The 57671-nt window shown below is 27.1% G+C and carries 55 protein-coding genes and 1 pseudogene (1 of these 56 cut by a window edge); 26 read left to right on the top strand and 30 right to left on the bottom strand.

Translation table 11 applies throughout. The features are described 5' to 3' along the window. The 4 genes in view from CMOL_RS05550 to CMOL_RS05565 are tightly spaced (at most 53 nt apart) and all read right to left on the bottom strand, a layout consistent with a single transcriptional unit that may run on beyond the window. Positions 1–93, bottom strand: partial view of a PEP-utilizing enzyme gene (locus CMOL_RS05550; RefSeq protein WP_239820048.1) — the beginning only. The gene continues 2253 nt to the left of window position 1, outside the view; only the first 93 of its 2346 coding nucleotides appear in the window; it begins with the start codon at positions 91–93; its stop codon lies beyond the left edge, outside the window. 11 nt (positions 94–104) lie between these two features. Beyond that, positions 105–869 carry a class I SAM-dependent methyltransferase gene (locus CMOL_RS05555; RefSeq protein WP_239820049.1) on the bottom strand — a complete coding sequence of 255 codons (765 nt, stop codon included), beginning with the start codon at positions 867–869 and terminating at the stop codon, positions 105–107. A 19-nt stretch (positions 870–888) separates the two neighbouring features. After that, positions 889–1665, bottom strand: coding sequence for a class I SAM-dependent methyltransferase (locus tag CMOL_RS05560; protein WP_239820050.1), 777 nt, complete (start codon positions 1663–1665; stop codon positions 889–891). A gap of 53 nt (positions 1666–1718) precedes the next feature. Beyond that, positions 1719–3608 (bottom strand): DUF2972 domain-containing protein, encoded by a 1890-nt coding sequence (locus tag CMOL_RS05565; protein ID WP_239820051.1) that lies wholly within the window; start codon positions 3606–3608, stop codon positions 1719–1721. 95 nt (positions 3609–3703) lie between these two features. On the opposite strand from CMOL_RS05565, the gene CMOL_RS05570 reads away from it, so the two are divergent. Genes CMOL_RS05570 through CMOL_RS05620 form a run of 11 tightly spaced genes read left to right on the top strand, consistent with a single transcriptional unit; the run spans position 3704 to position 17245 of the window. Continuing rightward, positions 3704–5131 carry a glycosyltransferase family 10 domain-containing protein gene (locus CMOL_RS05570; RefSeq protein WP_239820052.1) on the top strand — a complete coding sequence of 476 codons (1428 nt, stop codon included), beginning with the start codon at positions 3704–3706 and terminating at the stop codon, positions 5129–5131. Then, positions 5128–6618 carry a glycosyltransferase family 2 protein gene (locus CMOL_RS05575; RefSeq protein ID WP_239820053.1) on the top strand — a complete coding sequence of 497 codons (1491 nt, stop codon included), beginning with the start codon at positions 5128–5130 and terminating at the stop codon, positions 6616–6618. Before CMOL_RS05570 ends, CMOL_RS05575 begins: the two co-directional genes overlap by 4 nt. Further along, positions 6615–9344 carry a glycosyltransferase family 2 protein gene (locus tag CMOL_RS05580; RefSeq protein WP_239820054.1) on the top strand — a complete coding sequence of 910 codons (2730 nt, stop codon included), beginning with the start codon at positions 6615–6617 and terminating at the stop codon, positions 9342–9344. Before CMOL_RS05575 ends, CMOL_RS05580 begins: the two co-directional genes overlap by 4 nt. Next, on the top strand, positions 9328–9873 hold the full coding sequence (locus CMOL_RS05585; RefSeq protein WP_239820055.1) for a dTDP-4-dehydrorhamnose 3,5-epimerase family protein: 546 nt from the start codon (positions 9328–9330) through the stop codon (positions 9871–9873). Before CMOL_RS05580 ends, CMOL_RS05585 begins: the two co-directional genes overlap by 17 nt. Then, positions 9873–10922 (top strand): GDP-L-fucose synthase family protein, encoded by a 1050-nt coding sequence (locus CMOL_RS05590; RefSeq protein WP_239820056.1) that lies wholly within the window; start codon positions 9873–9875, stop codon positions 10920–10922. Before CMOL_RS05585 ends, CMOL_RS05590 begins: the two co-directional genes overlap by 1 nt. Next, the gene (locus tag CMOL_RS05595) at positions 10919–12124 is read left to right on the top strand and encodes a methyltransferase domain-containing protein (RefSeq protein WP_239820057.1); all 1206 of its coding nucleotides are present in this window, start codon (positions 10919–10921) and stop codon (positions 12122–12124) included. Before CMOL_RS05590 ends, CMOL_RS05595 begins: the two co-directional genes overlap by 4 nt. A 10-nt stretch (positions 12125–12134) precedes the next feature. Then, positions 12135–13073: an NAD-dependent epimerase/dehydratase family protein gene (locus tag CMOL_RS05600; protein ID WP_239820058.1), complete on the top strand. Its 939-nt coding sequence runs from the start codon at positions 12135–12137 to the stop codon at positions 13071–13073. Between the two features lie 58 nt (positions 13074–13131). Further along, positions 13132–14151, top strand: a complete 1020-nt coding sequence (hddA, locus tag CMOL_RS05605; RefSeq protein ID WP_239820059.1) for a D-glycero-D-manno-heptose 7-phosphate kinase — start codon at positions 13132–13134, stop codon at positions 14149–14151. Then, positions 14139–14738 carry a D-sedoheptulose 7-phosphate isomerase gene (gene gmhA2 / locus CMOL_RS05610; RefSeq protein ID WP_239820060.1) on the top strand — a complete coding sequence of 200 codons (600 nt, stop codon included), beginning with the start codon at positions 14139–14141 and terminating at the stop codon, positions 14736–14738. Before hddA ends, gmhA2 begins: the two co-directional genes overlap by 13 nt. Further along, a complete protein-coding gene (gene hddC, locus CMOL_RS05615) occupies positions 14735–15403 on the top strand; it encodes a D-glycero-D-manno-heptose 1-phosphate guanosyltransferase (protein WP_239820061.1) in 669 nt (222 codons plus the stop codon). The genes gmhA2 and hddC overlap by 4 nt, the downstream gene beginning before the upstream one ends. 57 nt (positions 15404–15460) lie before the next feature. After that, positions 15461–17245: a DUF2972 domain-containing protein gene (locus CMOL_RS05620; RefSeq protein WP_239820062.1), complete on the top strand. Its 1785-nt coding sequence runs from the start codon at positions 15461–15463 to the stop codon at positions 17243–17245. Here the strand turns inward: CMOL_RS05620 and CMOL_RS05625 are convergent. Genes CMOL_RS05625 through CMOL_RS05660 form a run of 8 tightly spaced genes read right to left on the bottom strand, consistent with a single transcriptional unit; the run spans position 17234 to position 27014 of the window. Then, positions 17234–19741: a CDP-glycerol glycerophosphotransferase family protein gene (locus CMOL_RS05625; RefSeq protein ID WP_239820063.1), complete on the bottom strand. Its 2508-nt coding sequence runs from the start codon at positions 19739–19741 to the stop codon at positions 17234–17236. The two genes, CMOL_RS05620 and CMOL_RS05625, sit on opposite strands and share 12 nt — an antisense overlap. A 1-nt stretch (position 19742) precedes the next feature. Then, positions 19743–21377, bottom strand: a complete 1635-nt coding sequence (locus CMOL_RS05630; protein WP_239820064.1) for a sugar transferase — start codon at positions 21375–21377, stop codon at positions 19743–19745. After that, positions 21374–22321, bottom strand: a complete 948-nt coding sequence (locus tag CMOL_RS05635) for a KpsF/GutQ family sugar-phosphate isomerase (protein ID WP_239820065.1) — start codon at positions 22319–22321, stop codon at positions 21374–21376. Before CMOL_RS05635 ends, CMOL_RS05630 begins: the two co-directional genes overlap by 4 nt. Before the next feature lie 12 nt (positions 22322–22333). Then, on the bottom strand, positions 22334–23983 hold the full coding sequence (locus CMOL_RS05640) for a polysaccharide biosynthesis/export family protein (RefSeq protein WP_239820066.1): 1650 nt from the start codon (positions 23981–23983) through the stop codon (positions 22334–22336). Further along, positions 23983–25101 (bottom strand): KpsE/RkpR family capsule polysaccharide export protein, encoded by a 1119-nt coding sequence (locus CMOL_RS05645; protein ID WP_239820067.1) that lies wholly within the window; start codon positions 25099–25101, stop codon positions 23983–23985. Before CMOL_RS05645 ends, CMOL_RS05640 begins: the two co-directional genes overlap by 1 nt. Continuing rightward, positions 25101–25763, bottom strand: coding sequence for an ABC transporter ATP-binding protein (locus CMOL_RS05650; RefSeq protein ID WP_200282919.1), 663 nt, complete (start codon positions 25761–25763; stop codon positions 25101–25103). The genes CMOL_RS05645 and CMOL_RS05650 overlap by 1 nt, the downstream gene beginning before the upstream one ends. Beyond that, positions 25760–26542 carry a capsule polysaccharide transporter KpsM gene (gene kpsM / locus CMOL_RS05655; protein WP_239820068.1) on the bottom strand — a complete coding sequence of 261 codons (783 nt, stop codon included), beginning with the start codon at positions 26540–26542 and terminating at the stop codon, positions 25760–25762. The genes CMOL_RS05650 and kpsM overlap by 4 nt, the downstream gene beginning before the upstream one ends. Positions 26543–26594: 52 nt before the next feature. Then, entirely contained in the window at positions 26595–27014 is a 420-nt protein-coding gene (locus CMOL_RS05660) for a hypothetical protein (RefSeq protein WP_239820069.1), read from the bottom strand. A gap of 74 nt (positions 27015–27088) precedes the next feature. Here CMOL_RS05660 and ciaI point away from each other — a divergent pair, with 74 nt between their 5' ends. The 3 genes from ciaI to CMOL_RS05675 are packed head-to-tail and all read left to right on the top strand — an operon-like array spanning position 27089 to position 29042. Further along, the gene (gene ciaI / locus CMOL_RS05665) at positions 27089–27637 is read left to right on the top strand and encodes an intracellular survival protein CiaI (RefSeq protein WP_239820070.1); all 549 of its coding nucleotides are present in this window, start codon (positions 27089–27091) and stop codon (positions 27635–27637) included. Between the two features lie 11 nt (positions 27638–27648). Beyond that, positions 27649–28347 carry a dUTPase gene (gene dut / locus CMOL_RS05670; protein WP_239820071.1) on the top strand — a complete coding sequence of 233 codons (699 nt, stop codon included), beginning with the start codon at positions 27649–27651 and terminating at the stop codon, positions 28345–28347. Then, entirely contained in the window at positions 28335–29042 is a 708-nt protein-coding gene (locus CMOL_RS05675; RefSeq protein WP_239820072.1) for an EI24 domain-containing protein, read from the top strand. Before dut ends, CMOL_RS05675 begins: the two co-directional genes overlap by 13 nt. Here CMOL_RS05675 and tilS read toward each other — a convergent pair. Together tilS and rimO are read right to left on the bottom strand one after the other, a co-directional pair. Next, positions 29025–29990, bottom strand: a complete 966-nt coding sequence (gene tilS, locus CMOL_RS05680) for a tRNA lysidine(34) synthetase TilS (protein ID WP_239820073.1) — start codon at positions 29988–29990, stop codon at positions 29025–29027. The two genes, CMOL_RS05675 and tilS, sit on opposite strands and share 18 nt — an antisense overlap. Further along, positions 29980–31299, bottom strand: coding sequence for a 30S ribosomal protein S12 methylthiotransferase RimO (gene rimO, locus CMOL_RS05685; RefSeq protein ID WP_239820074.1), 1320 nt, complete (start codon positions 31297–31299; stop codon positions 29980–29982). The genes tilS and rimO overlap by 11 nt, the downstream gene beginning before the upstream one ends. 130 nt (positions 31300–31429) lie before the next feature. On the opposite strand from rimO, the pseudogene CMOL_RS07890 reads away from it, so the two are divergent. Further along, positions 31430–33048: pseudogene (locus tag CMOL_RS07890) on the top strand (glycosyltransferase family 2 protein). Positions 33049–33161: 113 nt separating this feature from the next. Next, positions 33162–34259 carry a peptide chain release factor 2 gene (prfB, locus tag CMOL_RS05705; protein WP_200283603.1) on the top strand — a complete coding sequence of 366 codons (1098 nt, stop codon included), beginning with the start codon at positions 33162–33164 and terminating at the stop codon, positions 34257–34259. A 2-nt stretch (positions 34260–34261) separates the two neighbouring features. Here the strand turns inward: prfB and truD are convergent, their stop codons facing one another. Together truD and CMOL_RS05715 are read right to left on the bottom strand one after the other, a co-directional pair. Beyond that, positions 34262–35380, bottom strand: a complete 1119-nt coding sequence (gene truD / locus CMOL_RS05710; protein ID WP_239820076.1) for a tRNA pseudouridine(13) synthase TruD — start codon at positions 35378–35380, stop codon at positions 34262–34264. Then, positions 35349–36167 carry a thiamine-phosphate kinase gene (locus CMOL_RS05715; protein WP_239820077.1) on the bottom strand — a complete coding sequence of 273 codons (819 nt, stop codon included), beginning with the start codon at positions 36165–36167 and terminating at the stop codon, positions 35349–35351. Before CMOL_RS05715 ends, truD begins: the two co-directional genes overlap by 32 nt. Positions 36168–36258: 91 nt before the next feature. On the opposite strand from CMOL_RS05715, the gene CMOL_RS05720 reads away from it, so the two are divergent. From CMOL_RS05720 to CMOL_RS05765, 10 genes are all read left to right on the top strand, one after another. After that, positions 36259–37332, top strand: coding sequence for an HdrB C-terminal domain-containing protein (locus tag CMOL_RS05720; RefSeq protein ID WP_239820078.1), 1074 nt, complete (start codon positions 36259–36261; stop codon positions 37330–37332). After that, positions 37329–37712: an ornithine carbamoyltransferase gene (locus CMOL_RS05725; protein WP_200283591.1), complete on the top strand. Its 384-nt coding sequence runs from the start codon at positions 37329–37331 to the stop codon at positions 37710–37712. Before CMOL_RS05720 ends, CMOL_RS05725 begins: the two co-directional genes overlap by 4 nt. Further along, entirely contained in the window at positions 37705–38373 is a 669-nt protein-coding gene (locus tag CMOL_RS05730; protein ID WP_239820079.1) for an RsmD family RNA methyltransferase, read from the top strand. The genes CMOL_RS05725 and CMOL_RS05730 overlap by 8 nt, the downstream gene beginning before the upstream one ends. A gap of 64 nt (positions 38374–38437) precedes the next feature. Further along, positions 38438–39484 (top strand): flagellar basal body P-ring protein FlgI, encoded by a 1047-nt coding sequence (locus CMOL_RS05735; RefSeq protein WP_239820080.1) that lies wholly within the window; start codon positions 38438–38440, stop codon positions 39482–39484. Continuing rightward, entirely contained in the window at positions 39484–39819 is a 336-nt protein-coding gene (locus CMOL_RS05740) for a rod-binding protein (RefSeq protein ID WP_200283581.1), read from the top strand. Before CMOL_RS05735 ends, CMOL_RS05740 begins: the two co-directional genes overlap by 1 nt. A 66-nt stretch (positions 39820–39885) precedes the next feature. Beyond that, positions 39886–40083, top strand: a complete 198-nt coding sequence (locus CMOL_RS05745) for a flagellar biosynthesis anti-sigma factor FlgM (protein WP_200283579.1) — start codon at positions 39886–39888, stop codon at positions 40081–40083. A gap of 45 nt (positions 40084–40128) precedes the next feature. Then, positions 40129–40563, top strand: coding sequence for a flagellar protein FlgN (locus tag CMOL_RS05750; protein ID WP_200283576.1), 435 nt, complete (start codon positions 40129–40131; stop codon positions 40561–40563). 11 nt (positions 40564–40574) lie between these two features. Next, complete coding sequence (gene flgK, locus CMOL_RS05755) at positions 40575–42401, top strand: flagellar hook-associated protein FlgK (protein ID WP_239820081.1); 1827 nt, start codon at positions 40575–40577, stop codon at positions 42399–42401. A gap of 10 nt (positions 42402–42411) precedes the next feature. Next, entirely contained in the window at positions 42412–43176 is a 765-nt protein-coding gene (locus CMOL_RS05760) for a TIGR02757 family protein (RefSeq protein WP_239820082.1), read from the top strand. Then, positions 43158–43922 (top strand): TSUP family transporter, encoded by a 765-nt coding sequence (locus CMOL_RS05765; protein ID WP_239820083.1) that lies wholly within the window; start codon positions 43158–43160, stop codon positions 43920–43922. The genes CMOL_RS05760 and CMOL_RS05765 overlap by 19 nt, the downstream gene beginning before the upstream one ends. A 113-nt stretch (positions 43923–44035) precedes the next feature. On the opposite strand, the gene CMOL_RS05770 is transcribed toward CMOL_RS05765, so the two are convergent. The 14 genes from CMOL_RS05770 to rplM all read right to left on the bottom strand — a co-directional run bounded on the left by CMOL_RS05770 (position 44036) and on the right by rplM (position 57407). Beyond that, a complete protein-coding gene (locus CMOL_RS05770) occupies positions 44036–44431 on the bottom strand; it encodes a hypothetical protein (RefSeq protein ID WP_239820084.1) in 396 nt (131 codons plus the stop codon). A 209-nt stretch (positions 44432–44640) separates the two neighbouring features. Continuing rightward, entirely contained in the window at positions 44641–45189 is a 549-nt protein-coding gene (locus CMOL_RS05775; protein ID WP_239820085.1) for a hypothetical protein, read from the bottom strand. Then, entirely contained in the window at positions 45135–45491 is a 357-nt protein-coding gene (locus tag CMOL_RS05780; RefSeq protein ID WP_239820086.1) for a glycosyltransferase, read from the bottom strand. The genes CMOL_RS05775 and CMOL_RS05780 overlap by 55 nt, the downstream gene beginning before the upstream one ends. Before the next feature lie 107 nt (positions 45492–45598). Next, the gene (locus CMOL_RS05785; RefSeq protein WP_239820087.1) at positions 45599–46777 is read right to left on the bottom strand and encodes a type II secretion system F family protein; all 1179 of its coding nucleotides are present in this window, start codon (positions 46775–46777) and stop codon (positions 45599–45601) included. Beyond that, entirely contained in the window at positions 46764–48320 is a 1557-nt protein-coding gene (locus tag CMOL_RS05790; protein ID WP_239820088.1) for a GspE/PulE family protein, read from the bottom strand. Before CMOL_RS05790 ends, CMOL_RS05785 begins: the two co-directional genes overlap by 14 nt. Further along, positions 48313–48897 (bottom strand): transformation system protein, encoded by a 585-nt coding sequence (locus CMOL_RS05795; RefSeq protein ID WP_239820089.1) that lies wholly within the window; start codon positions 48895–48897, stop codon positions 48313–48315. Before CMOL_RS05795 ends, CMOL_RS05790 begins: the two co-directional genes overlap by 8 nt. Further along, positions 48894–49490, bottom strand: a complete 597-nt coding sequence (locus CMOL_RS05800) for an ATP-binding protein (protein ID WP_239820090.1) — start codon at positions 49488–49490, stop codon at positions 48894–48896. Before CMOL_RS05800 ends, CMOL_RS05795 begins: the two co-directional genes overlap by 4 nt. Continuing rightward, positions 49483–50901, bottom strand: coding sequence for a pilus (MSHA type) biogenesis protein MshL (mshL, locus tag CMOL_RS05805; protein WP_239820091.1), 1419 nt, complete (start codon positions 50899–50901; stop codon positions 49483–49485). Before mshL ends, CMOL_RS05800 begins: the two co-directional genes overlap by 8 nt. Further along, complete coding sequence (locus CMOL_RS05810; RefSeq protein WP_200281994.1) at positions 50879–51172, bottom strand: transformation system protein; 294 nt, start codon at positions 51170–51172, stop codon at positions 50879–50881. Before CMOL_RS05810 ends, mshL begins: the two co-directional genes overlap by 23 nt. Before the next feature lie 51 nt (positions 51173–51223). Continuing rightward, a complete protein-coding gene (gene nifJ, locus CMOL_RS05815; protein WP_200281976.1) occupies positions 51224–54787 on the bottom strand; it encodes a pyruvate:ferredoxin (flavodoxin) oxidoreductase in 3564 nt (1187 codons plus the stop codon). A 77-nt stretch (positions 54788–54864) separates the two neighbouring features. Then, positions 54865–55512: an HAD family hydrolase gene (locus CMOL_RS05820; RefSeq protein ID WP_239820092.1), complete on the bottom strand. Its 648-nt coding sequence runs from the start codon at positions 55510–55512 to the stop codon at positions 54865–54867. Beyond that, positions 55512–56474, bottom strand: coding sequence for an OmpA family protein (locus tag CMOL_RS05825; protein WP_239820093.1), 963 nt, complete (start codon positions 56472–56474; stop codon positions 55512–55514). Before CMOL_RS05825 ends, CMOL_RS05820 begins: the two co-directional genes overlap by 1 nt. Before the next feature lie 116 nt (positions 56475–56590). Then, a complete protein-coding gene (gene rpsI / locus CMOL_RS05830) occupies positions 56591–56980 on the bottom strand; it encodes a 30S ribosomal protein S9 (protein WP_200281969.1) in 390 nt (129 codons plus the stop codon). A gap of 1 nt (position 56981) precedes the next feature. Further along, positions 56982–57407: a 50S ribosomal protein L13 gene (gene rplM, locus CMOL_RS05835; protein WP_137621578.1), complete on the bottom strand. Its 426-nt coding sequence runs from the start codon at positions 57405–57407 to the stop codon at positions 56982–56984. Positions 57408–57671: the final 264 nt, after the last annotated feature.

The following is a 57671-nucleotide window of genomic DNA, read 5'->3' on the forward strand; positions in this document are numbered from 1 at the left end:
AGTTAAAACCAAAGGTAAAACTTTTGCTTTAGTTAATTTCGATTGTAAGTTATAAAGATTTTTAGCCTTGGTTTGAAAATTTAACTCCGCCATGTTTTCCTCATTTATATCTTTTTAGCACTCCAGCAACGTGTAGTATACTTAATATCAAATTCCTTAGGAAGTCTCTCTATGATCTTTTGACTTATCTTCTCAAAAAGCTCATTTCCTTCTTTTGTTTCCAAATCCCAATAAGGATTTTTAACACTTCTCCATGCATTAATATAATTTTCAATGCTTTGATGAAAATAAAAATCTTCTTCTATATAAACTATATTATCAAAAAGATCTTTACGACTTTCTATAATAGGTCTTTGATCTTCCCTTCTAGTTCCTCTTGTATATTTTGGAACAAATTCTATAATAGTGTCCTCAGCAATCTTTTGCATCGGATCATTTAAATCTCTGTGATTCCACATACAAGAAAAATAACCGCCTTTTTTAAGCAAACGATGTGCTTCATTTAAGGCTTCATTTCTATCCATAACATTAAAGCTGCTTCCAAAAGTAACCCAATCAAAACAAGAATTTTCCAAAGTTGAGTCAATTCCAGTTGCTCTAACCCACTCTATACTTTGCCCTTTAGTTCTTTCAATACCAATTTCTCTCATAGCGTCATTTGGCTCTACTGAAATAACATTGCAATTTCTTTCAAGCAACATAATACTCAAATTTCCTGTTCCGGCTCCAATATCAGCAACTTTTAAATTCTTACCCCCCCCCAACAAAGTAATCAACATATCTATAGTTTTTGGTGCATAATTTGGCCTATAGCTATAAAATTTTGCATGCTTGGTGTAATCCCATACTTGTTCTACTAATTTTTCCATTTATATTCCTTTAAAATTTTTAATCAGCTTTTTTAGCTGTCCAAGCCCTTATTTTATAAGGTATTTCTATATTTTGAATTTTTGAAATTTTAGTCTCTATCATTTCTAAAATTTCTTTCCATCTTTTTTCACCTGCTTGTGCTTGTATATCATTTACAGAATGCCAAGCTCCAAGATAACGCTCTTTATCCCAAATTTCTTTATAATCGCATTCCATAAAAAAGCAGTCCGTAAAATCCCCTGTTGAGACGAGGATTTCTTCCCATTTTTTAACATTTTGACTTCCACTGCTCACACGAGCAAGCTCTGGGACAATATGTTTAATTTCCTTTTCAATCTCATCAAAAAGCGAACCTTCTACAATATGACGTGGATTCCAAATCGCAGTGAAATACCCCGCCCCATTTAACACTCTTGCAAATTCAGGTAAAGATTTATTTGGATCCGTCCAATGAAAAGAACTAGCCATGATCACCCAATCCGCGCTTTGATCTTGCATATGAGTTTGTTCGCCACTTCCTTTATGCCAAGAAATGTTAGAAAATTTTTGAGTAAATTTTTTCCCTTCTTCTCGCATATTATCATTTGGTTCTACTGCATTGATTTGACATGCAAACATTTGAGCTAACATCTTAGTAAGCTTACCTGTTCCAGCTCCAACTTCAACGATATTAAGATCTTTTAGATCTTTTTTATTATCATTGATACAAGCAGCTAACTTTTCCAATAAAAATGAACTATAAGCAGGCCTATTGTGATAATGCTTTGCAACTTCTGTAAAATCACCTTGTCTCATAATGCTCCTTTAAATTGATTTGTGATTATATCTTATATAATTTTATTATTTCATTAATTACTGTTGTTTTCTATTTGTTTTATTTCGCTCTCACCATCCAACTCTTCACACATTTTTTCAAATTCTTGGTAGTATTTCCAAGAGGCTACTATATCAGGACGATGTTGTTTGATAAATAAAAGATGATTATCAAAAACTTTTTTACACTCTAATCTTAATTCTTTATTTTTTTTCATAAAATTAATAATATCTATCTCTTTTACCTTTTTATTTTTTAGAATTTGTTTTTGTTTATTTATACTATTAACCAACTCTTTGATTTTGTTTTTAATTTCTTTTTTTAAATTTAACTCGTTGAGAAAATTATCATAAGAATCTCTTTTTATATAAAATGCAATACCTTTTAATGCATCTTTCTCATTGTCTAAGAAAAAATAATTCGTCACATTAATACAATAACCTTCTGGAGCTTTTTGCCAAGGAGTTAGCCAATTATTCTGCAATATTATTCCCGATTCAGCCTCAGAAATCCAACTTTCATCTATAATAAATAAATCAATATTTTTATCAATACTCAAAGTAAGAGGTAATAAACTTACATTATCATTCAATGCTTTTTTCTCAAATTTCGTTTTATTTATTGTATTTGGTATGTCAATAGATAAAAATTTGCACATTTTTTCAATTGTTATATATGTCTTTTTACCGACAATATCATCCATATCAATAATAAAATGTTCATTAGTATTTACCAAAGCTCTTTCGAGTTGAAAATCATGAAATGTAGTTAATCTATGATTAAGATAAAAACTAGCTAATTCAAACAAATTATAGTTAAAACTCCAACCTCCTATCGTAACTAAGGAATTGCAAATTTCATCAAAATCATCACTAAGCTTAATATATCTTTTTGCTTCCCTATAAGGTCTTAAAATATTTAAATAATGTTTTAACATACCTATAGGATCTCTTGTTATATGAATGCCTGGAATTTTTGGTAATAAATAATAAAATTTCTCACAATTGTGATAATTTCTCAAAGCAATATATTTACAATCGGACTTTGCAACAAATGAAAAATTATATATATCTTTAAAAATTTGAATAATATTTGACTCAACAACAGGAGTTCCAATGTTGCGAAATTTTAAAAGATCTAAAAAATTAATAAATGCAGTTCCACCGGTGCCATGCGAACACCAATATATAAACTTATATCCATCCGGTAAAGGTAAATTCATTTCCCATGCAAGTTCAGCAGGTATGCTTTTATAGTTTATTTCTTCTTTTTCATCATTAAGTTTTTTAGGATCAAGTAAAGATGGGTAAGGATGGTTTTCTTTTTTATATTTTTCATTAAAATCATTAGATAATAACCATTCTTCTATAAGGTTAAAATTCTTTGTAACATAATCAAAGTTATGAAAGATATTATCTATAATAGGAGTATAATCTTTATGAATATTTAATAGGTTTTTTATTTTAGGAAATTCTTTTAAGAATAATTGTTTGTTATTTGCTATAGCTTTAATAATATTAGAATTAATTTGATCAAATTCTTTAAAAATATCTTGAAATAATTTAAATTCTTTTTTAGCTTTTTTAATATATTTATTTAAATTAAAATAACCACCTATAAATTTATCTTGATCTGCTTTTATTAATACTTCGCCTAGCATGTAAGATAAATGAAAATAGCATTTTAAAGCTTCATTATAGTCAGGACATTGTTTTAATTCAGGATATTTAAGAGTAGGAAAGACTTTGATGGTTTCTTGATAGATTTGTTTTTCTTTTTTGTGTTGTTTTTTAATGTTATAAAGTTTTTTAAATAAGCTTAAATACCCCCCCCCGCCATTTTTATCATATTCAATCATAGTTTGACCTAATTTATAAGCTAAATGATTTTTAATTCTTTCTACAGCTGAGTTGGGGTTATGCATGGTGAGAGTCCTTAAAAATGTTTTTTAAGTTTAAATTATATAGTTTGATGATAGAATTTAAACTTAAAAATTTTTATTAAATTGGATAAAAATTAATGATTAACAAACAAACAATTAGATTGAGATTAGTTGATTGGTATCTTGAAGATAATGAAGAAAATTTTTATAATCATTATTTGATTAAATTATTATGTGAAAGATACAATATAATATATAGCGATAGTCCTGATTATATTATTTATAGTGTTTTTGAATTTAATAAACATACAAATTATGATTGTGTGAGAATTCTTTTTACTGAAGAAAATAGAAGAACAAATTGGAATATAGCCGATTATGGCATAGATTTTGATTATTTATCTTTTGCGGATAGACATATTAGATTGCCTTTTCAATTTTTATGGCTTAAAGATGATATAGAATTAGCATGTCGCAAGCATTTGCATTACAATGAATCTGAAAAGAGAAAAAAATTTTGTGCTTATTTAATTACAGATCCGGGTAGGCCAGAATGGACGCCTAGAGATTATTTTATAGATAAATTATCTTTATATAAACATATTGATTCAGGAGGTAGATATAGAAATAATATAGGTGGTCCTATAGGCGATCGATATGGTGAAGATTTTAATGTAACAAAAAGAAAATGGCTTCAAAATTATAAGTTTAATATTTGTTTTGAAAATTCTAGTGCTCCAGGTTACACTTCTGAAAAAATTTTTCAAGCATTTGCGGCTGGTTGTATTCCGATTTATTGGGGGGATACTAGTTTAAGATGTGGTTTAGGTATAAAGGAAAAATTAGTACCTGGCGCAGAAATAGATCAAAGAATTCCTAAAATCCCTGAAAAATTATTGGATTATAAAATAAATCCAAAAGCTTTTATAAATGCCCATGATTTTAGCAATTGGAATGAATTAATTGACTGTATTAAACTGATTGACAATAATGATGAGTTATATCTTTCAATGCTTCAGGAGCCTATATTTTTAAATGACTTTGATCCCATTCAATATGCTAAAGAAAAAACACTGATGTTTTTCGATTATATTTTTTCTCAGCCTTTAGAATATGCTTACAGAAGAGGAAAAGGTGCTCATATTAATTTTGAATTAAGAGATAAAAAAAGATGTGCTGCTCATTTTTCTCCAACTCATAAAAATATAGGAGCTCTTTTAAGAATTCAAAATCAGCTTTCTTATAAATTAGGACAAGCTTTAATTATTAATTCAAAAAATATATTAGGTTGCATATCTTTACCTTTTATAATATTAAGCATTATTATTTCACATAAGCAAGAGCAAAAAGCCTATAAACTTAAAATAAAGAAAAATCCAAATTTAGTTTTACCACCTTTAAGTTTATATGATGATTACGGTGAAGCTTTAAAAATAAAAAATCATTTTTCTTATCAATTAGGACAAGAATTTCTCAATTCGTTTAAAAATTGGCATAAAGGTGCAATATTTTTGTTTCCCTATAGAGCTTTTAAGCTACATAAAAAATTAAAGAAAAGACAATGAAAACAGTCGGTGTAGTTATACCAATATATAACGTACAAGATTATTTAAGAGAGTGTTTAGATAGTGTTATTAATCAAACTTATAAAAATTTACAAGTGGTTTTAGTTAATGATGGAAGTACTGATGAAAATTCATTAAACATTGCTAAAGAATACACTTTAAAAGATGAAAGATTTATTTTATTTGATAAGAAAAATGGGGGACTTTCATCATCTCGCAATGTAGGTATAGAATATTTTAGTAAAGAATATAAACTTAAAAATATAACTAATGATATTAAAGAAAATTCTTTAATAGAATTTAGCATAGAAGGAAATAATCCTTATGAAATATATAAAGTCTATAAAAGTTCTAAATTCTTTAAAAACAAAAATGAACTTTTAAATTTTCAAACTCCAAATATAGATTATATTATCTTTTTAGATAGTGATGATTACTGGGAATTAAACTGTATAGAAGAATGTGTTCTTAGAATGGATGGGGTTGAAGTGGTTTGGTTTGATTGGAAAAAGAAATATGATGGGATTGAAGAAATTAAAACGGATGAAAATTTCTCATGGATGATTTTAAGAAATAGAAAAATAATTCATTCTCTAGAATGGTTTGAAGAGATGCAAAGGCTTGACAATAGATTATTTGCATTTTGTATTCAAGGTATGATTAATTTTAATTTTTTAAAAAAAATTAAATTAAAATTTATAGATAAGGTTGTTTCCGAGGATTATCATTTTGGTATTATATTATTTTACAAGGCGCAATTTATTCATATTTTAAACCAAAAATTATACACCTATAGGATAAGAACTAATAGCATTTGCAGTCACGAAGGTAAGGTTTCTAAAGAAAGCATTTTGCCATTTACGCAGCATATTTATAAAAAATTTCAATATGATGGTCATAAAACAAAATTATATCACTATATAGTTAGTTGTATTATAATGGTTAAAAATATAATAAAAGATATAGAAAATCACTGTGATTATAGAAAAGTTGATATTTTAAAAAAACTTTTCATAGCAGAAATGTTAAAACATGCTTCTATTATTTTGGAATTTGATATAGATCCTTGGAATATGAAAAATGAATATAAAATTTTAAAATCACTTTATTTTTCAGAAAGATTGATGGTAGGAGCTCTTTTAAGAATTCAAAATCAGCTTTCTTATAAATTAGGACAAGCTTTAATTATTAATTCAAAAAATATATTAGGTTGCATATCTTTACCTTTTATAATATTAAGCATTATTATTTCACATAAGCAAGAGCAAAAAGCCTATAAACTTAAAATAAAGAAAAATCCAAATTTAGTTTTACCACCTTTAAGTTTATATGATGATTACGGTGAAGCTTTAAAAATAAAAAATCATTTTTCTTATCAATTAGGACAAGAATTTCTCAATTCGTTTAAAAATTGGCATAAAGGTGCAATATTTTTGTTTCCCTATAGAGCTTTTAAGCTACATAAAAAATTAAAGAAAAGACAATGAAAACAGTCGGTGTAGTTATACCAATATATAACGTACAAGATTATTTAAGAGAGTGTTTAGATAGTGTTATTAATCAAACTTATAAAAATTTACAAGTGGTTTTAGTTAATGATGGAAGTACTGATGAAAATTCATTAAACATTGCTAAAGAATACACTTTAAAAGATGAAAGATTTATTTTATTTGATAAGAAAAATGGAGGGCAAAGCACAGCAAGAAATGTAGGTATAGAATATTTTAGTAAAGAATATAAACTTAAAAATATAACTAATGATATTAAAGAAAATTCTTTAATAGAATTTAGCATAGAAGGAAATAATCCTTATGAAATATATAAAGTCTATAAAAGTTCTAAATTCTTTAAAAACAAAAATGAACTTTTAAATTTTCAAACTCCAAATATAGATTATATTATCTTTTTAGATAGTGATGATTACTGGGAATTAAACTGTATAGAAGAATGTGTTCTTAGAATGGATGGGGTTGAAGTGGTTTGGTTTGATTGGAAAAAGAAATATGATGGGATTGAAGAAATTAAAACGGATGAAAATTTCTCATGGATGATTTTAAGAAATAGAAAAATAATTCATTCTCTAGAATGGTTTGAAGAGATGCAAAGGCTTGACAATAGATTATTTGCATTTTGTATTCAAGGTATGATTAATTTTAATTTTTTAAAAAAAATTAAATTAAAATTTATAGATAAGGTTGTTTCCGAGGATTATCATTTTGGTATTATATTATTTTACAAGGCGCAATTTATTCATATTTTAAACCAAAAATTATACACCTATAGGATAAGAACTAATAGTACTTGCAGTCACGAAGGTAAGGTTTCTAAAGAAAGCATTTTGCCATTTACGCAGCATATTTATAAAAAATTTCAATATGATGGTCATAAAACAAAATTATATCACTATATAGTTAGTTGTATTATAATGGTTAAAAATATAATAAAAGATATAGAAAATCACTGTGATTATAGAAAAGTTGATATTTTAAAAAAACTTTTCATAGCAGAAATGTTAAAACATGCTTCTATTATTTTGGAATTTGATATAGATCCTTGGAATATGAAAAATGAATATAAAATTTTAAAATTTTCAGAAGGATTAATGGTCGGTGTAGTTATACCAATATATAACGTACAAGATTATTTAAGAGAGTGTTTAGATAGTGTTATTAATCAAACTTATAAAAATTTACAAGTGGTTTTAGTTAATGATGGAAGTACTGATGAAAATTCATTAAACATTGCTAAAGAATACACTTTAAAAGATGAAAGATTTATTTTATTTGATAAGAAAAATGGGGGACTTTCATCATCTCGCAATGTAGGTATAGAATATTTTAGTAAAGAATATAAACTTAAAAATATAACTAATGATATTAAAGAAAATTCTTTAATAGAATTTAGCATAGAAGGAAATAATCCTTATGAAATATATAAAGTCTATAAAAGTTCTAAATTCTTTAAAAACAAAAATGAACTTTTAAATTTTCAAACTCCAAATATAGATTATATTATCTTTTTAGATAGTGATGATTACTGGGAATTAAACTGTATAGAAGAATGTGTTCTTAGAATGGATGGGGTTGAAGTGGTTTGGTTTGATCATTATTTTTTTTATGATGGTATAGAAAAACCTGAAATTATTCCCCAAACAATAATTCAAATGCATCAATATCAACAAGGTAAAATAGATGTCAAAACTTTCTTTAAAAATATGATGAATTTAAAACTTGATTCTTTTTGGTTTGGATGGCATGGAATGATTAATTTTAAGTATCTTAAAAAAATTAATCTAAAATTTTTAAATCAAGTATTACATGAAGATCATTATTTTGGCAAATTATTGTTTTTTCAACTAAATAATATTTATATTTTCCCAAAAAAATTACTATATTATCGTATTAGAAAAGGAAGTATTATGAATTATTCGAATGAAAAGTCATACATTCCAGAATATGCTCTAGATGATTATAAAATATTAGAAGAAAATTATTTCACCTATAAACAATACCATAGAAATAGTAGCTTATTTTTAACAGCTTTAATGGTATTTAATTTTATCGATAAATATAATAATCACGATGATTTATTTAATCAAATTTTTCTTAATAAATTAAAAACTTGGAGAGATGAATTATTAAATTTTAACCCAAAATATTTAAATATTGTTTTATATTTATCTTTTTCAAAATTATTTAAATTATCAAATAATGTTGATAAAAACTTAAAACTTATATCTAACTTTATAAAGGATAATATAATTATCAAAAATACTCAAATTAGTAATTTGGAAATTGAGTTAAAATATATATCAAATTTCCATTCCCTATACGGCACAGCCAAACAAAGAATTCAAAATCAGCTTTCTTATAAATTAGGACAAGCTTTAATTATTAATTCAAAAAATATATTAGGTTGCATATCTTTACCTTTTATAATATTAAGCATTATTATTTCACATAAACAAGAGCAAAAAGCCTATAAACTTAAAATAAAGAAAAATCCAAATTTAGTTTTACCGCCTTTAGAATCTTATCCTGATTATAATGAGGCTTTAAAAGAAAAAGAATGTTTTACTTATAAATTAGGGCAGAATTTTATAAAAGCAAGTAAAAATTGGTTTAAGGGTGGATATATAAAATTTTATTTTAAAGATATACCCAAATTAAAAAATTTATATAAAAGGAGAAATAAGTATGGCTATAGAGTTTGAAACACAAGAATCGAAAGTTTTAAAAGGAGTTTACATCATAACTCCAAATAAATTTAGAGACTTAAGAGGGGAAATTTGGACAGCTTTTACCAGCGAAGCGATCGATAAACTTTTGCCAGATAGGCTAAAATTTATACACGATAAATTTATACATTCTAAACACAATGTCATACGTGGCATCCATGGAGATGAAAATACCTTTAAGCTTGCAACTTGTGTTTTTGGTGAAATTCATCAAGTTGTGGTTGATTGCAGAAAAGATTCTCCAACTTATTTAAAATGGGAAAAATTTATTATCAATCAAGACAATCAAAAGATTATTTTGGTTCCTGCTGGTTTTGGAAATGCTCATTATGTAAGCAGTGAAAGTGCGGTGTATTATTATAAATGTGCTTATTTGGGCGAATATATAGATGCTGATGAACAATTTACTTATGCATGGAATGATGAAAGAATAGGTGTAGATTGGCCAACAAACAATCCTATTCTTTCAGAACGTGATATTTTAGCAATGAAAAAGGATAGATAATGCAAAAAGACTCTAAAATTTATATAGCTGGACATGGTGGTCTTGTAGGTAGTGCCATACTTGAAGAACTTAAACAGCAAGGTTATAAAAATCTTATTTTTAAAACTCATTCTGAACTTGATTTAACTAATCAAAAATCAGTGGCTGATTTTTTTGAAAAAGAAAAACCAGAATATGTTATTTTAGCGGCAGCTAAAGCAGGTGGAATTTTGGCTAATAGTACCTATCGCGCTGATTTTATTTATCAAAATTTGATGATAGAGTGCAATGTTATTCATAATGCTTATTTGCACAAGGTAAAAAAACTGCTTTTTATAGCTTCAACTACAGTTTATCCTAAAAATGCAGCATTACCAACTTCTGAAAAACAGATGTTAAGCGGGGATCTTGAATATACTAATAAACCTTATGCGATAGCTAAAATTTCAGGTTTAATGCTTTGTGAAAGTTATAATTTGCAATATAATACAAATTTTATAGCAATTACTCCTACAAATTTATATGGAAATAATGATAAATTTGATCTTGAAAAATCTCATGTGCTTCCTGGAATTTTAAGGAAAATGCATTTGGCTAAACTTTTAAATGAAAGGAAATATGAGCATTTATTAAATGATTTAAAATTAGACTCTATTGAAGAAGCTGAGATTTATCTAAAACAATTTGGGATAGATAAAAATAATGTTGAAATTTGGGGCAGCGGAAAGCCCACAAGAGAATTTTTGCATAGTCAAGATTTGGCTAATGCTTGCTTATTTATTATGAATAATATAGATTTTAAAGATTTAAAAGGTGATAATGCTGAAATTATCAATACTCATCTAAATATAGGTCCGCATAAGAATATCACTATCAAAGAACTAGCAGAACTTATTAAAAAAATAGTTGGATTTAAAGGAAAATTAGTTTTTAATTCAGATCGTCCAGATGGCGCAATGCAAAAATTTACAGATTGTTCAAAAATCCATTCTTTAGGATGGAAACACAAAATCGAACTTGAAGAGGGTATTAAGATGATGTACGATTGGTATAGTAAGGATAAACAATGAATAATTGCCCATTGTGTGAAAGTAAAGATTTAAAACAATTATTCAAAGTTAATAATGCTTTTGTTTCTGTTGCTGAAATACAGAGAATTCCAAGTAAAAATGATAATTATTGCAAAGGAGATTTAGAATTAGAGATTATCCAGTGCAATAAATGCGGGTATATTTATAATGCAAAATTTGATAATGACAAAATGAAAAAAGCATACTATAGTGGAGAATATATTACTCCAATGGCACTTTCAAAAACTATGAATTCGTATATAAAATTTTTAAGAGATAAAATTAAACAATATGCTAAAAGCGATAGTGTTTTTTTAGAAATTGCTCCAGGTGGCTGTGATTTAATTTTTGCTTTATCTAAAGATTCTAAATTTATTTATAGCATTGATCCTTCTGTAACACCAGATATTTTATTAAAAGATGTAAACAATATTCAACATATTAAAGATTGTTTTTCCTATAATACTGTAAATCAGAAACTTTCCCATAAGATAGATTTTATAATTTCTAGACACTTGATTGAACATATCAATACACCGAGGCAATTTTTAGAAGATATGGTAAAAGTTATAACAAATGATGGAATTATTTATTTGGAAACGCCCAATGTTTTAAATATTTTTGAATTTAAACGTTTCTATGAAATTCGCCATGAACATTGCGGATATTATCAAAATGCAACATTGGTAAACATAATGAAAGAATTTGGATGCGAACCGCTCGAATGTTTAAATTTATATGATGGTCAATGGCTAGGTTGGTTTTTTAAAAAAAATAATAATTTCTGCCAAGAAAAAGAAGATTTTGAAGTCTTTAATGATTCACTGAGTATTAATTTAATTAATGAAAAAAATAAACTAGAGCGATTATTATTGAACTATAAAAAAATAGCTATATATGGGGGGGGGTCGCATGCTAATTCTTTAATTACTTACTTATCTACGGAAATTTGTAAAAAAATAGTTTGTGCTATTGATAAAGATCAGAGAAGACAAGGAACCTATTTGCAAAATTCTAATATTTTAATATTAGAGCCTAGGATTGAAAATTTAAAAAACATAGATTGTGTAGTCATGGCTATGCCAATTTATGAAAAAATTGTGTTTGAACAAGAGATTCAGAAAATTTTATTCGAAGGAAAGGTTAAATTAGATATAATCTTTACTAGCGAGATGATACAAATTCAAAAAATAATATTTTAAAGGATTAAAAATGTCTCAAAAAATTTTAATTACAGGTGGTGCAGGCTATATAGGATCGGTTTTAACACCTATATTGTTAGAAAAAGGTTATAGTGTAACCGTTATTGATAATTTAATGTTTAATCAAAACTCTCTTTTATCTTGCGTGCATAATAAAAAATTTACTTTTATACATGGAGATGCTCTTGATCAAACTCTTATCAAGCAAGAGGTAGCAAAAGCAGATATTGTTATACCTCTTGCTGGTTTGGTTGGAGCTCCTCTTTGCAAAAAAAATCCGAAATTAGCAAAAATGATTAATTATGATGCAATTAAAATGATTAGTGATTGTTCAAGCTCATCTCAATTATTTATCTTTCCTAATACAAATAGTGGCTATGGCATAGGAGAAAAAGATGCTATGTGTACTGAAGATTCACCTTTAAGACCAATATCAGAGTATGGGGTTGATAAAGTTGAAGTAGAGAAGTATCTATTAGATAAAGGAAATGCTATTACTTTTAGATTGGCTACAGTTTTTGGAATATCTCCTAGAATGAGACTTGATCTACTAGTAAATGATTTTACATATAGGGCTTATAAGGATAAATTTATAGTACTTTTTGAAGAACATTTTAGACGTAATTATATTCACGTAAGAGATGTAGCCAAAGGTTTTATACATGGAATTGAAAATTATGAAAAAATGAAAGGGCAGCCTTATAATATGGGCTTAAGTTCTGCAAATTTAACCAAAAGACAATTAGCAGAGACAATTAAAAAATATGTTCCAGATTTTTATATTCATTCTGCAAATATAGGAGAAGATCCAGATAAAAGAGACTATTTAGTTTCTAATGCAAAATTAGAAGCTACTGGTTGGAAACCGGATAATTCTTTAGAGGATGGAATTCAGGAGCTTTTAAGAGCGTTTAAAATGATGAAGGTTAATCGATTTGCTAATGTATAAATAAAAGATTAAACATGCTTTGCTATAATTTTAAAAAATAATAGCAAAAGATCAACTTATGAAAATTATACGTTCGCAAACTCCCCTTCGTTTAGGACTTGCAGGAGGGGGAACTGATATTAATTTATATTGTGATAGATACACAGGCTATGTGCTAAATGCAACAATTTCTCTTTATATTCATTGTACTTTGATAGAAAGAAAAGATCATAAAATTATTTTTGATTCTCCAGATACTAATTCATACGCTGAGTATCAAAGTGAATTAGAGCTTAAAAATGATGGAAATTTAGATATTTTTAAAGCAGTTTATAATCGCATTGTTAAAGATTTTGTTAAAAAGCCCTTAAGTTTTTCTTTGCATACTTATTCTGATGTACCTAGTGGAAGTGGTTTGGGTGGAAGTTCTACTTTGGTTGTTGGGATGATTGTAGCTTTTGTAGAATGGTTAAATTTACCTTTAGGTGAATATGAAATCGCAAAATTAGCTTTTGAAATTGAGCGTGAAGATATGAAGATCGTTGGAGGTGCGCAAGATCAATATGCTGCTACTTTTGGCGGCTTTAATTTTATGGAATTTTATGAAAATAAAAGAGTTATAGTTAATCCTTTGCGTATAAAAAATTGGATTGCAAGTGAGCTTGAAGCAAGAATGGTTTTATATTTTACTAATATTACTCGCGAGGCAAAAGATATAGAAGAGCATAAAAAAGGAAGATTGGGTGATGAAAATTCCCTAAATGCTATGCATGCTATCAAACAAGATGCCTTAGATATGAAAGAAGCTTTATTTAGAGCTGATTTTGAAAAAATAGCACGAATTTTGGGCAAATCTTGGGATTCAAAAAAAATCATCTCTGAAATAGTTAGCAACGATGAGCTTGAAAGAATTTATAAACTCGCTATGGAAAATGGAGCTTATAGTGGAAAAACGAGTGGAGCAGGTGCTGGCGGCTTTATGTTTTTCTTTGTGGATCCCATCAAAAAATATAAACTCATAGAAGCCTTAAATAAAGAACAAGGTTATGTACAAGATTTTTCATTTATAAAAGAGGGTGCAAAATCATGGAAAATATAAATTCGTATATCAAAGGGCATTTTAAAGATTCTATTTTAACAAAAGAGCAAATTTTAAAAGATGAAAATTTGATTAAACTTATTAAAAATGTTTCTTTAGAGGTGATTAAAGCTTATAAAAATGGTAATAAAACTCTTATAGCTGGAAATGGCGGTAGCGCAGCTGATGCACAACATATCGCAGGAGAATTTGTAAGCAGATTTTATTTTGATAGGCCTGGGATTGCTAGTATAGCACTGACAACGGATACAAGCATTTTAACAGCTATAGGAAATGACTATGGTTATGAAAATATTTTTTCAAGGCAAGTTGAAGCACAGGGTGTAAAAGGGGATGTTTTTATAGGAATTTCAACGAGTGGCAATAGTAAAAATATCTTAAAAGCCTTAGAAAGTTGCAAGAAAAAAGAAATTTTAAGCATAGGATTAACCGGAGAAAGCGGTGGGACTATGGATACAATGTGTGATTATTGTATCAAAGTTCCTTCTTCTTGTACTCCAAGAATTCAAGAATCTCATATAATCATAGGTCATATTATATGTGCTATCGTTGAAGAGGAGCTTTTTGGGAAAGGTTTTGGTATTTGAAAGCTATTATTTTATGTGGAGGGCTTGGTACACGCTTAAAAAGTGTGATAAAAGATATCCCAAAACCTATGGCACCTATAAATAATAAGCCTTTTTTGGAATTTATTTTTACCTATCTTAAAAAGCAAAAAATCGATGAAATCATTTTGGCAGTTTCTTACAAATATGAAATCATACAAGAGTATTTTAAAGATGAGTTTTTAGATATAAAAGTAAGATATAGCATAGAAAAAGAGCCTTTGGGAACTGGTGGAGCGATCAAACAAGCTTTGGAGTTGGTTAAGGAGGATTGTTTGGTTTTAAATGGAGATACTTTTTTTGATATCAATCTAGCTAAAATGAAGCTAGATAAAAGTAAAATTTGCCTTGCTTTAAAAAAAATGAATGATTTTGATCGTTATGGTTCAGTTGAGCTTGATAAAATGGGAAATATCACTTCTTTTAAAGAAAAACAGTATCTAAAGCAAGGTTTTATAAATGGTGGAATTTATCTTATCTCAAAAGATATTTTTGAAGATTTTATTTCGAAAAAAAAATTTTCTTTTGAAGAATTTTTACAAGAAAATTATAAAAATTTAAAAGCAAGAGCTGAAATTTTTGAAGATTATTTCATAGACATAGGAATACCTGAGGATTATAAAAGTTTTAATTTTAAGACATTTTAAACCAAATTCTTATACAATACCTCCCTTATAAATAAATTTATTATTTTAGGAACCACCATGCATAACCCCAACTCAGCTGTAGAAAGAATTAAAAATCATTTAGCTTATAAATTAGGTCAAACTATGATTGAATATGATAAAAATGGCGGGGGGGGGTATTTAAGCTTATTTAAAAAACTTTATAACATTAAAAAACAACACAAAAAAGAAAAACAAATCTATCAAGAAACCATCAAAGTCTTTCCTACTCTTAAATATCCTGAATTAAAACAATGTCCTGACTATAATGAAGCTTTAAAATGCTATTTTCATTTATCTTACATGCTAGGCGAAGTATTAATAAAAGCAGATCAAGATAAATTTATAGGTGGTTATTTTAATTTAAATAAATATATTAAAAAAGCTAAAAAAGAATTTAAATTATTTCAAGATATTTTTAAAGAATTTGATCAAATTAATTCTAATATTATTAAAGCTATAGCAAATAACAAACAATTATTCTTAAAAGAATTTCCTAAAATAAAAAACCTATTAAATATTCATAAAGATTATACTCCTATTATAGATAATATCTTTCATAACTTTGATTATGTTACAAAGAATTTTAACCTTATAGAAGAATGGTTATTATCTAATGATTTTAATGAAAAATATAAAAAAGAAAACCATCCTTACCCATCTTTACTTGATCCTAAAAAACTTAATGATGAAAAAGAAGAAATAAACTATAAAAGCATACCTGCTGAACTTGCATGGGAAATGAATTTACCTTTACCGGATGGATATAAGTTTATATTTATGCATGATCCAGCTTCTGGACATTTAGCAATGGAAAGGTTTTTGTATGAATGTGGCATTAAATTAATCAGTTATTATTTTAGAGAAACTATAGAGGAAATGTATCGTGTAATTTATGAACAATCAAAAACACAGAATGCTCTAGAACTTTATGGAAATTTTTGGATAAAAGGGAATTATTTTTATGATACCTTATCTTTAAAACCTACGCTATATCTAACAAGAGATCCTCTATCTAGAATGAAAGCCTATATTAATCACGCTTATCCCAAAAATGATCTTTTTATTCATGATATTTCGCTTGAAAACAATCCTTTAGAAGTTTTAGATTGCATATGTTATGCAGATGGTTTAGATACAATTTCTGTTGAATTATGTAAAAGATGGATCTTTGAAAAATCTGAAAATTTATTTCAAGTGCAAAAACATTTTATACATTTTCTAAATCGATGTGACATATCTTATATAGATATGGAAGAAATTAATCTGGAGAATGCATTCGATACGATGAAAAAGCTCGCTAAAAAATTTAATTTTTCAGAGCCTGATATAAAAAATTTAATTGTATTTCAAACAAGAATGACTGGAATTTTTGATTTTATACTTCCAAAAAATCTCAACATCTTACTTAATGATGAAAAAATCCAAATTATTATAACTACCAAAAATAGAACCATTGGGAATTTTATTGATATTACAAATAAAATATTTGACAAAAAGTTAAAAAATAAAAATTTAACCTTATATATAACTCAAAAACATTTTAATAAATTATCTAAAAATCATAAAATATTTAAACAATGTCAAGACTATTTATCGTTATTTTTAATCGAATTAGAAAAAAAAGTTGAAAATGAACAAAATAAAAAAATTAATGAAATAGATATATTGAAATATCTTAAACAAAATCAAGAATCTAGAATAGAATTAAAAAAAATATTAGATATGGAATTAATCCACATCAAACAACATCGTCCTGATATAGTAGCTTCTTGGAAATACTATCAAGAATTTGAAAAAATGTGTAAGGAATTAGATGCTTAAGATATTTATTATTTCTTCGCAAAAATCTGAATTTTGTTCTAAATTATAAGCAGCAATTTTATAGCTTTCTAATTGAAATTTCAATTTAATCAAAAGATTGTTTACATCAAAAACAACATTTCTTTTGTAATCAAAATATCCCTTTTGCATCGTATGCTTTGTAAAAAACTCATCCTTATCAAACTGATAATAAATCACAGGCTTTTTTAAAATAGCCATTTCAAAAGCTACACTTGAATAATCCGTAATCATTAAAGATGATTCACAAAAAAGCTTTTGCATACTCATTTCTATGGGAGGTATTATAATATAACTCGGTAAATTAAATCCATCTAAATAAGGTCTAATTTGAAGGTGAGGATTAAAAATTATTTTATAGTTATATTTTTCACATAATTTTTGCAATTCTTTATGATGTAAAAAAGAACCCCATTTATAAAAATACTCAGTTTCATAAAATTTTGGATTAAATCTTCTTTTCATCAATTTTTTACTATAAGCTCCTACAATGTATTCTCTCCAAGTTGGCATAATAAGAATTTGTTTAATATTTGTTTTGTTATTTTTAAGCAAGGTATCCCACCTAGGAAATCCTATTAACTTTACTTCTTTGGGTGTAAATTTATAACGATTAAAATCTCCGGCTATCGAATTATACTCATCTTTGATTCCTGTTATAAATAAATCAATTTTTCTTTGATTTAACCAATGAGATAAATCATTTTGAGTTATTCCATGCTGTAAAAAAATAAAATCTTTAGTCTTTAAAGTATTTTTTCCCAAAGCTTCAAAAAAGTATCTATCTATATGAGATGAAATCAGTTTATCTGCTTTGAAAATTAAATATTTAAATTTAAAACTTTTTGGATCAACCAAGTTAAAACCTTCTCTTTTTAGTCTTTCATAATCGTAAGATTTTTTTTGAAGAACAAAAGCAATATTTTGCTCAGGGTGATTTTTCATCATATAACGATATAAGTGCTCTGCATTATCATCAGCCCTAAAAGACATATCAGCAAAAAGCCATAAAGATTTGTTTTTCATTCTCCTTTTTTTTAATTTATTAATTTCTAAAGCAATGTTACCAAAATCATATATTTTTTCTTGATAAAAGATATCAACTTTATTATCATTAACAAAACAAGTTATATTTGTAGCATTGATATCAAATTTAAACCAAATCCTTTTCTCATATATAAATATCTTATTTAAAAAATCATATTGTCTAATTTTAGAACAAATAATCTTAGCTCTTTCATTATTAAAAAATAACTGAATATTATCATTAAAATCACCGGTATAAAATTTAATTAAAATTTCATTATTTTTATCATCTAATTGTTCTATAAAAACTCTATTTATGACCACCTTTTCATTTTTAAAGCAAGTTAAAAATCCCATCTTATATAAAAATGAAAAAGGCTTAAAATTAAAATTTAGTATACTCTTAGAGTCAATATAAGAAAAAATTTCTTCAAGTAAAAAAGAATATTTTTGAATTTCATTTTGCTTCATAAAAGATAATTTTTCAGGTTTATTAATTAAATCCTTTATTTGCCAAAATAACTCATATATAATAACATTTTGAATAAAGCTAGGGATTTTATTTTTCTTTGATGTTGCTTTTAAAAGATCTAAGTATCCATTTTTTAAAATATTTAAATAAAAATTATTATTCTTATTTTTTTTATCTAGAGTAGAGCTTTGATCAAATCTTTTTCTATAAAAATATATTGCTTTTTTTAAAAATACAGACTTTAGATTTAAATTATTAAACAAGTAAAGATTAATAAACTTTCCATCTTCAAAATTTGAAATTAATTTTTTATCAAAGAAAATATCCATTAAACAGTCGCGCCTTATAAAACATGATGCTACTGAAAGTTGAATATTTTCATTTAAATTTTTATTATCGCATAAATTAATTTGCTTATTAAATTTAAATTTTAAAGCATGAATGTCTTTATATAAAATCTTTCTTTTTTCTCTATAGAAAATAATATTGGTTGCCACCATGGCTATATCTTCTTTTTGATTTTTATGTAAAAAATAATCCACTTTATAAAAGTAATCTCTATCTAAAAAATCATCAGGATCGGTAAAGGTTATCCATGAAACTTTTAAATTATTATCTATTATATATTTTAAACCTGCATTTCTAGCACTAGCCTGACCCCCATTTTTTTTACTTAAATAGATTATATTTTTAGGATATTTTTTTTGATATTTTTTAATAATATCAGGAGAGTTATCTGTACTTCCATCATTAACACAAATAATTAAAATATTATTTTTAAAATCTAATCTTTGATTAATTATAGATTTGAAAAAATCATCCAAATATTTTTCAACATTATATACAGCAGAAACTATAGCATAGCTATTAAAAGCTTTATATTTTTTAAATTTAATTTTTTTTAAAAAAATATAAAGAAAAAAAATAGAACTTTTAAGAAAAAAATATATATTTTTTCTATGTTGTGATTTTAAAAACATATTATTTTTTTATCTTTTTTATCTTATAATCCTTAAAAAAATCTCTAGGATTAAAAAATAATTTTTTCATTAAACGATAAAATTTAATATGTGAAATTTTGGCACTTATAATTTCTAAATATAAAATTTTGGTTAAAAGTATAAATGGTTTTATTTTTTTAATTTCATATAAATAAGGCTTGTAAACAAAAGACTTTAAAGAATAAAAAATTTCATCTTGTTTTTTTCCTATAAGCATTTTTTTCTGATCAATAATAATTTGATAAAAATTTCCTTTATATTCAAAACTATAAAGCTCGTTAATTAAATAATAAAGTAATTTATATAAATCGCATTCCATATTATTTGTTTGCAGGAATTTATAAATAACTTGTTTTTCTTCTTTAGTTAAATTTAAAAAATATATTTTTGTTTGTTCAAGTTCTTCTTTCTTTAAAATTAAATCTTGTTTATAATTTACCTCTAAATTTCTTGCAAAAAACCAAGAATTAGGTAAAATACCTTTTTGAAAATAAATTAAATCAAAATAGTTGGAATTTCTTATTTTATCTTCTTTTATGCTCCCATCTAAAAAGATCTTGGTGATTTTTTCTCGTTCTAAAAAATCAAGTAAAATTTCATATTTAAAATTTTTACTAATATAAAAATCATTTATTTTTTTATAAATCAATTTTCCAATATAAATACCAATATCTTCAAAATTATAAATTTGATTTTCATAAAGAACTAAAACCTTTTCATTTCTAACTTTATAAATTTGCAAAGGATCTAAATGATATGTATGTATATTTTTTAAATTTTTATAAAAAAGCTGGTGATTTTTATCTTTATTTTGCATATATCCATTTTGATTAGGCTCTTCATGCCAAAAATGAAACATATAAATTCCATGAAAGCAAGCTTCATAGCCTAATAATGAAAACCAAGAGCGAAAACCTTTAAAATTTTTAAAATCCCAACTTCTTGAATCATAATTTAAATTTAAAGGCATTTTTTCAAATTTTACACAAAATTTTAAAATTCTAGCAAAAAGATCAAAATCTTCGTAACTATGCCCTTTAAAATTTTCATTATTACCACCTAATTTTAAAAATTGATGTTTGTTTATAATTACAGTTGAAGTAGAACTAGGAGAAAAAAATTTTATTAATGAATTTTTTCCACTAATTAAATCATCTTTAATAATATCATCCCATAATTTTTCTTCTTCTTTATAAATTTTATAACTTCCCTCTTTGGTTAAATATACTACAGGCAAAACTAAAAATTCATTTATACATTGTGCAATATTTTTAATCCTAATAAGATTTAAAATCTTTTCCAAAGAAAACGAACTAATATAGCAATCAACATCTAAAAACATAATAACTTGTGCATTTGCAAAACAAGCACCTAAATTTCTACATTTTCCTTGAGAAAAAAAATCTTTTTGAGATTCATCTTTTAAATAAATATGCCCATTTTCTTCTATAATCTGCTTTAGATTATTTTCAAATGAAGAATAACCTTCAACAAAAATATATTCTACTTTCTCATCACTTTTTAAATGCGTGGCTTTTTGTATAACTCTATCTTTTATATAAATTCGTTCTTTACTTAAGCCAAAAGGAATGATGATAGATAAAATTGGTGTCATACATTCCCTATAGCATAAAGCTGGATAATCCCTACGACTTTACCATCTTTTCCTACAACAATTTCTTTTATCTTATGTTTTAACATCAATTCTTCAGCTTCGCTCGCCATAGCATCAGCATCAATAACTTTTGGATTATTGCTCATAATCTCTTTTGCTTTAAAATCAAATCTTGGCTTATCATTTGTTTTTAAAGCTCGACGCAAATCTCCATCGGTAATAATTCCAACCAAATTCTCATTTTCTAAAACGATACAAAGTCCAAGTTTTCCACTTGTCATCACATTAACAAGATCATTAAATTCAGTTTGCGGATGCACAATAGGAAGATTTCTTGAAACCATAAGATCTTTTACTTTCGTTAAAAGTTTTCGCCCCAAGCTTCCACCAGGATGAAAAAGTGCAAAATCATCAGGTTTAAAATTTTTCTTTTTCATCAAAACTGCTGCTAAAGCATCGCCCATTACTAAGGTTGCTGTTGTTGAAGACATAGGGGCAAGCTTAAGAGGACAAGCCTCTTTTTTAATTGAAATATCTAAACAAACATCTGCTTGTTTTGCTAAAGTAGAATTTAAATTACCTGTCATTGCTATAAGAGTAATTTTTCTTCTTTTTATAACAGGAATAATTTTTAAAAGCTCTTCGGTTTCACCTGAATTTGAAATAGCGATTAAAACATCTTGAGGAGTTATCATTCCAAGATCACCATGCAAAGCTTCACCTGGATGAACAAAAAAACTAGGAGTGCCCGTACTTGCCAAAGTTGCTGCAATTTTCGCACCTATATGACCTGATTTGCCCATGCCACTAACAATACATCTTCCTTGTGAGTGAAAAATAAACTCTACTGCTTGATTAAAGTTTTCATCCAAATGCGATGCCAAATCGGATATAGATTCAGCTTCTATTCTAAAAACTTCTTTTGCAATTTCAATAGCTTCCATAAATAAACCTTTTTAAAGATTTAAAACGACATTTGTCGCAACGGCAATTTGATAAAGAATTTGAGTTAACATGCTAAAGATTTGCAAATTCTCACTTTCAACCTTAGGTAAAACCAAAATAGAATCACCTGGATGCATAGCAAGATTGCCATTATACTTTTCGGCTTTTCCATTACTACGTATAACTAAAACTTTAGACGTGTCAGCCCTTTCTCCATAACCTCCAGCAAGATTGATATAATATTTTAAATCTTTGCCTTTATCAAAAACAAAAGCACCTGGTAAAGATACTTCACCTTGGACTATTACTAGATTATTTTTACTTGGAACATTGATCACATCTCCATCTTCTAAGATTACAGACTTATAAGATTTTGGATTGTCAATAACGATTTGCCCTTTAGGCTCAACTTGTTTTGCCCTTTGAATAAATTCAAGAATTAATCTTGCCTGCTGAGCTTTAATAGCAGCACCTTGGGAAGTAACTGAAGTGCTTGTTAAAGCTAAAGTTTCAAGTTCTTTAAGTTGTGCATTAATAAGTTCTTTTTGAGTTTTAGCTACAGATTTTCTAAAAACTTGCAAAGCATTAACATTTGATTGATCATTAAAAACAATTAATCTTGAAGCATCCTCCAAAGTTGTTCCTTTTTTTACAACCAAATTTCTTAGTCCACTTTGCTCACCACTTATTGTTATAGTGATATTTTGAGAAATATACTCTGGACTAAACTGCACCTCATCACCAGTTTGCAATAAAACTTTAGAAAACTGCATCTTATTATAAGCACTAACATTAAGTTTATGATCCTCTCCATAACTTTTAACTACAGCATTAGTTACTATGGGTTTTGCCCCTGCTACACGTGCTAAATCACTTAAAGTTTTAATATCATTTGAAAGTTCAAAACGAAAAGGTCTTTGAACATCTCCACTTACAAAAGCATAATTTTGCACATTACCTACTAAAATGACATCTCCACTTCTAAAAGGGAAAAGATCCATTTGTCCTTTTAGTAAGAAATTATATAAATCTATATTTTTAATCACATGATTATTTCTTAAAATTTCAATATCTCTAAAACTTCCATATTCTAAATTTATCCCGCCTGCTTTATCAAGATATTGTATCACAGAATCCGAACTTAATCCTTGATAAAGTCCCGGAGAATTTACACTTCCTGTTACAAAAACAGAAACATTTTGATAAGCATTCATATCAGCATAAACAAAAACATTGCTTTTATAAATTCTATTTACATGCGCTTTAATTACATTGACTAAAGCGCTATTTTTCACTCCTAACAAATTAACAGCACCAACTTTAGGGATAAAAATATTACCTTGAGAATCTACAACAAGCACACGCTCAAATTCCACAGCACCCCAAATTTTTAAGCTGATTTGATCCCCGACTGCAATTTTATAATCAGGATTATAAACCCTTTGATTATAATTTTTAAAATTTCCATTAAATAAATGAGCACCAAAAACAAGTATAGTATTATCACTTTTTTCTAAACTTTTTTGTTGTATATTTTTACTACTTATATTTTTATCTTGAATTACTCCAGTATCCTCATTTTCAACTGCAGTAATTTGAGAAACATCTACTGAACCAAAAGCAAAAATAAAAGAAAATAAAAATAAAATAATCTTTTTCATCAATATTTGTGCTCCTCTATAATCATTTTAGTAAATTTTATAATTCCATACAATAAAGATAAAATCAAAAATGCTGTTAAGATATCGTAAAGCCTTTCTGGATATCTTGCAATCTGAGGCTTAGTAGGACTTTGGATTACAACGAGTTGCTTAATTTTTCTTAAAGCTTCAATTCTCGCATTTTCATAAGCTTTTAAAGCTGCTTCATAAGCTTTTTGAGTAAAATTTGCCTCTATAGTTAAATCTTGAAATTTAGCTGCTAAGTTATTTAATTTTTGAGAAGGATTATTGGCTGAAATTTTAGATTTTTCTTTTAACAATTGTTTTTTTAAAGCTACAATTTCAGCTTTTAAGGTTACAATTTCTGGTGCGCTATCATTCATATAACTTTGCAAACTTAATAATTTTGTTTCTTTTTGAGCTAAATTAGCTTCAATTTCAGAAACTAACTTAGCCTTACTTTCAGCTTGTTTTAAAGGATCAAAAACCCCATATTTATTTTGAAAAGCAATTAAATCATTTTGTGCTTTTTGAAACTTTTCTTTAAATTTTAAAACTTCACTTTCAGCAAAATCCATTTGTTCTCTTGCTGATTTATGCGAAATTTCATTGATAAATTTTTCACTTTCTTCCATAATGGTTTTAGCAATTAAATAAGAGGATTCTGGACTAAAGCCTTCTACTTCAACACTTAATAACCCAGTTTGATTATCGGTATGGATTTTAATGCGATTTTGATAGTATTTTAAAAAAGTTTCATTAGAACTTGATTGCCAAAGTTTATAAAATAAATCCAAATGTTGCTCATCATAAAGTTTTTTAAGTTGAATCTTTTGATTTAAAATTTTTAACATATCAGAAGAATGAATATAGCCTTTAAGGTATTTTATATCTTCGCTAGCAACAGAATTTGAAGAAAGCAAAGATAAAATTCCATTAGTTTGAGTACTTGCTCCACTTGTAGCTCTAACATCTAAAATCATAGTAGTTACATAACGAGGCGCAGCGATAAATACATAATAAATCACCACAAAAATCATCAAAAACCAAACAATTTTAAAAGAATCAAGTATGCTTAAATCCTTAATTTTATCTATTAGTGATTTTTTTTCATCCATTAAGCTTTTCCTTGATAAACTGCTATACCTTCATCTACATCATCATAAACAGTTATTTTTCCATTTTCCATAAAAATTATTTTATCACACCATTCTTTAATTTCAGCTACATCATGTGAAACCATAATCACTTTTGATTGACTAAGCCTTTCTTTATAAAGTTTTACGCTTTTTTCCCTAAAAGAAGGATCACCTACTGCTCCAGCTTCATCGATTAGATAATAATCAAAATCAAAGGCCATACTAAGTCCAAAAGCAACCCTAGCACTCATTCCAGAAGAATAAGTTTTCATTGGTTCATCAAAAAATTTTCCAAGTTCAGCAAAATCTTCTACAAATTGTACTTTTTCTCGTAATTTTCTTCCTCTATAACCATAAACTCTTGCTACAAACTTAGCATTATCTCTTGCAGTAAGAGATCCTTGAAAGGCTCCACTTAAACCTAAAGGCCAAGATAATTTTTTATTGGTAATTATTTTTCCTCTATCTGGAAGTTCAGATCCACTTAAAAGTCTCATAAGAGTGGATTTTCCAGCTCCATTTTTACCTAATAAACCTATGCTACAATTTTCAGGAAATTCAAAAGTAAAATCTTTAAAAACATAATGCCTTCCGCCACTAAATAAAGGATAAGATTTTGTAAGATTTAAAAGTTTAATCATTGTTTTCTTACCGCTGTTAAAGCTTGTCTATTATGATAATAAAAAAATAAACCTATAAAAAGTGTTATAGCAATACAAAAAATGGGATAAATATAATTATATTCACCACTTATTGGATAATTTTCAAAAAAATTATATCTTAAAAGCTCCATAATATGAAGCAAAGGATTATAATAAAACAAATTTAATAAAGATTTAGGCATAAGCCAAGTTGGAAAAATAATACCTGAGGTCCAATAAAAAATAATACTATAATATGCTAGTAGCGTTCTTAAAGGTTCAACAAAATGCCAAATAATAGCAAAACAAATTCCCAAAGCAAAACCAGAACAAAAAAGCAAAAATATACAAAAAGAAACGTCTAAAAAATTCTTTGGTATAACCTCTAAATGAAAAAACCAGCCAGCAAAAAATAAAACAACTATAAAAATAACAAAATAGATACAAAATTCAAGTAATGCCCTAGCGATAAAAACATGTATGGGTTTAACAGGCTTATAAGCAAATAAAGCCAAATTTGCTCCTATACCATTCATTAATTGAGTAACAATGCTTCTAAACATAAAAAAAGGCATAATACCGGAAATTAAAAACATAAAAATAGAAATTCCCTCAGGCATAACTTGATGATGATACTCTCTAATTAAAGTTCCTATAATAGTAATCACTAAAATAATCGCCATAGGTTCACCTACAACCCAAAGATAACCCAAATGCTTATTAACACCAAATCTAGTTTTTAATTCTCTAAAAAAAAGTGCATAAATTACATTTAACATTTATTTTTATACCACCAATTTTTACTTTAAAGCATAATGTTAACTCATTTTGTTAAATAATAAAAGATTTTTTAAAAAATTCTATTTTTTTAACAAGACCTAAAGTATTATCTGTTAGTTTAGCCCAAATAAGATCAAGAGTATAAATTCTAGCTTTTTTATCAAATTTAGCAAAAGAAAATTTAGAAAAATACATTTTTTCTTGCTCTTTATTTGCATATTTAAATTCGGCTTTAGCTTGAATTCCTTTTAAAAAAGCGATTTTATTTTCCTTAGCAATATTTACAGCAACGCTGGGATTTTTAAAAGCCAACTGAATATGTTTGGTTTGCTCATGAGAAGCAATAATTAAAGAAAGATTTTTTTCATCAAAAACATAAAAAGCACTGGCAGTATAAACCCCACTATCATCAATCATAGACCATGATAAAAGCTGTTCATTTTTTATAAAATCTAAAATTTTTTCATCCATAGATTAAATTATACTCAATAAAATTTAAAATCAGTCGATATAATTATAATAAATTAATTTTAAGGAGTTGGGTAATGCAAATTGATGCAAGCAAAAATCAAAGTTTTTCTATGGATTATACTACCAAAAGCGGTAAGCATTTAAGTCTTTCAATGTATGATAATCAAAGTTTAAATTATAGTGACAAAGATGGAAAACATTTAAGCTTAAAGCATCAATATGGATTTAGCTTTACCTTTGAGGGTTCTAAATTAACCCAAAATGATATGGATGAAATTAAAGACGCTATGAAAGATGTAGAGCCTATGTTAAAAAATTTCCTAGCTAATTCAAAAGTAGGAGAATTAAAACCCAAAGAGCTTATCCAAACTGCAATGCAAATTGCTGATGTTTTACCAACTCCAAAAGATGAAAATCATAAAAATGCTATTGCAAGCAATTTAACCAATAAACTTGATAACTTATTAAAACAAAATCAAATCAATGATAAAGATGTAAATACTTCTATGTTAGAAGACAGTAAAAAACTTTTAGATGAAGTTTTAGAACAAATGAAAAAACAACTTGAAAAACAACAAGAACAAAACAATAAAGAAAAAAATGGCTTAAATCTTTACGCTTAAAAAGGCTAAATATGCAAAACGTGCAAATTATAGAAAATATGCTCAAACTCCAACAAAAATTAAATGATGAAACTAATGGTATTGGTTGGAAAGAAGGCTATACCAAAGAAGGAAAACTAATTAGCTGGAGACGTTGTATTTATATGGAATGTGCTGAACTTATTGATTCGTTTGCTTGGAAGCATTGGAAAAATATTTCAGAAGCAACAAATTGGGAAAATGTACGCATAGAAATTGTTGATATTTGGCATTTTATTTTGAGTTTGCTCCTTGAAAATAAAAAACAAGATTTTCATCTTTTTGCTACGGAAATAGCCTCTGTGAGTGTATTTCAAGATTTTTGCAAAGAAGAGGATAAGCCGAGTGAAAATCAAAGCGAAATTTATGGCATTTTAAACGATATAGAACTTATCATACATAAATGTAGTGGCTTCGACCTTGATTTAGGTGAATTATTATCTGTTTATTTTACCTTAGCAATTAAATGCGGTCTTAATTTAAATAGCCTCTACCAAATTTATATAGGAAAAAATGTTCTTAATGCTTTCAGACAGGATCATGGTTATAAAAATGGTACTTATATAAAAAATTGGAATGGTAAAGAAGACAATGAAATTTTAAATGAAATTTTAAAAACAGAAATAAATTATGAAAAAATTTATAATCATCTTGAAGAAGAATATAAAAAAGTTATTCCATGCAAATTTTAAAACTCTCTTTACAAGATTTCTTCTCTCTTAAATTTTTAAAATTCTCTCTAATTCCCTTTGCTTGCAGTCTTTTATTTATGAGTATTTTAGGAATCTTTGGTTTTTCTTTTTTGACTAATTATTTTCATACTTTATTTAGTGCTAATGAGGATTCTTTTTGGGCTTGGTTTTATGCTTTTCATATAGTCCAAATATTAGTTACTATGATTAGCTTTTTGTTTTCAGGCTTTATTGTCGTTTTCGCTTCTGTTTTTCTTGCTCTTTTTATTACCTCTTTTTTAACCCCTTTTATCGTGAAAGAAATTAATAAAAAATACTATCATTATAGCCTTAAAGAAGAAGTTGGTTCTCTTAGAGTATTTTTTGAAATTTTTAAAATATTTATAAAATTTATCTTATTTTTTATACTTTGTACTTTGGCTTTATTTTTGCCCTTTGTAAATCTTTTTATTTATTATTTTATTTTTTATTATCTTTTTCATAAATTATTAATTTTAGATGTAACAAGCTCGGTTTTAGATCAACAAAATTTTAAAAGTTTTAATTCTAAATTTTCTCCTTTTGAATTTAAATTCAGTACCTTATGTTTTTATATACTTTCTTCAGTGCCATTTTTAGGACTTTTTTTTCAAGTGTTTTTTGTAATTTTCTTAACTCATTTAAGTTATCAAAAAATTTTAAAACTTAAAGCTTAAAATTTCGATATTGTGATTATAAAAATAAGCTCTTAATGATTTTGGTATTTGAGCTTTTCTACACTCTTCTTTAAATTTTTTAGGCAATTTTTCACAAACTTCATAAGGAAAAATAAAAGCTTTATCATCTTTATAAGCTATGCCTATTTTTCCACTTATAACACAATCACTTTTTAGCATTTGCTCTCTTTGTTTGGCGCTTGGGACAATTCCTTGAATTTTTAATGCTTTGGCGATCATACTTTCTTCTTTAGGACAAATTAAAATCCCTTTAAAATTTTGAATCTTCTTAAAATCATAAATTTTTTGTTGGTCTTTTCGCAAATAATCAAAACTTCTTTTCAAACCTTTAGAAAATTTTTCGACAAAAGAATTGGAAAATTCTTGTCTTATGAAATTTCTAAAATATTTTATATCATCATTGCTTTCATCATTAAAATAAAAGATTTTATTCTCTTTTAAAAAATTTAAAATTTCGTTTTTGCTTACAAAAAGCAAAGGTCTTACAATATCATAATTTTCATGTTTTTCAATTTCATTCATTCCTAAGATTTCTACCAAACCCGCTCCACGAGAAAGCTGCATCAAAAACCATTCAAATTGGTCATTAAGATGATGAGCTAAAATAAGATGATCATAAGAATTTTCAAGGCAAATTTGATGAAAAAAATCATAACGAAAATTCCTAGCTTCTTTTTCAAAATTGCCTTTAAATTTGGGAGCAGTTTTTATAAAAATTTGTTTTTGAAATTTTAAGGCAAGTTCTTTAGCTTTATTTTCTTCTTTGTCGCTATTTGTTCTAGTTTTATAATTAATTAAAGCTAAATCAAATGAAATATTTTTTTGCATTAAAAAATAAAAAAGCGCACTTGAATCACTCCCATAAGAAAAAGCGAGTAAATTTTTACCCTTTTTTAATAATTCTAAAATTTCATGCTTAATCTGCATCGATTTTTCTTAAAGCCTTAGCGATTAATTTTTTATCTAAACTTTGGGTGATTTCACACTCATAAATTTGCCCCATTTCCAAATCACCACATTCGCTTTCATTGATAAGAATTTCTCCATCAATCTCCCTATCCCATCTTAAGTCTTTTCCCGCGATGAAAAAAGCTCCCTCGCTACTTTCCCCAGTGCAAACTACCAAACGCTTTTTACCCACTTCTTTTTCAAAACTTTTTTCTAAAACATTATCGATGATTTTTTCGATTTTTTTAAGACGAGTATTGATTGTTTTAAAAGGAATTTGTTCCATATTAAAAGCTACTGTATCTTCTTCCTTAGAATAAGCAAAAACACTTACCCTATCAAAACCAAAATTTTGGACAAAATCACAAAGCTCCTCAAAATCCACTTCACTTTCTCCTGGATGCCCCACAATAAAACCGGTACGTAAAAAGCTATCGGGTGCATTTTTCATTAAAGTAAGCATTTCTTTAAGTTTTTTTTGCTCCGCTCCGCGTTTCATAATTTTAAGCATAGAATTGCTAATATGCTGCAAAGGCATATCAAAATAATTCACAAAAATTTTAGAAGCTATAATACGCTTAATCAAAGCTTCGCTCGCACTCGTTGGATAAAGATATAAAATTCTAGCTGCTTTTATACCTTCTATTTTTTCCACCTCATTAATTAAGCGTATAAGTCCATCTTTTTCACCTTTATCAAATAAATAAGAACTTGTATCTTGTGCAATAAATGAAAAATCTTTATAACCTTTTTGCACCAAATCCTTAACTTCAGCAACAATACTTGAAATTTCTCTTGATTTTAACTTACCCTTAAAACTCGGTATAGCACAAAATGAACATTTTTGATTACATCCTTCTGAAATTTTTATAAAAGCATGAAAATTAGAACCTGTAATCACTCTTTTTGTATTTTCATTTTGCAAATAAGTTGAAGAGGAAAATAAATTAGTTTTTTTTAGTATCATTTCATCGATTCTTTCATAATCAGCCACACCAGTAAAAAGATCGACTTCAGGTAATTCCTTCATTAATTCTTCTTGATAACGCTGCATCAAACAGCCCGTAACCACTAAAAGTGAATCTTTTTTTCTTTGCTCATGTAAATTTAAAATCGCATTGATGCTTTCTTTTTTAGCACCTTCTATAAAACCACAAGTATTGATGATCAAAACATCCGCTATACTTGGATCATCACACAATTCATAAGCACTAAGGCGCCCTAACATAATCTCACTATCGACTAAATTTTTATTACAACCTAAAGATATTAAATAAAGTTTTGACATATTTCTCACTTTTTTAAATTTGAATTTTCATTTTTTCTTTTTTGATAAAATAAGTTTTTTAAAATTATAACAAAAAATATAATTTTAAAATAAATTATCTAAATTAAATGATTTTATATTGAGGTAAAACATGAAAGAAGATAAAACAGTCGGTGTAGTTATACCAATATATAACGTACAAGATTATTTAAGAGAGTGTTTAGATAGTGTTATTAATCAAACTTATAAAAATTTACAAGTGGTTTTAGTTAATGATGGAAGTACTGATGAAAATTCATTAAACATTGCTAAAGAATACACTTTAAAAGATGAAAGATTTATTTTATTTGATAAGAAAAATGGAGGGCAAAGCACAGCAAGAAATGTAGGTATAGAATATTTTAGTAAAGAATATAAACTTAAAAATATAACTAATGATATTAAAGAAAATTCTTTAATAGAATTTAGCATAGAAGGAAATAATCCTTATGAAATATATAAAGTCTATAAAAGTTCTAAATTCTTTAAAAACAAAAATGAACTTTTAAATTTTCAAACTCCAAATATAGATTATATTATCTTTTTAGATAGTGATGATTACTGGGAATTAAACTGTATAGAAGAATGTGTTCTTAGAATGGATGGGGTTGAAGTGGTTTGGTTTGATTTTGAAATATTTATTGATCAAACAAATGAAAAAGAAAAATGGAGCCGATTAAAATCTTTTAACTTTTTACAAAATAATACGATTTCTCCTATCAATTGGCTACAACAAAGCTATATTTCAAATCAGAAGGAATTTGCTTTTGCTTGGGGTGGCATGATTGATTTTAGTTATTTATTTTCAATTAAATTGAAATTTATTAAAGGAATTCTTTTTGAAGATGTTCCTTTTGGAACAATTTTGTTTGCAAAATCAAAAAATATTAATATATTATCTAAAGTATTATACAGATATAGAATAAAACAATAGTATAATGCAGACTTTAAATAGCACTCAAATAGCTCCATATATAAATAATTTATCAAGATATTTTAATAATAATTTAGAAGTTAAAAGATATCATATTTCTATTAGCAAATTAATAATTTCACATAATCTTGCTAATTTTATATTTAATGAAAAAAATAAAAAACTAAAACAATTAATGAAATTAGCTTTTGTTGATTATCTAAAAGATTGGTCCTTGGATATACTAAATAATCATAAGGATCCCTTAAATTATTTTTCAAAATGCCCTATTTTTACAAATAATTTTTTATTAAAAAATAAATTATTTTTTTTGGCTAACGCTGATTCAAAAGAAATTTTTCATTGGCTTAGTAATATCTTTATCAATAAAAATTTAGAAATTCAAAACCAAGCTAATCAAATTCAAATTTTATATAAAAAAATAATAAATTTTTTTCACTTTCCTATACGGCACAGCCAAACAAAGAATTCAAAACCAACTTTCTTATAAACTTGGACAAAGTATGATTATTAATTCCAAAAGTATTTTTGGAATTATATTTATGCCAATATATTTATTATCTATATTTTTAACTTATAAACAAGAACAAAAAATTTACAAACAAAAAATAAAAAAAGATCCTTCTTTAAAATTACCTCCTTTAGAATCTTATCCTGATTATAATGAGGCTTTAAAATTTAAAGAACATTTATCTTATAAATTAGGAGAAGCTTTGTTAAAAGCTTTTAAAACCTGGTATAAGGGTGGATTGTTTAGATTTTGGTTTAAAATCAAAAAGCTAAAAAAAGAAATTTAAGAAAAATAATCCCAAGCAACTTTGATGATGGTTATAATTAAAATAAACTTAGCTTACTTTTTGATAAAATTTGCTAAAATTATGTAAAAATTAACTTTGAGAAAGAAATTTTTATGGATAATTACGAATTTAGCGAACTATTAAAAACTCTTAAAAATAAAGTAAACAATATAGCCTCTATCATCAAACCACAAAGCATTCAAGAAAGACTTAAAGAAATTGAAGAATTAGAAAATTCTCCTTCTTTTTGGAGCGATGTTAAGCAAGCTGGAATTATCGGCAAAGAAAAAACTAAAATTACAAATTTATTAAAAAAATACGAAGAAGCTTTATTGGCAGTTAATGATGCAAGCGAGCTTTTTGATTTGGCTAATGCAGAAAACGATATGCAAACCTTAGAAGCTTTATTTAATGATGCTCCAAAGCTTGAAGATACGATAACAAGCCTTGAAATTTCTATGCTTTTAAGTGGAGAAAATGATAGCAAAAATGCGATTGTTTCCATTCATCCTGGTGCAGGAGGAACTGAAAGCAACGATTGGGCAAGCATGCTTTATAGGATGTATTTAAGATTTTGCGAAAGAGAAGGATTTAAGGTTGAAACTCTTGATTTTCAAGAAGGCGATGAAGCGGGACTTAAGGATGTAAGCTTTTTGGTTAAAGGTGATAATGCTTATGGTTATTTAAAAGCTGAAAATGGAATTCATCGCTTAGTAAGAACTTCTCCTTTTGATAGTGCTGGACGTCGTCATACAAGCTTTTCAAGTGTTATGGTAAGCCCTGAACTTGATGATGATATAGAGATTGAAATTGAAGAAAAAGATATTAGAATTGATTATTACAGAGCAAGTGGTGCAGGTGGACAGCATGTTAACAAAACAGAATCAGCAGTAAGAATTACACATTTTCCAACTGGTATAGTTGTGCAATGCCAAAATGACAGAAGTCAACACAAAAACAAAGCTACTGCTTTTAAAATGCTAAAATCTCGCCTTTATGAGCTTGAACTTATGAAACAACAAGATAGTGCAAATTCGGGAGAAAAAAGTGAGATAGGCTGGGGACATCAAATTCGCTCTTATGTGCTTTTTCCCTATCAGCAAGTCAAGGACAATCGTAGCGGAGAAGCTTTCTCTCAAGTAGATAACATCTTAGATGGAGATATTAAAAAAATGATAGAAGGTGTTTTAATCGCTTTAAAAGCAGAATGATTTTAATCAAATAAATTTTTATGCAAGATTTCCTCTAAAATCACCGTAGCATAAGAGCCTTTTTGTAGGAAAAATTCTATATAAAAATGCGCTTTTTGCTCATCATATCGCCACTTAATATTCTCTAAATAACTCCACATAAAACGTCTTGAACCTTGCATTTTAGTTTTAAATTCATAAGCATCTTTAAAAATTTCATTCTCTAAATTTAAAGCTAAGCCTTCTTTAGCCTCATACGATTTTGTACCAAGTAAAAGTCCCATAGGAGTAATATCTCTTGTTTTAAAACGCTTAATCTCACTCTCTAAATCTTCGCATAAAAAACATTTACCAAAAGGGTAATGTCCTAAAACTTCACCTTTTAAGAGCTTGAAAAAATGATCTTGTCTTTTTAAGTTCTTAGCCTCTTCTTTAGAGATATGATAAATTTGCATAAGCTCCTTTTCGCTAAATTCTTTTGAAAAATGCGATAACTCGACTCTTTTACTCAAATAACGATTGAAAAGTTCACTTTGAAAAGCTGAAATTAAAAATTCTTTCATTTTAATATTTTTCATTTTCTTGCCACGTAAAATTTCAAGCCCTTCTTTGTAATTATCTCCAAATTTACCAAAACGTTGGTATCCAAAATAATTTGCAAAACCTTGTTTGTCCAAATTGACAATAGCCTGTTCAAGTTTTAAAGCATCGCTAGGTAAAACTTTTTTTAAGCGGATAAAAAAAGAATTGCCTTTTAAATGCCCTATTCTTAATTTATTTTCATGGGCAAAAGTTTCTAAAATTTTTAATTTTGGATGAGAAAAATTGTTTAAAGTGTGTTCAAATTTTTTAGGCATAGAAATATACTGAAAGGTTAAACCTTGTTTATCTTTAAGTCCAGCATAGCCAAAATCACGTATTTTTACCCCACTAACTTCACTTAAAATTCTTAAAGCTTCATTAGTGCTTAAATCTTTTTTGTTAATATGCAAAATGAGATGCTCACCTTTGCCACTAAATTCATACAAAGCTTTTTCACGTACTACAAAATCGTCGCTATTTTTACTAAAATAAGCATTAATAGGGGTATGTTTTAAACTATACAAAGGCTTAAAAATGGTGTTCTCTTCCGCTAAATTCATATTTTCCTTTCACTGCTTTTGCAAAGATATTTAATTTTACATGATGTTTTTTTGCAATTTGCTCTATATTAAGATATTGTGTTTTATCAAAGGCAAATAAAATTTCATATTCCTCTCCGCTATAAAGAGTATAATCATCTAATTTTTTTAGCCATTCAATACCACATTCATTTTTTGCTAAAAGTCTTGATAAATCCTTACTCAATCCATCTGAAATATCCATTGCACAAGAAATAAAAGGGGCAATTTCGTAAAAAAAATCTGACCTTAATTTAGGTTTTATAAAGCGGTGGTTTAAATTTAATTTACCACCATTTTGCAGAATTTCAAGTCCCTTTAAACTTTCTCCTAGCTTTCCTGTATAAGCTAGTAAATGTCCTATTTTTAAGCCTTTTCTAAATACAGCTTTTTTTCTAATTTTAGAAATAATAGTAATGCTAATATCTATTTTATCATTATAAATTGTATCGCCACCTATGATTTGCATACCAAATTTTTTTGCTGTTTTTAAAAAACCTTTTTGCAAAGCTTTAATTTCTTCATGATTTAAATTTGGTAAAGCAAGTCCTAAAAGTGCGTATTTTGGTTCAGCATTCATCACAATAGCATCAGAGATATTAACAAGCATTGCCTTAGTAGCAATTTGTTCTAGTGTCAGCCATTCTCTTTTAAAATGTATATTTTCAAAAAATAAATCTTTGCTATAACACCATTGATTAATAATAGCACCATCATCGCCATTTTTTTCATTTAAAAAAGCTTGAATTATAAAATCTTCTTTATTCATAAAAAAATTTTATGAAATTTCTTTTTAAATTCTATTAAATTTTAATTTTTTTTTATATAATATTTATCCTAAAGATATCAAGGAAAAAATCATGAGAAATTTAGAACTTAGACTTTTTAGATTTGATAAAAATAAAGACTATGAGAGTTATTACAAACCTTATGTTTATAATAACTATGAAAATTTTGCTACTCTTTATGATTTACTTTTGCAAGTGCAAGATGATGACATTTATTTCGAATTTGAAAAAAATGAAAATTCTCATATAATTGTTAATAGACAAATTTTACCTCTTAATACCCCTTTAGAAGAACTAGTTAAAAAATATAATTTTAATCTTACTATTGAACCTTTAAACACAAAAAGAGCAATAAAAGACTTGATCATCAATAAAGATGATTTTTTAAGTAAATACAAATATCTTGCCCCATTTGGCAATGAAGAAGATAAAAAATTTTATGAAAAATATGACTATTTATATTATGCTAATGAAATTTTAGAATTTCTTCCTGAGTATATGGGAGATGCCTTATTTTATCTTGCATTTGAAATGATCAAAAAATATCCAGATAAAAAAACAGAAATTTTAAAAGTTATCTCTGATCCTGAAATAGGAATTTTTTATCATATTAACGGTACTAATCAAAAGGTAGAAAATGTAATTGAAAATCTAAAAAAAGAAATTTTAAATTTGGGGCTTTTTGATGAAAAATTACTACATTTTGATTTACCCAAAAACAATGCTTTTGAAAATGAAATAAAAGAACTTGGACAAGTTAAGCATGATTTTGAAAATTTTAATGTAGCCTTTTACGGTTTTAAACCTTGTGATAATTTAAAGTCAAAAATCAAAGCAAAATTTATTTCATATGAAAATGCTGAAAAACATAATGGTTTTGATCTCTTAAAACTCAATAGCGAACTCAGTTATAAAATGGCAGCAAAAATTCTTTTAGATGCTTATGATAGTGGAAGCGACTTTTTAGTTGTAAAAAATCCTAAAGATTTTTATATGTTTGACACTTGTGCTAAAAAACTTATGAATATAAGCAATAGAGATTTTAAAGATTTTTATATTTTAAGTCATTTAGAATTTTTATCTCTAATTCAAGGTATCAAAAATCCATCTTTGCAAAATCATGAATTAAAAGTAACTTTGATATGAAAATTTCTTTAGAATGTAAAGATATTATTATAGAAAGAGCATTAGCTCTTTTTTTAAAGGAACATTTAGTAATAAAAAAAGATTGTGATTTTATCATTAGTGATGAAAAAATTCCTTCAACTAAACCTTTATTTCTTATAGCTCCCAATTCTCCATTTTTGAGTGTGCCTTTTAGTAAAGAAGCTTTATTTAAATCTTTAAATGATTTTGACAATGCTTTAAAAACAACAGCTCAAAAAATTGCAGATGAAAAAAGAAAAATTTTAGAAGCAAAAATTGACTCTATAGCAGAAGAATTTAGAAAAGACTATCAAATAAAAATAGATCTTGCTATTAGCGAACTTAAAGATAAACTTGTTAAAGCTTTAATACATGAGTGAAGATTTTATTCATGTAAAAGATTTTTTAAAAGAATATCAAAAAATCTCGAATTTAAAAAATAAAACAAATAAGACAACAAAAATTTATACTTTTATAGAAAGCGGACAATATAAAGGAAAAAAACTTCTTTTGCCTTCACTTGAAAAAACAAGAAGCACTAAAAGCATAGTAAAAGCTTGTGTTTTTAATGTTATAAGACAGAATTTAAGAAATAAAATTTTTATAGAAGCTTTTGGTGGAAGTGCTTTAATGGCGGCTGAAGCTTTAAGTAATTTTGCCTTAAAATCTTATGCTATCGAACTTGATAAAAACGCTTACAAAATCGCTGTTCAAAATTCTAAAATTGATCAAAATTTAAATGTTGTACAAGGAGATACTTTTGAAATTTTACCCCAGCTTATCGAAAAATTAACCCAAGAAAATATTCCTATTTTTCTTTATCTTGATCCACCTTTTGATATCAGAAAAGGTTTTGAAAAAATTTATGAAAACATTGAAAATCTTTTGAAAAATCTTAATCGAAAAAATATAGAAAAAATTATTTTTGAGCATCATTCAAAAATAGAACTTCCACAAAATATAAAAGAATTTCAAAAAAATAAAACTAAAAAATTTGGCTTAACTTCTCTTAGTTTTTACGAAAATACTCCACAAAATTAAGCTCTTAAAATTGGAACACTTTTTGCTTTATTTTATACAATAATATAGATTAAAGGAATAATCCATGAGAGTTTTAATGTTTTTTTTACTCTTTATGACAAGTATTTTTGCAATACAAATCAAGGATGTAGCAAACACTGTAGGTGTTAGAGATAATCAACTTATAGGTTATGGACTTGTTGTTGGTCTTAATGGTAGTGGAGATGGAACAAGTTCTAAATTTACCCTACAATCTGTATCAAATCTTTTACAAGGTATGAATATCAAAGTAGATCCAGCAGATATCAAGTCAAAAAATACAGCAGCTGTCATGGTAACAGCAAAACTTCCAGCTTTTGCTAAAAGTGGAGATAAGCTTGATATTACAGTATCTTCTTTGGGGGATGCAAAATCGTTACAAGGTGGCACACTTTTACTTACTGCACTCCGCGGAATTGATGGAGAAATTTATGCAATAGCACAAGGTTCTATCTCAACTGGAGGACTCACAGCTAGACCAGGAGGTGCAGGTAGCCATTCTACAGCGGCAACTGTGATGGGTGGAGCTAACGTAGAAAGAGAAATTCCACAAAATTTTAGTCAAAATAATGATTTAACTTTAAGTCTAAAAGTAGCTGATTTTCAAACCGCTAGTAATATAGAAAGAGTGCTTAATAACGTTTTTGGAGAAGATGTTGCTAAAGCGATTGATTCACGTACAATTAAACTTAAAAAACCTGAAGATCTTTCAAATGTAGATTTTATGGCAAGAGTTTTAAATCAAGATATAGCTTATACTCCAGAAAGCAAGGTTATCATTGATGAAAGAACAGGAACAGTAATTGCGGGTGTTGATGTAGAGGTTGAACCTGTATTAATTACTCATAAAGATATTACAATCAAAATTGATCCTAATAATAACACTACTCCAAATCAAAATGAAATTGATATGAAAGATGGTGGTTTTATAGATCCTAGTTCAAATACGTTAAGAATTAATAATTCAAAAAGCACTGTTGCAAATATAGCAAGAATGCTTAATAAGCTTGGGGCAACCCCAAATGATATTATAGCTATTATGGAAAATTTAAAACGTGCAGGTGCAATTACAGCTGATTTGGAGATTATATAATGAAAGTAGATAATTTTTTAAATACATTTAACATGGATAATGTTTTATTAAACAAAACATCAAGAAATTTAGAAAACCATATTAAAGTAAATGATAATGATATAGTTACTAAAACTAAAGAAGATGAAGCTTTAAAAGAGCAAACTGATGCTTTTGAAGCATTTTTTTTAAAACAAGTTTTAGATGTATCTTTAAAATCTCAAAATTCACTTTTTGGAAAAGATGCAAGTGATGAAATTTATTCATCTATGTATAATGATACTATCAGTAAGGCTTTAAGTGGTGGTATGGGATTTTCAAAATTATTATATGATTTTTTAAAAGAAAGGGGTTAAGTTTTTTAATTTTTAGCCGATATAGTTTGTAGAGGATTTTTAATAAAAAATTTCAAGGAGGCAGAAATGATAAATCCTATACAGCAAGGCTACGTGGCAAGCTCCACATTAAACACAGTTCAAACAAATAAAGAAACTAAAACAAACGATACTCAAAAAACAGAGAATGATAAAGCTGCGAAAATTGCAGAACAAATTAAAAATGGCACTTATAAAATTGATACAAGAGCCACTGCTTCTGCTATAGCTGATTCTTTAATTTAAAGATAATTTTCTCTCTTTTTTTTGAGTAAAAAAAGGAGAGAAAAAATGCTTAAAAAACATCTTGATGAAGTTAATGCTATTTTAGAAAAATTAATAGCATTAACCCAAGAAGATATAGAAAATATAAAAGTTGCAAAACATGATACCGTTGCACCTAGTGTTGAAGAAAAAAATAAATTAATTTCTGAATTTACAACAGCTAAAAAACAACTCGATGCTGCTTTAGTAGCTTTAAACAATAGCTCTACCAAAGGACTTAGTGAATTACTTGATGAAGAGGATAAAGAAAAATTAGATTTATTGAAAAAAAATCTTCAAACTCTTCATTCTGCTAATAAAGAATATGCCAAATTCGTACTTATTATTAAAGATTTTTTTGATGGTTTAGTCAATAAGATGTTTAATCTCAATGATGGAACAAATAATGCTTATGGTGATAAAAAGACTACTCCAGAGTCAATTTTTAAGATTAATGTATAAGGAATAAGAATATGGGTATTTTTGGAACTTTATATACGGGAGTTACAGGCTTAAAAGCAAGCGAAGTACAAATTGCAACCACCAGTAATAATATTTCTAATGCAAATGCGACTTTTTATACTCGACAAAGAGTTGTGCAAACAACCAATGGTTACGTTTCATCTAATGGAGTTCAAGTAGGAACAGGTACAGCCATCGAAAGTATTGTTCGTTTGCACGATGAATATTCTTATTTTAAACTAAAGGGAGCTTCAACTCAATTAGAATACACTAAATATATGGCTTCAACCTTGCAAGAAATTTCTGAACGTTTTCCAGATTTGCAAAATACAGGGATTTTACAGGATTTAGAAAATTACAATAAAGCATGGAATGATTTTGCATCCAATCCTAATGAAAATGCTACAAAAATAGCCCTTGTGAAAGCTTCTCAAACATTAACAGAAAGTATTAACAATACTTTTTCAACCTTAGATAAAATTCAAAAGAAAATCAACAACGATATTAAATCAACTGTGGAAGAAATTAATAGAATTGGCGAAGAAATCGCGACAATTAATAAACAAATTTATGGCCAAGAAGCTCTTCCAACAGAACACGCAAACGAATTAAGAGATAGAAGAGATGAGCTAGAACTTACCCTTTCAAAGCTTGTAAGTGCAGTAGCTAGTAAAAATGAAATCAATCAAGATAATCGTTTAGATACAACTATAACTGATCCAGGACATCAATATAATCTTAGTATTGAAGGTTTTAGCATAGTAGATGGGATTAATTTTCATCCGCTAAAACTCGATTATGATGATAAAAATAAATCTTATAGTATTTATTATGAAACTGCAGATGAAAAAGTAAGAGACCTAACTGGTAAAATTTCAGGGGGGCAATTAGGTGCTCAGCTTGATTTACGCGGTAGAAATTATGATAAAAGTAAAGGAAAATATAGCGACGGGATTATACAAGGTTATATGGATTCTTTAGACACTTTTTCCAAAACAATGATCAATGAAACCAATAATCTTTATGCTAGTTCTGCAAAAAGTCCAGTAACTTCTGATTATCTTCCGGGACTTCAAGGCAATATTCCTTTGATGAATTATGATAGAACTATACAACCAGGAAGTTTTGATATCGTTCTTTATGATGAAAAAGGAGATAAAAAAGTTACCAAAACTATTAATATCGATGTTAATACCACCATGGATGATATCGTACGCCAAATCAAAGCTAATACAGACGATAATAACAACAAAGATCCAAATGATGATGTTGATGATTTAATTAATGTAAGTTTTAGCTACGATCCAACCTCCAATGATGGATTATTTCAACTTACTGCAAAATCAGGATATAAGATAGCCATAGAAGATAAAGGAACAAATTTTGCAGGTGCTTTTAGCATAGGAGGGTTTTTTAGTGGAAATAGTGCAAGTGATATTAAAGTAAAAGATTCTATTTTAAGCGATCCAAGCACAGTAAGAGCTAGTCTAAATGGGGTTGATAGCGGTAATGATATGGCAAATAAAATCATACAACTTCAATATGATAAGGTTAATTTTTACAATGAAGATGGAACCATTGACCATCTTACCATGGAAGAATATTATCGTAAATTTACAGGAAAAATAGGCTCTGATGGGGAAAATAATAATGTAGTTAATGCTAGCAATCAAACCTTTTACAATTCTGTATATAGCGAGTATCAATCTAAAAGTGGAGTTAATACCAATGAAGAACTTGCAGCCTTAATACAATGGCAATCAAGCTATGGCGCCTCTGCTAAAATTGTTACTACCATTGATCAAATGCTAGATACTTTACTAGGAATTAAATCATAATCCTAGTAAAATGTCTGAGATATTAAAAACCAAGCTAGATACTTTAGTAAAATTAAAAAATACCAATAAAGCTTTATTTGAAAACCCAGATCCTTTGCAAGTTGTTAAAATTTACAAGGATGAATTTATTGCTTTGCTTTGTGCTTTATTTGCCTATGGTAATGCAAAAAATATAGTTAATTTTTTAAATAAGCTGGATTTTTCTTTACTCGATTCAAGTGAAAAACAAATTCAAAAAAATCTAAAAGGAATAAAATACCGCTTTCAAAATGAAAGAGATATTTTAGAAATTTTTATTACCCTTTCAAGGCTTAAAAATGAAATTTCTTTAAATGAATTTTTTACTAAAGCTTACCAAAAAAGACAAAATACTACAGACGCTATCCTTGCTTTCATGAAAAAAATTCAAAAAATAAATTCTTATTCTAGTTATGGATATGATTTTTTCTTTGGAAAAATTTGGCAAAATATACCAAAATCACCGCTTAAAAGATATCATATGTACTTTAGGTGGATGGTTAGAAAAGATGAGCTTGATCTTGGAATTTTTACTAATATACACACAAAAGATCTTTTGATTCCTCTTGATACTCATCTTTTTAAAATTTCCTTGACTTTAGGACTTTTAAAGCGTAAAATATATGATTATAAAAGTGTGTTAGAGCTTACCAAGAAGTTAAAAGAATTTGATGCAAATGATCCTGTTAAATATGACTTTGCACTTTATCGCTTAGGACAAAGCAAGGAGATTGATACATGGGCTTTGAACATTTAGATACAATTTATTATATTATATTATTTTTTGCAGCACTTTTTGCAGGTTTTATAGACTCAATAGTTGGTGGAGGCGGACTTATAACCTTGCCAGCATTAATAGCTTGCGGGATTCCTGCACATTTATCTATCGCAACTAATAAAGTTCAAAGCGTATGTGGAGCTTTTACTGCAACAATTACTTATTTTAAATCCACAACTTTACCTTATCTAGCTTGGGGGATATTTTTCACTGCGGTGGGTGCTATTATAGGAAGCTATAGCGTACTTTTTGTAAAGGATGAAAATTTAAAAATCATTATTCTAATCTGTTTAACTTTAACTTTTTTATATACAGCTTTACGCCCAAATTTAGGAAAGTATGAAAACAATCCAAAGATTAAAAATATTAAAATTTTTTATCTTATTTGTGGTTTAACTTTAGGTTTTTATGATGGTTTTTTAGGCTCTGGAACCGGATCTTTTTGGATATTTGCTTGCGTAACCTTACTTGGCTTTAATATGAAAAAAGCAAGTATGAATACAAAAATTTTAAATTTTACAAGCAATATTATCGCTTTAATTATTTTTTTATGGCAGTATGAAGTTTTATGGAAAGTCGGATTAGTCATGGCCGTTGGACAAATTTTAGGAGCTTTTTTGGGTTCTAAACTTGTATTAAAAAGTAATGGAAAATTTATTAAAAGCTTATTTTTAATCGTAGTAGGTATAACCATCATCAAAGTTGCTTGGGATTATTTTTCTTGAATTTTAAATTTATTTGAAAAATACAAAAATATCTTTTAAAAATAATCAAACTTGATACTTAGATGAAAAATTATGCTTTTTTATTTTTAAATTCTTTTTTTATCCTTCTTATCTCAAACCATAATTTGATATACCCCCCCCCCATACCAATTATTGTTAGCTTTTATTAAAGCTTCTCCTAATTTATAAGATAAATGTTCTTTAAATTTTAAAGCCTCATTATAATCAGGATAAGATTCTAAAGGAGGTAATTTTAAAGAAGGATCTTTTTTTATTTTTTCTTGATAAATTTTTTGTTCTTGTTTGTGTTTATCTTTTATATAAGATAAAACATAAGGCATTCTTATATAACCTAGTATGCTTTTTGAATTTTCTATCATAGCTTGACCTAGTTTATAAGAAAGTTGGTTTTGAATTCTTGCTTTAGCTGAATTAGCTTGAGAATTTGATAATTGAGTCTTTAAAGCATTGATTTGATTTTGCAAGGGCATTAATTTAATCAGATCCATTACGCTGCAATACTCATCTATAATTTCTTTATACCACTCTATTGAAGATATAAGGTGATTAAAATTATATTCTTTTTCAATTTCTATGTTTTCTCTGATTAAAGCTTTGAAATCTATATTTTCATTATGATAATTTCCTTCAGTAGAGGCAAGAAGAAGTCCTACAAATCCTACAGAATTATTTTTGCTTAAAATTGTTGTATTTTCAGTTATTTTGATATTTCTATTATAGGTATCGAAAAAAATGAAACTAGATAATCAATATTTCTATTAAAAGAATTATTTGTATTTTTATTCTTTATTTCAAGCTCACAATTATTTTGTTCATTCCAAATATGAACTCCTAAAATAGTATGACCATGATATATCTTGTTAAATTCTAGTTCATTTTTTAACTCATAAATTTCTTCTTGACAAAGCCAGCTTGATTTATTTTTAAAATTATTTTCATCGATATTTTCCATTTCTCTAACGTTTAAAGCAATAAATTTAGGATTATCATTTAATATATTTAATTTTTTAGGGAAAGAAAAATTTTCAATATTATTAGCTATTTTTTCACCAATTTCTCTCGTAATAAAATCAAAACCATGAGCCTCATCTCTTCTTATAAAATCATACAAATTTTTCTTAAGATAATATTCATTTAAATCAATGATATTAAAACCGTATTTATTGATTAATTTTTTATGTAAAGCATAAACTAATTTTGAGCATTGTATGTTATGCCACTTTTGAGGATTTGGAAAAGAAAACAAAGAATTTTTTTATTTAGAAAATATAATTCTTTATGTAACCAATTGATAACTTGATAACTTTTAAAAAATAATTCAATTGAATTGTAGCGACCTATATCATTAACATTAGATGTATTTATAATTAAATCTGCATTTTTTAAAATTTGATCATTTCTTTTCAATTCATATAAATTTTGTAAAGCAGGTGTTAAACCTAATGATAAATTTATTACATTAATTCCTTTATTTTTTAAACCTTGTGTGATTCCATTTTTAAACGCAAAATTACTTTCGCCAAGTAAAACTACATTTTTCTTATCCATAAAAAAATTCCTAATTATTATTTTGTTATAATTTTAAAAAACTTATTTTATCAAAAAAATAATTCAAAATTTAAATAATATTTATAAGTATAAGAAACATTAATAAATTAAAAATTTGCTCCAGAGCTAAGCTCCCATATCGGCAAAAAAATACCAAGAGCTAATAATAAAACCAAAATTGCGACAAATAAGGTCATCAAAGGCTCAAGTAAAATTAAAAATTTATCTATAAGATTTTCCATTTTATTTTCATAATATTTTGAAATTTCCTCAGTTAAAAATTCAAGTTTTGAACTTTTCATCGCAATATTGAGCATAGAAAGAACCAAAGGATCAAATATGCCTATTTTCTTAAAAGCATGAGTGATTTCAAGTCCAGAATCTATAAAAGATAGAAGTTTTTTGTATTTTGAGATAATTTGTTTATTTTCAAGTCCTAAAATTGCTAAATTAAAAGCTTTAGAAAGTGAAATTCCATTTTTTAAAAGTAAAGAAAAAACCATAAAAAAATAATAATTTTGACTATAAATAATGAAATTTGAAAATAAAGGTATTTTTAAAAAAATAAAATCACAAATATAGGCAAAAAAATAAGATTTTTTATACATAAAATAAACAAAGATAAAAATAAATACCAATAAAAAAGCAAATACAATAACGTAATTTTGCAAAAAATCATAAATTTGAAGCATTATAATGGTTATTAAAGGTAGATTAATATTTAAATTTTCAAATAAATCTTTAAAATTAGGTATTACAAAAAGCATCAAAAAAATAAAAGCTGCACAAATACTAATAAAAACAAATAAAGGATATCGCATAGCCTTTTTAAATCTCTTTTTATTTTCTAAACTTTTTTCTCTAAGTTTAGCAATTTGTAAAAAATTTTCACTCAATTTCCCAGTGCTTTGTGCCGTTTTTATTAGGGCTAATTCTGCATAATTTAGTCCAAAATTAGCATTTTCAAAAGCAAGATTTAAATTTTGTCCTAAAAGTAAATTATCAAGAACTTTATTTATACCTTTAAATGAATGAATTTTTACAAGCTCCTTAAAAGCTTCCTGTATACTTAATCCAGCTTCACAAAGCAAAGATAATTCTTTAAAAAAGAGTATAAAATACTCGCTATTTATTTTTCTAACATAATTTTTTTGTTTCTCTTTAATGCTAATAATTTTCCAATTTTTATCCAAAGCTTTAGCTTGTGCAGTGTTTAAATTTTCAGCCTTGATGAGTTTTTTATATCTTTTTTGCGCTTTAATGATTTCAAGCTCATAAAGTTTCATTTAAAACCCTCAAGAGCTCATCTATACTTGTAATACCTTCTCTTGCTTTTTGCAAACCTTGTTCAAACATAGTTTGAAAACCTTTATTTTTTGCAAGTGCTAAAATTTCATTTTTGCTTTTATTTTCTCGAATAGCTTGAGAAATCTCATCATCTACCTTTAAGCACTCACCAACTAATTCTCTACCTATAAATCCGCTTTGATGACAATATTCACAACCTTTAGCTTCAAAAAAATTCCCTTGAAATTGTTTGTATTGATTACTCTTTTGTTTGCACCTTGGACAAAGCTTTCTAACCAAACGTTGTGCGATAATCACGCTAAGTGCAGAAGCGATTAAATAAGGTTTTGCTTTCATATCTAAAAGTCTATCTATAGTCGAAAGTGCATCATTTGTATGCAAGGTACTTAAAAGCAAATGTCCAGTTAAAGAAGCTTTCAAGGCTATATCAAGGCTTTCTTCATCTCTAATCTCACCTATCATAATAATATCAGGATCTTGCCTTAAAATCGCTCTTAAGGCATTATTAAATTCAAATCCTGCCTTAGGATTAAGTAAAATTTGCTGAATTAGAGGCATTTTATATTCTATAGGATCTTCTGCTGTAATGATTTTCTTTTCTATACTCTTTAACACATTCAAACAAGCGTATAAAGTAGTACTTTTACCACTTCCAGTTGGACCTGTTAGCAAAATCATTCCATGGGGTGATTTTAAAGCTTTTTTCAAAATATCAATATTAATCTTTCCTAAATTTAATTTTTCAAGTTCTAAAATTTCTTTATTATGCTTTAAGATCCTTATAACTACACTTTCACCATTTGATAGAGGCAATGATGAAATTCTAAAATCATATTTATTTTCTTTAAATTCAAGTTCAAAACTACCATCTTGGGCTTTTCTTGATTCTGCTACATTTAAATGTGCTAAAAATTTAATATGAAAAATCAAAGCTTCATAAATATCTTTTTCAAGATTAACAAATTTTTTTAAAATCCCATCCACTCTAAATCTTATCAAGGCATCATTTATTCTAGATTCTATATGAATATCACTTGTATTTATTTTAAGTGCTTCTTCAAGGATAAAGTAAAAAATTTGACTGATACAAGTTTGATTTTCTTTTACACCTTCTTGCCATTCAAGTTTAAGTTTAATACTTAGTTTTTTTAGCTCATCTTTAATACGAAGAATATTTAAAAATTTTATAATTTTAAACTCATCAGCAAGTGCAATTTCTATTTTTTCAATATCTGTAAAAATTTTTATTTGCTCTAAAAGCTCTAAAGAGCAAGGTTTTGCACCGACTATATATAAAATATTTTCATTTTTTATTGGTAAAACTTCAAATTTTAAAAGAATACTAAAGGGAAAATTTTCACAAAATTTCTCATCAAATTCATTTAACTCAATAAATTTTATATTTAAAAAAGATGCTAAAGCTTTTAAAAAATCTTCACTTTTTATACTAAAATTTTGATAAATTTGTTCAAGATTTATTTTTTGACTTAAATAATCTTCAAATAAATTTTGATCAATCATTTTCTAACTCTTTTTCAATTAATCCATAAGAATCCAAATAGGCATCTAAAGCTCTTTTAGCTTCATCTTGATAACCCAAAGCTATTTGAGCCTTAGCAAATATTAACCAAGAATCTTCAGCTTTTTTATCAATATCATTAGCTTTTAATGCCCAAAAAATAGATTTTTTATAATCCTTGATTTGATAATATTCTCGAGCCAAAATTAAAGCTCGCTCATAATTAGGATTTTTATAAAAACTATTTTTTAATATAGCAATATTAAATACTTTAGAATCAATTTGTATCTTAGAATTGCTTGCCTTGGTGATATTATTTTCTTGTATAAATTTTTCCCTGATTATTTTATTTTTTTCTTGTAAAATCTTAGCTTTTATGATATTTTGCTCTAACTTTTTTTTATAATTTAAAGCTTCAGAGGATATTGATTTTTGTTTATAATGATTTTGCACAATTAAAAAAATAACACCAATTAATAAAGCAGTAAAAAGAAAATAAAATAAAATTTTAAAAATTTTTTTCAACAAATATTTTTTATAAGCGCTCTCAAGCTCACGCACTCTTTCTTGTAAATTCATTTTAAAAATCCATTTTCCAAAGCACAAAGCTTTAGTACATAATCTTGGCTTTTTGTATTTTTAAAATAAAGATTGAGCTCATAAAAACTTTTAAGCATTTTATCAACATATCTTAAATTTCCTTTATAAAATTTCATTATTATTTTCATTGCTTTATTAGAAAAATTAATGTTAAATTTTAATTGGATATATTGATGAAGCTCTTGAGTATTAAGTTTTTCAAGCCAAAAAATTGTTTCAAAACGACTTTTAAAATAATCTTTATTAAAAAGATCTATTTTTTTATGAGAACTCAGTATAAAACTCATTTGATCGCTATAAATTCGAATTAGTTCTAATATTTTTACCTCATACATGCCCACTTCATCAAGAATTAAAACGTCCTTTTTTCTTTTTTTAATAATATCCTTGAATTCTTTTTCATCTGAAAAAATTTCATCAATATAATCAATATCATGATATTTTGCTATTCTTTGCAATAAAACACTTTTACCACTACCACTCAAACCACATATTAAAATTAAGGTTTTGTGTCTTAAACTCTCATTGATCTTTGAAAAAATTTCTTCTCTTAAACTAATAATTTTACTCATAATATTTAAATCCTAAATCCCTAAGACTTGGAAAATTAGCATTATCGACTATAGTGGGTGTTATAATAAAAACAATTTCTGTAACATCAGATATTTCCTCGTTGGATTTAAATAAAGATCCTATTAAAGGAATATTGGATAAAAAATTAACAGAATTCTTATTTTCACCATCATTTCTTGAAATAAGTCCACCCAAAATAAGAGTTTGATTATTTTCAACTTGTACAACACTTGATAACTTTTTTTGTATTGTATCTGGAGCAATAGTGCGTGGATCTTTTTGTCTTTTTTTATCTTCTGGATATTTAAAATCACTCAAACTTGGGTTAATTCTAAGCATTATTCTACCATCATCAGAAATTTCTGGCAAAATATTAAGCAAAATTCCTATAAAAATAGAATAATTACTATAACTTTCACTCACAGTTGTTCCATTTTCTGTTCCTTTAGAGCTTTCTTTAACTTGATAATTAATTGTATCTCCAACTGAAATAATGGCTTGTTGATTATTTAAAGCCATAAGCTTAGGATTGGAAAGTACATAAGTTTTTCCATTTTGGGAAAGAAAATTAATAATAGATTCAAAATTTAAATTTGCCCTAAAACCTAAATTTTTTATAAAACCTTTTCCATTTTGAAAATGAATAAAAGAATTTTCACCACTTTTTGTTTTAGAATTAAAATCTAAATTAAAATTTTGCCAATTTATACCGCTAGAATGGCTTTTATTAAGATTAACAGCAATAATACTTACATCAATAATCACTTGCTTTTTTAAACGATTTTCAAGTTTTTGCAAATATTTTTCAACTCGTTCTAGTTGAGTATGAGTACCTGTAACTATTATAATTCCAGCATTTGAATTGACTATTGGTGCCTTTGTTTCATAAGTTTCATAGGAAGAATTAATCAACATGGTAATTTCTTTTTCTATATTTTGCCAAAAATCAAATTTTTCCATGCTTTTAATCATATTATCTTCATTATCTTCAGATGAAGTTTTAAATTCACTTTGCCTTGGTTTTGCATCCACCGAAGCTTTGGTAATACTCTGCCCTTCTCTAACTGAAGTAATATAACTTATTTTAAAAATTTTTGTCTTTAAAGCTGAAATTTTTAAAACCTTACCATTAAATTCGTAAAATAAATCATGCTCTTTAATCAAAAGATTAAAAATCTCATCTAAACTCATTTGATGTATATTAATATCATTTTGAATAGTTTTTAATCTTTCTTTAGCAATCTTATCTTTGACAATAATACTAAAAGAACAATAATTTGCAAGTTCTCTAAGACTTTCTTCTAAAGTTGTATTTTCATGAATATTAATATCAAATAAACGTTTTTGGCAATCTAAGGCATAAAGAATTTGAGTAAAAAATAAAAGCTTAATAAATATTAATTTTATCATTGGTTTTAAAATTGATTTTAAAATTTAAAGCATCATATTGCAATACAATATCTTTTTTATTGATTTCAACAATTAAGGCACCATCGATTATATCACCTTTTTTATACCAATGATTATTGATTTTTACTTGATTTAACATGATAGCTGCTATATTGAGTTTTTTGATCTTTTCAAAAGTAGGATTTAAAAAAGGATTTTGAAGGTTTTCAAGATCTATATTGCATTTGGAATTTAAAGATCTAAAATACTCTTCAAAATCATCTTGTGCCATTGTAAAAGCAAAACATAAACAAATGGTACAAAAAAATCTTTGCTGCAAATTTTAGCTTTCAGCTTCGTTGCTAAAATCAGCCATAGCAATACGCTTTAATTGTCTATAACGACGTTGAGCATCTTTTTTATTTCTTTCAAACAATTCTTTTGCATGTTCTGGGTTTGATTTTTTCAAAGCATTATAACGAACTTCATTCATTAAAAAGCTTTCATAAAGATCCCATTCTGGCTCTTTTCCAGTTAAAGTTAATGGATTCTTTCCTTGCTCTTCTAAACGAGGATCAAAGGTATAAAGTGGCCAATAACCACATTTTGTGGCAAGTTCACTTTGCTCTCCAGAGTAACCAAGACCACCTTTGATACCATGTGCTATACAAGGAGAATAACAAATAATCAAAGAAGGGCCATCATAAGCTTCAGCTGCAACTAATGCTTTAACTAAATGGCTATAATTTGCAGCAGAATTAACTTGAGCCACATAAATATAACCATAAGTCATTGCAATTTGTCCTAAATCTTTTTTCTGAATAGGTTTACCCGCTGCAGCAAATTGTGCTACGGCTCCAGTACGAGATGATTTAGAGCTTTGACCTCCAGTATTAGAATAAACTTCAGTATCAAGCACTAAAATATTTACATTCTCTCCGCTTGCTAAAACATGATCAAGACCACCATATCCAATATCATAAGCCCAGCCATCGCCACCGAAAATCCAGTGAGATTTTTTACTTAAATATTGTTTTAAATCTAAAATTTCTTGAACTGCTTTAATATTTTTATTTTGTTCTAAAATTGGAACTAATTTATTTCTAATTTCAATTGAAGCAGCGCTATCATTTTTATTTGCAATCCAATCTTTAAAAAGCGCCGCTAAAGCATTAGGTACTTGTTGCATATTTTCATTCATAATAGCTTCAATACGGTGTCTTGTATTTTCAGTGGCAACTTTCATACCTAAACCAAATTCTGCATTATCTTCAAATAAAGAGTTACCCCAAGCAGGACCGTGTCCATTTTTAACACTTTTTCTATATGGAGTAGAAGGAGCTGAAGCACCATAAATTGAACTACAACCTGTTGCGTTAGCTATAATCATTCTTTCGCCAAATAATCTTGTAATTAAAGTAATATAAGGAGTTTCTCCACAACCTGGGCATGCACCGTGGAATTCAAATAATGGTTGTGCAAATTGTGCGCCTTTTGTACTTTCTTTATTTAAAATTTCATCTTTATAGGTAATTTCTTTAAATAAATAATCAGCATTTTCTTGCTCTCCAAAATCCATTTCTTCTTGAAGTGGAACCATTACCAATGATTTTTCTTTAGTTGGACACTCATGAACACAAAGCTCACAACCTGTACAATCAAGAGGAGAAACTTGAATTTTAAAGCTTAATTTTTCACCCTTAGTTCCTTTAGCCTCTAGAGCATGCTCTTTAACTCCTCTTGGAGCTTTTGCCATTTCTTCATCATTAATCAAGAATGGTCTAATAACAGCATGTGGACACACAGAAGCACATTGGTTACATTGGATACAATTTGCCTCAATCCATCTTGGAACCATAACACCTACACCACGTTTTTCATATTCAGTAGTACCGTGCTCAAAGCTTCCATCTTCATAACCCAAAAATGCTGAAACAGGTAAATCATCACCTTTAGCAGCATTCATAGGCTTAACAATTTTTTCAACAAATTCGGTACCTTTATAAGCATTTGTTTGTTCTTTTTCTTTATTAATTTCTAAATTTTTCCAATTAGGATCTACTTCTACCTTTACAAGCCCATCTGCACCAACATCAATAGCTTTGTAATTCATTTCTACAATAGCATCACCTTTTTTACTATAAGATTTATATGCAAATTCTTTCATATATTTTTGCGCATCTTCATAAGGAATGATTTTTGCAAGTTTAAAGAATGCTGATTGCATAATAGTATTTGTACGATTACCAAGTCCTATATCGCGTGCTAATTTTGTTGCATTGATAATGTAGAAATTAATTTCTTTTTCTGCTAAAGTCTTTTTGACAGAATTAGGAATTTGTCTGATAGTTTCTTCAGCACTCCAAATACTATTTAAAAGGAAAGTTCCACCTTTTCTAATTCCTGCTAATACATCATAAAGTTCAAGATAGGCTGCTACTGAACAGGCTATAAAATGAGGTGTTGATACAAGATAGGTCGAACGAATTGGTTTTTTAGAAAAACGTAAATGGCTTCTTGTATAACCCCCTGATTTTTTAGAGTCGTATGCAAAATAAGCTTGTGCATAAAAATCAGTTTTATCTCCGATAATTTTAATAGAATTTTTATTAGCACCTACAGTTCCATCTGCACCTAATCCATAAAATAAACATTCTATAGTACTTTCATCTCCAAGAGAAATTTTTTCACCGGTTGGTAAAGATGTATGAGTTACATCATCTACTATACCTACTGTGAAACCATTTTTCGGATTATCAAGTTTTAAATTTTCAAATACAGCAATCATTTGTGCAGGATCAACATCTTTTGAAGAAAGTCCATATCTTCCGCCTACAATAATTGGTGCATTTTCTCTTCCATAGAAAGCTGATTTTACATCAAGATAAAGAGGTTCTCCTAAGCTACCTGGCTCTTTAGTTCTGTCAAGTACTGCAATTTTTTTGACTGATTTTGGCATTACATCAAAGAAATATTTTAAACTAAATGGTCTATAAAGATATACTTTAAAAACACCAACTTTCTCACCTTTGGCATTTAAATAATCTACAACTTCTTCAAGAGCTTGAGTCACAGAACCCATAGCAATGATAATACGATCAGGTTCTTTGTGTCCATAATAAGTAAATGGCTTGTATTCTCTACCAGTAATTTTTGAAATTTCTTGCATATATTCATTAACAACATCTGGTAAAGCATCATAAAAACGATTTGCTAATTCTCTAGTTTGGAAGTATATATCATCATTTTGCGCGGTTCCGCGTGTTTTTGGATGTTCTGGATTTAACGCACCATTCCTAAATTCTAATAAGGCTTTTCTGTCCAATAATCTATCAAAATGTTCATAATCCATCACTTCAACTTTTTGAATTTCATGACTAGTTCTAAAACCATCAAAAAAATGTAAAAATGGAACTCTACCTTTAATCGCAGCTAAATGTGCTACTCCAGCCAAATCCATAGTTTCTTGAACAGAGTGAGAACAAAGCATTGCAAAACCAATTTGTCTAGCTGCATATATATCTTGATGATCTCCAAAAATAGATAAGGCTTGAGATGCCAAAGAACGTGCTGCAACATGTATAACACAAGGTAAAAGTTGTCCTGCAATTTTATACATATTTGGAATTTTTAATAATAAACCTTGAGATGCAGTATAAGTTGTTGTTAAAGCACCTGCTTGTAATGATCCGTGAACACTACCAGCCGCACCTGCTTCACTTTGCATTTCTACTATTTTTACAGGCACTCCAAATAAATTTTTCTTTCCTGCAGCAGCCCATATATCTGTATAATCTGCCATAGGAGAACTTGGAGTGATAGGATAAATACCAGCTACCTCTGTAAAAGCATATGCTGCATAAGCAGCAGCTTCATTTCCATCCATAGTTTTCATTACTTTACTCATTAAGACCTTCCTTAACCAATATTTTTTATCAGCAAGACTATACTACGAATTCTCTTAAAAGGTGTTTAACAAAAACTTCAAATTTGTTTAATATTTAGTATATAGATAATTGCCTCATATGCATTTGGAAAAATTTGAGAGTATTTTTTTAATTCATCTTCATCGCCATAACCACAACTTAAAGCTATAGGGGTAATATTAGCAGCTAAAGAAGCTTGTATATCTAAAATAGTATCACCAATCATATAAGCATTTTCTTGAGTTTTATTTAGTCTATTTAATGCTAAAAGTATAGGTTCTGCATCTGGTTTTGGATTTTTAACATCATCAAGAGTGATTAAAGTTTTAAAAAATTTCTTAATGTTTAAAGATTCAAGCAAAATAGGAGTGAGGGTTCCACCTTTGGTTGTTACTATGCCTAAATCAGCAAAATTATAAGCAAGATGTAATGCTTGATCTACTTTTGGAAGCAAAGTTGTTTGCTCTAAATAAATTTTAGAATAACATTCTCGATAAATTTTAACAAATTCATCAATTAAATTAAAATAATCAGGATAGAGCATTGCAAACATATTCTTTAATGGATAACCTATAAGATTTTTAATTTTTATATCTTCTTTGATATCTAAATTAAGAATTTTCAATGCATCTTTAAATGAATTTAAGATGGCATTTGTTGAATCTATCAAAGTGCCATCTAAATCAAATAAAATAGTATATTTCATTATTTTTGTTCGAGTATAAATTTAGCCTCTACTCTTCTATTATCGGCTCTTCCTTTTTTAGTAGAATTGCTAGATCTAGGATGCTCTTCGCCATATCCTATAGTCTTGATACGATTTTTATCAACTCCATATCTTTCAAGCTCTTTAGCAACACTTTGCGCACGTTTTTCCGAAAGCTTTTTATTGTAAATTTTTGAACCTATATTATCAGTATGCCCTTCAAGTATAGTATTGTAATTTTTATTTTCATCTAAGATCTTAGCAATTTTCTTAATTTTTTGACTAAAAACTGGATTAATATTGGTTTTATTAAAGCCAAAATGTCCCTCTAGAGAAATGATTTTTTGTTTGCCACTCTCATCAAATACATATGTTTTTGTTTGAGTATTTTCTTCAATTTGTCTAGCTAAAGGCTGTGTAGATTCATTTTTTATACTTTGTTTTTTTTCTCCACCAAAACCGAAACTAATGCCTAAGGTTGTAACCCAATTATGATTAGCATCATTAAAATCAATTTGATCTCTTGTTTCAAGTCTTAAAGCCAAAGAATCACTTAAATTAAATTTAATCCCAGCTCCATATTGTCCAAATCCGCCACTTTTATTATCATAAGCAGCATTAGAAAAATTCTCATAACCGCCACCAGCTAAACCATAAAAATAAAATCTTTTATTTAAATCAAATCCCTTAATCGCATTTAAATAAGTTCTTGATATATCTGTAGTTTTGTTACTATTAGTATATTTTACATTTGAATAATATTCAAAACCTAATTCCACTTGATCTAGCCAAAAATCATCAAAATGATAACCGAGTCGAATACCAGGAGCATAATGATTTTTCATATCTAAATTACCCTCAAAATAATTATAATTGAAAGTTGGAGTCACTTCAAATTTAATATTTTGATCAGCACCAAATAAAGCACTTACTAAACTTAAACCTAGCAATAACCTTTTCATAAAAATCCTTCAATTGATAATAAATTTTAAACATAAAGATTATAGCATAAAAATAGAAAAAGAAAGAAAAAATTAGAATATAAAAATATGCAGCGAGAAAATTCTCGCTGTAAGAATTAACGTTTAGAAAATTGAGGGCTTCTTCTTGCTTTGCGACGACCGTATTTTTTACGCTCTACAGTTCTGCTATCTCTTGTTAGAAGTCCTTTTGGTTTTAATAAGGCTCTAAAATCTGCATCCATAGCTGCTAAAGCTCTTGCAATACCATGTCTTAAAGCTTCAGCTTGTGCACTATAGCCACCACCTAGAGTAGTCGCTTTAATATCCATAGAAGTTTCTTGCTTAGTGGCAAGTAAAGGTTGAACAACCTTAAGCTTAATAGCCTCATGTCCACCAAGCCAAGTATTTAGATCAACACCATTAACACTGATTTTGCCACTACCTGGTTTTATCCAAACTTTTGCAATAGCAGTTTTTCTTTTACCTGTTGCATATGTTGTTGCCATATTATTTTCCTTCTTTAGCAATTTGTGCTGTATGTGGATGCTCACTGCCAGCATATATTTTTAATTTTTTAAGCATTGCTCTACCCAAATTTGTTTTAGGAAGCATACCTCTAACTGCTAATTTATATAATTTAGCAGGATTTTTTTGAAGCAAATCTCCAAATTTTTCACTTTTTACACTTCCAAAATATCCAGAATGTCTATGATAAAGCTTATCTTCAGCCTTATTAGCACCTGTAAATACAGCTTTTGATGCATTGATAATGATTACATAATCTCCACAATCAACATTAGGTGTAAAACAAGGTTTATTTTTACCTCTTAAAATTGTCGCTACTTCGGTTAAAAGACGACCAAATCTTTTTCCTTCTGCGTCTAAAACAATCCATTCTCGCTTTACTTCGTTTGGCTTTGTTATCTTTGTCATATTTTTTACCTTTGCCAAAAATTTAAAATGTGATTGTATAAAAAATAATATTAATATTTACTTAATTTAAGTTTAAATAAAGAAATAATAATATTAATATTATATATGTATTTTTTATAGTTTAAAATTTTTATCTTTTTATAGAAAATATTAAAATTTTTAATCTCTAAAGGCTATAAAAGTTTATCAAAATGCTTTATTAAAAATAATTTGATAAAACAATCTTTACTATGATTCATTTTGATTAAATTATATGATAAATAA

The sequence above is a fragment of the Campylobacter sp. RM10537 genome, assembly GCF_022369435.1.
GTDB lineage: Bacteria > Campylobacterota > Campylobacteria > Campylobacterales > Campylobacteraceae > Campylobacter_D > Campylobacter_D molothri.

Coding starts and splice junctions, on each gene's coding strand:
- CMOL_RS05735 (WP_239820080.1), top strand. CDS start 38,438: ATGAGAGTTTTAATGTTTTTTTTACTCTTTATGACAAGTATTTTTGCA.
- CMOL_RS05635 (WP_239820065.1), bottom strand. CDS start 22,321: ATGGAAGCTATTGAAATTGCAAAAGAAGTTTTTAGAATAGAAGCTGAA.
- CMOL_RS05565 (WP_239820051.1), bottom strand. CDS start 3,608: ATGCATAACCCCAACTCAGCTGTAGAAAGAATTAAAAATCATTTAGCT.
- CMOL_RS05820 (WP_239820092.1), bottom strand. CDS start 55,512: ATGAAATATACTATTTTATTTGATTTAGATGGCACTTTGATAGATTCA.
- CMOL_RS05810 (WP_200281994.1), bottom strand. CDS start 51,172: ATGGCACAAGATGATTTTGAAGAGTATTTTAGATCTTTAAATTCCAAA.
- rplM (WP_137621578.1), bottom strand. CDS start 57,407: ATGACAAAGATAACAAAGCCAAACGAAGTAAAGCGAGAATGGATTGTT.
- CMOL_RS05790 (WP_239820088.1), bottom strand. CDS start 48,320: ATGATTGATCAAAATTTATTTGAAGATTATTTAAGTCAAAAAATAAAT.
- CMOL_RS05715 (WP_239820077.1), bottom strand. CDS start 36,167: ATGAATAAAGAAGATTTTATAATTCAAGCTTTTTTAAATGAAAAAAAT.
- CMOL_RS05560 (WP_239820050.1), bottom strand. CDS start 1,665: ATGAGACAAGGTGATTTTACAGAAGTTGCAAAGCATTATCACAATAGG.
- tilS (WP_239820073.1), bottom strand. CDS start 29,990: ATGCAGATTAAGCATGAAATTTTAGAATTATTAAAAAAGGGTAAAAAT.
- ciaI (WP_239820070.1), top strand. CDS start 27,089: ATGCAAATTGATGCAAGCAAAAATCAAAGTTTTTCTATGGATTATACT.
- CMOL_RS05740 (WP_200283581.1), top strand. CDS start 39,484: ATGAAAGTAGATAATTTTTTAAATACATTTAACATGGATAATGTTTTA.
- CMOL_RS05585 (WP_239820055.1), top strand. CDS start 9,328: ATGGCTATAGAGTTTGAAACACAAGAATCGAAAGTTTTAAAAGGAGTT.
- CMOL_RS05630 (WP_239820064.1), bottom strand. CDS start 21,377: ATGACACCAATTTTATCTATCATCATTCCTTTTGGCTTAAGTAAAGAA.
- prfB (WP_200283603.1), top strand. CDS start 33,162: ATGGATAATTACGAATTTAGCGAACTATTAAAAACTCTTAAAAATAAA.
- nifJ (WP_200281976.1), bottom strand. CDS start 54,787: ATGAGTAAAGTAATGAAAACTATGGATGGAAATGAAGCTGCTGCTTAT.
- CMOL_RS05575 (WP_239820053.1), top strand. CDS start 5,128: ATGAAAACAGTCGGTGTAGTTATACCAATATATAACGTACAAGATTAT.
- CMOL_RS05645 (WP_239820067.1), bottom strand. CDS start 25,101: ATGGATGAAAAAAAATCACTAATAGATAAAATTAAGGATTTAAGCATA.
- CMOL_RS05770 (WP_239820084.1), bottom strand. CDS start 44,431: ATGGATCTGATTAAATTAATGCCCTTGCAAAATCAAATCAATGCTTTA.
- CMOL_RS05595 (WP_239820057.1), top strand. CDS start 10,919: ATGAATAATTGCCCATTGTGTGAAAGTAAAGATTTAAAACAATTATTC.
- CMOL_RS05640 (WP_239820066.1), bottom strand. CDS start 23,983: ATGAAAAAGATTATTTTATTTTTATTTTCTTTTATTTTTGCTTTTGGT.
- CMOL_RS05765 (WP_239820083.1), top strand. CDS start 43,158: ATGGGCTTTGAACATTTAGATACAATTTATTATATTATATTATTTTTT.
- CMOL_RS05600 (WP_239820058.1), top strand. CDS start 12,135: ATGTCTCAAAAAATTTTAATTACAGGTGGTGCAGGCTATATAGGATCG.
- dut (WP_239820071.1), top strand. CDS start 27,649: ATGCAAAACGTGCAAATTATAGAAAATATGCTCAAACTCCAACAAAAA.
- CMOL_RS05730 (WP_239820079.1), top strand. CDS start 37,705: ATGAGTGAAGATTTTATTCATGTAAAAGATTTTTTAAAAGAATATCAA.
- CMOL_RS05620 (WP_239820062.1), top strand. CDS start 15,461: ATGCATAACCCCAACTCAGCTGTAGAAAGAATTAAAAATCATTTAGCT.
- gmhA2 (WP_239820060.1), top strand. CDS start 14,139: ATGGAAAATATAAATTCGTATATCAAAGGGCATTTTAAAGATTCTATT.
- CMOL_RS05785 (WP_239820087.1), bottom strand. CDS start 46,777: ATGAAACTTTATGAGCTTGAAATCATTAAAGCGCAAAAAAGATATAAA.
- CMOL_RS05555 (WP_239820049.1), bottom strand. CDS start 869: ATGGAAAAATTAGTAGAACAAGTATGGGATTACACCAAGCATGCAAAA.
- CMOL_RS05760 (WP_239820082.1), top strand. CDS start 42,412: ATGTCTGAGATATTAAAAACCAAGCTAGATACTTTAGTAAAATTAAAA.
- CMOL_RS05745 (WP_200283579.1), top strand. CDS start 39,886: ATGATAAATCCTATACAGCAAGGCTACGTGGCAAGCTCCACATTAAAC.
- CMOL_RS05570 (WP_239820052.1), top strand. CDS start 3,704: ATGATTAACAAACAAACAATTAGATTGAGATTAGTTGATTGGTATCTT.
- CMOL_RS05780 (WP_239820086.1), bottom strand. CDS start 45,491: ATGGATAAGAAAAATGTAGTTTTACTTGGCGAAAGTAATTTTGCGTTT.
- flgK (WP_239820081.1), top strand. CDS start 40,575: ATGGGTATTTTTGGAACTTTATATACGGGAGTTACAGGCTTAAAAGCA.
- CMOL_RS05795 (WP_239820089.1), bottom strand. CDS start 48,897: ATGAATTTACAAGAAAGAGTGCGTGAGCTTGAGAGCGCTTATAAAAAA.
- CMOL_RS05720 (WP_239820078.1), top strand. CDS start 36,259: ATGAGAAATTTAGAACTTAGACTTTTTAGATTTGATAAAAATAAAGAC.
- CMOL_RS05590 (WP_239820056.1), top strand. CDS start 9,873: ATGCAAAAAGACTCTAAAATTTATATAGCTGGACATGGTGGTCTTGTA.
- hddA (WP_239820059.1), top strand. CDS start 13,132: ATGAAAATTATACGTTCGCAAACTCCCCTTCGTTTAGGACTTGCAGGA.
- CMOL_RS05800 (WP_239820090.1), bottom strand. CDS start 49,490: ATGAGTAAAATTATTAGTTTAAGAGAAGAAATTTTTTCAAAGATCAAT.
- truD (WP_239820076.1), bottom strand. CDS start 35,380: ATGAATTTAGCGGAAGAGAACACCATTTTTAAGCCTTTGTATAGTTTA.
- CMOL_RS05675 (WP_239820072.1), top strand. CDS start 28,335: ATGCAAATTTTAAAACTCTCTTTACAAGATTTCTTCTCTCTTAAATTT.
- CMOL_RS05625 (WP_239820063.1), bottom strand. CDS start 19,741: ATGTTTTTAAAATCACAACATAGAAAAAATATATATTTTTTTCTTAAA.
- CMOL_RS05650 (WP_200282919.1), bottom strand. CDS start 25,763: ATGATTAAACTTTTAAATCTTACAAAATCTTATCCTTTATTTAGTGGC.
- rimO (WP_239820074.1), bottom strand. CDS start 31,299: ATGTCAAAACTTTATTTAATATCTTTAGGTTGTAATAAAAATTTAGTC.
- mshL (WP_239820091.1), bottom strand. CDS start 50,901: ATGATAAAATTAATATTTATTAAGCTTTTATTTTTTACTCAAATTCTT.
- CMOL_RS05825 (WP_239820093.1), bottom strand. CDS start 56,474: ATGAAAAGGTTATTGCTAGGTTTAAGTTTAGTAAGTGCTTTATTTGGT.
- CMOL_RS05725 (WP_200283591.1), top strand. CDS start 37,329: ATGAAAATTTCTTTAGAATGTAAAGATATTATTATAGAAAGAGCATTA.
- CMOL_RS05750 (WP_200283576.1), top strand. CDS start 40,129: ATGCTTAAAAAACATCTTGATGAAGTTAATGCTATTTTAGAAAAATTA.
- CMOL_RS05580 (WP_239820054.1), top strand. CDS start 6,615: ATGAAAACAGTCGGTGTAGTTATACCAATATATAACGTACAAGATTAT.
- rpsI (WP_200281969.1), bottom strand. CDS start 56,980: ATGGCAACAACATATGCAACAGGTAAAAGAAAAACTGCTATTGCAAAA.
- CMOL_RS05660 (WP_239820069.1), bottom strand. CDS start 27,014: ATGGATGAAAAAATTTTAGATTTTATAAAAAATGAACAGCTTTTATCA.
- kpsM (WP_239820068.1), bottom strand. CDS start 26,542: ATGTTAAATGTAATTTATGCACTTTTTTTTAGAGAATTAAAAACTAGA.